Genomic DNA, 57,331 nt, shown 5'->3' on the forward strand with positions numbered 1-57,331 from the left:
GGGGGGGGGGGGCGGGCGGGTGGGGGGGGGGGTGGGTGTGGTTGTTGTTGGGGTCTGGGGGGGGGGGCCCGCCCCCCCCCCCCCCCCCCCCCCCCCCCCCCCCCCGCGCGGTGAGCCAGGACGGCGCGTCGGCCCGTCCGCTGCGTCGCTCGGCCGCTCGGGTGATGCCGCGCAGCATGCCGCCGAAGACGAAGCCGTGGAAGAGGGCGACCGCCCACCAGTACAGGTGCCCGGCCAGCCCACGCGGGGCGAAGGTCGCCCGCTGGCGCAGGGTCGTACCGCCCGCGGCCGGGTCTTGTTCCACGTGGAACTCCAGCCAGGCGAGCCCGGGCAGCCGCATCTCGGCGCGCAGCCGGAGCAGCCGGCCCTCCTCGCGCTCCTCGACCCGCCAGAAGTCCAGCGCATCGCCGACGTAGAGCTCGTCGGGGTCGCGCCGTCCCCGCCGCAGACCCACCCCACCGACCGCCCGGTCCAGCCAGCCGCGGACCCGCCAGGCCAGCGGCCAGGAGTACCAGCCGGCGTCCCCGCCGATGCCCTCCACCACCTGCCACACGGTCTCGGCCGGAGCGGTCGTGGGCCGCACCCGCTCGTCGACGTAGAGGCTGCCCCCCGCCCAGTCCGGGTCGGTCGGCAGCGGGTCGGAGGGCGCGCCGGGGACCGACGCCGACGCCCAGCGGGTCACGACGTCGGAGTCGTGCACCCGCTGGATGGCCAGCCGCACCGCCTCGTCGAAGCCGAGCAGCCCCTCCGGCGGATCGGGCACGTAGCGGGCGATGTCGTGCTCGGTCGCGACGACGGTGTTGCGCAGCGACTCGACCAGCGGGCGCGCGATGGACGCGGGCACCGGCGTGATGAGGCCGACCCAGTGGCTGGACAGCGACGGGGTGAAGATCGGCACCGGCAGGATGCGCCGCCGCGGCAGCCCCGCGACCCGGGCGTAGCGACGCATCATCGTGGCGTAGTCCATGACGTCGGGGCCGCCGATGTCGAAGCAGCGGTGCACGTCGGCCGGCAGCCGGCCGCAGGCGACGAGGTACCGCAGCACGTCGCGGATCGCGATCGGCTGGATCCGGCTGTGCACCCACCGGGGCGTGACCATCACCGGCAACCGCTCGGTCAGGTGCCGCAGCATCTCGAAGGACGCCGACCCCGAGCCCAGGACGACGGCGGCGCGCAGCACCACCGTCGGCACGCCGGAACCGAGCAGGATCGCCGCGACCTCGGCTCGGGAGCGCAGGTGCGGGGAGAGCTCCTCGTCAGCCGGCGCCATCCCGCCCAGGTAGACCAGCCGGCCGACGCCGGCCGCGCGCACCGCCGCGGCCATCACCGTCGCGGTGTGCCGGTCGGCCGCCTCGAACTCCGGCCCGGTCCCCAGCGCGTGGATCAGGTAGTAGACGACGTCGACCCCGGCGCACGCCGCTGCGACCGACGGCGCGTCCCCCGCGTCGGCGCGCACGATCTCCACGTCCCCGGCCCACGGGTGGTCCCGCAGCCGCTCCGGCGAGCGGCTCATGACCCGCACGCGGTGGCCGGCGGCGAGGAGCGCGGGCACGAGACGGCCCCCCACGTAGCCCGTGGCTCCGGTGACGAGGCAGGTGAGGGGCGGGCCGGACTGGTCGTTGCCGGGGGCGGCGGCGGGTGGTGCCATACGGCCGAGTCTGCGGCCCCTCCGATGGCCGCGCGCGGCACGGAACCGGCCAGCGTCGCCCTGACGGCGTGTCGGGGTGGGGGCCAAGCAGGATGGTGGCGGAGCTCCCGCGAGAGGCGCAGACACGGCGTGAGGGCGTGCACGACGCTGTTCCTGTCACACCTCGCGGTATCGTGGGAGACGAAAACCGCCAGCAACCGGCTGAGCGCCCGCCTGCGCCGTCGAGCCCCCCGCACCGGCTGGGGCCGCGATGCGCCGGTTGCTCGAGAGGAAGGCCCCACGTGGTCGCAGCACCCCAGACCGAGTCCGCATACTCGGGCAGCTCCATCACCGTCCTCGAGGGTCTCGAGGCGGTGCGCAAGCGCCCCGGCATGTACATCGGCTCGACCGGCGAGCGCGGCCTGCACCACATGGTGTGGGAGGTCGTGGACAACGCCGTCGACGAGGCCCTGGCCGGCTACTGCGACACCGTCCGGGTGACCCTGCTGGCCGACGGCGGCGTCCGGGTCGAGGACAACGGCCGCGGCATCCCGGTGGACATGCACCCGGTCGAGAAGCGGCCCACCGTCGAGGTGATCATGACCGTCCTGCACGCGGGCGGGAAGTTCGACGGGAAGAGCTACGGCGTCTCCGGTGGTCTGCACGGCGTCGGCGTCACCGTCGTCAACGCGCTGTCCACGAGGCTCGACGTGCGTGTCTGGACCCACGGCAAGGAGTGGTTCCAGGAGTACGCGGAGGCCAAGCCCGGTCCGCTGCAGGAGATCGGTCCCACGAAGAAGCGCGGCACCGCGATCACCTTCTGGGCCGACCCGACGATCTTCGAGACGACGACGTACTCGTTCGACACGATCAGCCGGCGCCTGCAGGAGATGGCCTTCCTGAACAAGGGCCTGACCATCGTGGTGCGCGACGAGCGCCCCGGTCACGGCAAGGCCGAGACCGGCATCGGCGAGGAGTCGCTGGCCGAGGCGGCCGCGCCGGTCGCGGGCGAGGAGGAGGCGTTCGAGCCGACCGAGGTCACCTACCGGTACGACGGCGGCCTGGTCGACTACGTGGCCTACATCAACCGGCGCAAGACGCCGATCCACAAGTCGGTCATCGGCTTCTCCGCCGACGGCGTGGGCAAGAACGACACCGCGATGTCGGTGGAGATCGCGATGCAGTGGTCCGACGCCTACTCCGAGTCGGTGCACACCTTCGCGAACATCATCAACACCCACGAGGGCGGCACCCACGAGGAGGGTTTCCGCGCGGCGCTCACCTCCATCGTGAACCGGTACGCGGTGGAGAAGAAGCTCCTCAAGGAGAAGGACGACAAGCTCACCGGGGACGACATCCGCGAGGGCCTGGCGGCGATCGTCTCGGTCAAGCTCGGCGACCCGCAGTTCGAGGGCCAGACGAAGACCAAGCTCGGGAACACCGAGGTCAAGGGCTTCGTGCAGCGGGTGTGCAACGAGCAGATCGGCCACTGGTTCGAGGCCAACCCGACCGAGGCCAAGACGATCATCACCAAGGCGGCCTCCGCGGCTCGCGCCCGCCGCGCGGCGCAGGACGCCCGCAAGCTGGCTCGCAAGAGCCTGCTGTCGGTGAGCGGGCTGCCCGGCAAGCTGGCCGACTGCCGCTCCACCGACCCGCGCAACTCCGAGGTCTACATCGTCGAGGGCGACTCGGCCGGCGGCTCGGCGAAGTCCGGCCGCGACTCGATGTACCAGGCGATCCTGCCCATCCGCGGCAAGATCATCAACGTCGAGAAGGCGCGCATCGACCGGGTGCTCAAGAACGCCGAGGTCCAGTCGATGATCACCGCCTTCGGCACCGGCATCCACGACGAGTTCGACATCTCGAAGCTCCGGTACCACAAGATCGTGCTGATGGCCGACGCCGACGTCGACGGCCAGCACATCAGCACCCTGCTGCTGACGCTGCTGTTCCGCTTCATGCGGCCGCTGGTCGAGGGCCAGTACGTCTACCTGGCCAAGCCCCCGCTCTACAAGATCAAGTGGGGCGGCAAGATCGGCGACGAGTACGCCTACAGCGACAAGGAGCGCGACGCGGTCGTGAAGGCCGGCGTCGAGAGCGGCCGCAAGATCAAGGACGAGATGATCCAGCGGTTCAAGGGGCTCGGTGAGATGAACGCCAGCGAGCTCTGGGAGACCACGATGAACCCCGAGACCCGGATCCTCCGCCAGGTCACCCTCGAGGACGCCGCAGCCGCGGACGAGATCTTCAGCGTGCTCATGGGCGAGGACGTCGAGGCGCGGCGCAGCTTCATCACCCGCAACGCCAAGGACGTCCGCTTCCTCGACGTCTGAGGCCCCGTCCCGGGTCCCGCCCTGAGCTCGCGAAGGGTGGGAGGGCGGGGTCCATTAACGGTCGACTTGGCCTTTTGTCCACCCCTGTGCACCGACCTGTGGAGATCTGAACCGTGACGGAGACCCCACCCCGCGACCGCGTCGAAGCGGTCGACCTCCAGCAGGAGATGCAGCGCAGCTACATCGACTACGCGATGAGCGTGATCGTGGGCCGCGCGCTGCCCGAGGTGCGCGACGGCCTCAAGCCGGTGCACCGGCGCGTGCTGTTCGCCATGTACGACCAGGGCTTCCGCCCCGACCGCGGGTACGTCAAGTGCGCCCGCCCCGTCGCCGAGGTGATGGGTAACTACCACCCGCACGGTGACTCGGCGATCTACGACGCCCTCGTGCGGCTGGCCCAGCCCTGGTCGATGCGCTACCCGCTGATCGACGGGCAGGGCAACTTCGGCTCCCCGGGTAACGACCCGGCGGCCGCGATGCGGTACACCGAGTGCCGGCTGACGCCGCTGGCGATGGAGATGCTGGCCGGCATCGACGAGGAGACCGTCGACTTCCAGGGCAACTACGACGGCCGCACCGAAGAGCCCGTCGTCCTGCCCTCGCGCATCCCGAACCTGCTGATCAACGGCTCGGCCGGGATCGCGGTCGGCATGGCCACCAACATGCCCCCGCACAACCTGCGCGAGGTGGCCCAGGCGGTCTTCTGGATGCTCGACCACCCCGAGGCGGAGGCCGAGGAGGCCCTGACCGCCTGCATGGAGCGGATCAAGGGCCCCGACTTCCCGACCCACGGCCTGATCGTCGGCCGCGAGGGCATCGAGGACGCGTACCGCACCGGCCGCGGCTCCGTGCGGATGCGCGCCGTCGTCACCGTCGAGGAGGACAGCCGCGGGCGGGTGCAGCTGGTCGTCACCGAGCTGCCCTACCAGGTCAACCCCGACAACCTCGCCGAGGCGATCGCCGAGGGCGTCCGCGAAGGCCGCCTGCAGGGCATCAGCGAGATCGCCGACGAGTCCAGCGACCGGGTCGGCCGCCGGCTCGTCATCACGCTGCGCCGCGACGCCGTCGCCAAGGTCGTGCTGAACAACCTCTACAAGCACACCCAGCTGCAGACGTCCTTCGGCTGCAACATGCTCTCCATCGTCGACGGCGTCCCGCGCACGCTGCGCCTCGACGAGCTGGTGCGCAACTGGGTGCTGCACCAGATCGAGGTCATCCAGCGGCGCACCCGCTACCGGCTGCGCAAGGCCGAGGAGCGCGCGCACATCCTGCGCGGTTACGCCAAGGCGCTGGACCAGCTGGACGCCGTCATCGCCCTCATCCGGAGCAGCGAGTCGGCCGACGCCGCGCGCACCGGCCTGATGGAGCTGCTCGACGTCGACGAGATCCAGGCCGTCTCGATCCTCGACCTGCAGCTGCGCCGGCTCGCCGCGCTGGAGCGGCAGCGGATCCTCGACGAGCTCGCCGAGATCGAGGCCCGGATCGCCGACCTGCAGGCCATCCTCGAGTCCCCCGAGCGGCAGCGGCAGATCGTCCGTGACGAGCTGGCCGAGATCGTCGAGAAGTACGGCGACGACCGGCGCACCCAGTTCGTCGCCAACGAGGGTGACGTCTCGATGGAGGACCTCATCGCCGAGGAGGAGGTCGTCGTCACCATCACCCGCACCGGGTACGCCAAGCGCACGAAGAGCGACCTCTACCGGTCGCAGCGCCGGGGCGGCAAGGGCGTCATGGGCGCGCAGCTGAAGCAGGACGACATCGTCGACCACTTCTTCGTCGGCTCCACCCACGACTGGATCCTGTTCTTCACGAACAAGGGCCGGGTCTACCGGGCGAAGGCCTACGAGCTGCCGGAGGCCAACCGGACCGCCCGAGGTGCGCACGTGGCGAACATCCTCGCGTTCCAGCCGGACGAGAAGATCGCCCAGGTCATGCAGATCAAGGACTACACGGTCGCGCCGTACCTGGTGCTCGCCACCGCGAAGGGCCAGGTCAAGAAGACCCGGCTGACCGACTTCGACTCCCCGCGCCAGGGTGGCGTGATCGCCATCAACCTGCGCGACGGCGACGAACTGGTCGGCGCCGCGCTGATCGGCCCCGACCAGGACCTGCTGCTGGTCACCCGCAAGGCGATGTCGATCCGCTTCAAGGCCGACGACGCCGCGCTGCGTCCGATGGGCCGGGCGACCGAGGGCGTGCGCGGCATCTCGCTCGCCGACGACGACCGGCTGCTGTCGATGATCGTCGCGCAGGAGGGGGTGGACGTCCTCGTCGCGACGGAGCGCGGCTTCGCCAAGCGCACCGGCATCGAGAACTACCCGAACCAGGGCCGGGGCGGCAAGGGCGTGCTCACCGCCGACCCGAAGGCCCGCAAGGGGGCCCTGGTGGGGGCGCTGGCCGTGACCCTCGGCGACGAGCTGTACGCGATCACCTCCGGGGGTGGCGTGATCCGGACGCCGGTCAACGGCGTGCGCCACAACAAGGATCGGGCCACGATGGGTGTCAAGCTGATGAACTTGCCGGAGGACGTCTCCATCGTGGCGATCGCGCGTACGACGGACAACGACGAGCCCTCGGCCTAGGGTGAGTAGCTAGGCACGCAGGAGACTGCGGCTCCGCGGTGGTCACGAGCCGTCGCGGAGCCCGGGACCGAAGGAGCGGCACAGCCGCTGCGGAACGGGAGACAGGCATGAGCGACCGGACGGACGGTTCGGTGCGCACCGACTCCCGGGCCGGGGACGGAAGCGCGGCGGAGGGCACGCCCACCCACGGCAACCCCGCCCCCACGCAGTCCATCCCCGCGACCGGCAGTCAGCGGGTCCAGTCCCCTGGCACCGGGGCGGCCCCGGTGGTCCCGCAGCCGCTGGCCCCGGACACCGGTTCCTCCCCGGCGCAGCCCGGGTCGACTCAGCAGGGCTCGGCGCCGAAGGGCTCGACTCAGCAGGGCTCGGCGCCGCAGGCCTCGGCGCAGCAGGCTGCGACACAGCAGGGTCCGGCGCCGCAGGGCTCGACGCCGCAGGCGCAGGCTTCCGGCGCGGAGCCGCCCGCGGGCGCCCCGGACGGCGCAGCCGGTCCGGTCGGCGTCAGCGTCGGGGGAGCCCGCTCCGGTCGGGGCAAGGCCGGCCGTGGCCCCCGCCGGGCCCGGCTCCAGATCCGCCACATCGACACCTGGTCGGCGCTGAAGATCTCGCTGATGCTGTCGATCGCCCTCTTCTTCATCTGGATGGTGGCGGTCGGCCTGCTCTACATGGTGCTCGGCGGGCTGGGCGTCTTCGACGCGGTGAACGACCTCTTCGGGCAGATCGGCAGCGCCTCGGGGAACGAGTCCTCCGGGGACGTCGTGACGATCGGAGTCGTGTTCTGGGGCGCGGCGCTCATCGGCGCCATCAACGTCGTCCTGCTCACCGCGCTGTGCACCGTCGGCACGTTCATCTACAACCTCTGCTCCGACCTGGTCGGGGGGCTGGAGGTCACGCTCTCCGAGCGCGACTGAGCACTCCGTCCTCCTCCGGAGGACGCCGCGGCCAGGTGCCGTTCCCCGGTCGGGCGGAGCGTGTCCGTCGTCCCTGCGCGGATCCTCCGGGCCTATTCGGGACGACCGGGCAGGCGCGCTGTAGGGGTTCATCTCGCGCTCTGGTGGGCCTGCAGGGTCCCGGGAGCACGGACAACACCCCCGGAGCGGGCCGGCGCGGGCGAAGCGGGGGTCCAGGGGCCGGCGCAGGGCCCGGGTTCGCCGAAGGCGGGCGCGTGAGCCGGCGCGGACGGGGGAGCACTGCGTGCGAGTGGGCCCCCTGCAGGGAGCGCTCCAGGGGTCAGGTACGCTTTTCGAGGTTCACGGGCCTGTAGCTCAGGCGGTTAGAGCGCATCCCTGATAAGGATGAGGCCGGAGGTTCAAGTCCTCCCAGGCCCACCCGTGCACCGGAGCCTCACGGTTCCGAGTGACCCGCACGTCGCCCCCGCGGCGAGCGAAGCGCCCGAGGAGGTTCTCCGCGTGCTGAAGAAGCTGGCGCTCGCCGCCGCTGCGGCCGGTGCACTCGCCGCCGTCCGGAAGCGGTCGGCCGGCCGCACCGAGGCCGACCTCTGGCGCGAGGCGACGAGCGGTCCGGGCGCGGTCAGCACGCCCACCCGCTGAACCACCGGCCGACCACGGCCGCCCGGGGACGTAGCTCAATTGGCAGAGCACCGCCTTTGCAAGGCGGGGGTTAGGGGTTCGATTCCCCTCGTCTCCACCCCTGGCGCCAGCCCGGCGTCCCGGCTCCACGTGAAACCGGCCCCGCGACACCCGGCCGGCACGGCGGTGGGAGAGTGGAGCCGTGACTGAATCGACTCCCGCCCGCCGCGCGGTCCTGCACACCAACCACGGCGACATCACCGTGGACCTCTTCCCCGACCACGCCCCCAAGACGGTCGCCAACTTCGCCGACCTCGCCGAGGGCGCCCGCGAGTGGACGCACCCCGCGACCCGCGAGAAGACGACGGACAAGCTCTACGACGGCACGATCTTCCACCGGATCATCCCCGGCTTCATGATCCAGGGCGGCGACCCGCTCGGTCAGGGCATCGGCGGTCCGGGCTACCAGTTCGGCGACGAGATCCACCCCGACCTGGCCTTCACCAAGCCCTACCTGCTGGCCATGGCCAACGCGGGCCCGGGCACGAACGGCTCGCAGTTCTTCATCACCGTCGCCCCCACCACGTGGCTGACCGGCAAGCACACGATCTTCGGTGAGGTCGCCGACCAGCCCAGCCGCGAGGTCGTCGACCGGATCGCCGCCGTGCCCACCGGCCGCAACGACCGCCCCGTCGAGGACGTGGTGATCGAGTCCGTCGAGGTGCAGCGCAGCTGAGCACGGAACCGCACGGCGGGGGCGCGGCCGACCAGCCGCCGCCCCCGCCGCCGGCCTGCTACCGGCATCCCGAGCGGCCCACGGGCATCTCGTGCGCGCGGTGCGGCCGGCCCATCTGCCCCGACTGCATGATCCCGGCGTCGGTGGGCTTCCAGTGCCCGGAGTGCGTGCGCGCGGGCGCTGCCTCGGTCCGCGCCCCCCGGCGCACCTCCGGCGTCTCCGCCGCGGCGTCGCGCTGGGGCAGCGTCACGCTGACGCTGATCGCGGTCAACGTCGTCATGTTCCTGGTGACGGCGGTCTCGGCCGGCCTGGTCGGCAACGCCCCGCTGGAGAACTACCGCTCCCCGGTGTTCACCGCCCTGTCCCAGTACCCGCTGCTGGTGGAGCTGGGGGAGCCGTGGCGGCTGCTGACGGCCACCTTCCTGCACATCGGCCTGGTGCACCTGGTGCTCAACATGCTGGCCCTGCTGATCTTCGGCTCCGAGCTGGAGCGCCAGCTCGGCCGCCTGCGGTTCCTGGCGCTCTATTTCGTGTCGGCGCTGGGCGGCTCCACGGCCATCCAGCTGTTCGGGGACTTCACCCGGCCGGTCGCAGGCGCCTCGACGGCCATCTACGGCCTCCTGGGGGCCCTGGGCGTCCTCATGGTGCTGCGTCGGCAGGACGTGCGCGGCATCCTCGTGCTGCTGGGGATCAACATCTTCATCAGCTTCCTGCCCGGGGTCTCGCTCCTGGGCCACCTGGGCGGCCTCGTCACCGGCGCGGCCGTTGCCGCCCTGTTCGTCGGCACTCGGCGGAGGACGGCGGTCCAGGCGATCGGCATCGGGCTGCTGGCGGTGCTCCTGGTCGCGCTGGCCCTCGGCGTCTCCCACGTCGGGGCGGCCTGACCACGACGGCGCCGGCGCAGCGGCGGCCGGGCGGCCCGGCGGCCCGGTGGTCCGCGAGATCACGTCGCCGGGCCGCTCCGCGGGTGCAGCTGCGCCAGCTCGCCGGCCACCGTCGCGGGGTCCGCGCCCAGGTCCCACCGGCCCAGGATGACGAGCACCCCGTCGTCGTCGCCCGCGGCAGGTGCCTCCAGCTCCAGGGTGCGCACCGTCGTCCCCCAGCGGCGGGCGCTGCGCACGTGCACGCGCAGCAGCCCCCACGGGAGCACGCGGGTGCCGGTCAGCGTGCGCACCGTCACGCCGTCGGGGCCGGTGGCCAGCCGAGGCCGCAGCAGCGCCTCGCGAGCGGCGAGCCCGAGCAGCAGCAGGGCCGCGCCGCCCACCAGCAGCCGGCCGGGCGCATCCAGCAGCAGGGTGGCCGCCCCGAGCAGCGCGGCGCATGCCGCGAGGACCGCCGGGACGTAGGCCGGAGGGGACCAGTGCACGCCGCCAGCCTGCCAGGGGTGACGTGGAACATACGATCGCGGCGGGGTGGCCGGTCCCGGCCGCGCCGGATCGTCGTCGACGAGGAGTGGGTCCATGCGTGATGCCGTCATCTGTGCCGCCGTCCGTACACCGGTGGGGAAGCGCGGGGGAGGGCTGTCCGGCGTGCACGCGGTCGACCTCTCCGCGCACGTGCTCAACGCACTCGCCGAGCGCTCGGGGATCGACCCGGCCGTCGTCGCGGACGTCTTCTGGGGCTGCGAGAGCCAGGTCGGGGAGCAGACGTTCAACATCGGCCGCAACGCACCCCTGGCCGCCGGCTGGCCCGAGTCGGTGCCCGGCACCACGATCGACCGGCAGTGCGGGTCCTCGCAGCAGGCCGTCGCCTTCGCCGCGGCCACGGTCATCAGCGGCCAGGCCGACGTCGTCGTCGCCGGCGGCGTGGAGTCGATGAGCCGGGTGCCCATGGGGTCGGCCCGGGCGGACGGCATCGCTGGCAAGCCACTGGGCCCGCGCTTCCTCGAGCGGTACGACGGCGTCTACCCCAACCAGGGCATCGGTGCCGAGATGATCGCCGAGCGCTGGGGCTTCTCCCGCACCCAGCTCGACGAGTTCGCCCTGGCCTCCCACGAGAAGGCGGCGAAGGCGCAGGCCGACGGCGCCTTCGACGAGGAGATCGCCCCGGTCACCCTCGACGACGGCACGGTGGTCAGCGCCGACGAGGGCATCCGGCCCGGCGGCACCCTGGAGAAGCTGGCCTCGCTGAAGACCCCGTTCAAGGAGGACGGGGTGATCAGCGCCGGCAACGCCAGCCAGATCTCCGACGGCTCGGCGGCACTGCTGGTGACCACCAGCGAGAAGGCGCGCGAGCTGGGGCTGCGGCCCCTCGTGCGCATCCACACGACGGTGATGGCCGGTGACGACCCGGTGATCATGCTGACCGCGCCGATCCCGGCGACGCAGAAGGTGCTGGCGCGCTCCGGCCTGTCGGTCGACGACATCGGCGTGTTCGAGGTCAACGAGGCGTTCGCCCCGGTCCCCCTGGCCTGGATGGCCGACACCGGGGCCGACGCCGGCCGGCTGAACCCCCTCGGTGGTGCGATCGCGCTGGGCCACCCGCTGGGTGGCTCGGGCGCCCGCATCATGACCACGCTCGTCCACCACATGCAGGCCACGGGCACCCGCTACGGCCTGCAGACGATGTGCGAGGGCGGCGGCACGGCCAACGCGACGATCCTGGAGCTGCTCGACGCCTGACCGGTGCCACCTCTGCACCGATCCCGGTGCCTCCGCGCCAGCCCCCGGCCCTCCGGCTGGGGGCTGGCGTCGTCCCGGGCTGGTGGTCGTCCACCGCCGGGACCGCTGTCCGTGCTCGGCCGGTGACGTCCGGTGACCCGGACGGGTCCGTCCAGAGAGCCCCCCGACCGGGTGTATGCGCAGGTCAGGGCGGGTACGACCGCCGCACGGTCGGCGTCGGTGACGCACGGACATGTCGACTCGTCCACAGCTGAGTACACAGCTGGGGACAGACTCACACGTCTGTAGTTACGCCGTTGGACGTCCTGTCACACGAGCACCATCGGTAGAGAAACCGCAGGTCAGGCGCGTTCCCGCCCGCGCGCTCCCTCCACACTCGGTGGACAAGCCTGGGGGCGGGGCGCCATGTCGACCTGTGGACGGAGCCGATGGCTGTGCACAGCGTCCACATGGCGGCCGGAAGTGCTCCACGACGACCGAGGCCCCCGTCCCTGGTGGGGGACGGGGGCCTCGAACGGGGCCTCGCGGGCGCGGGACCGGTCGGTCCGCTATCGCCAGCGCATCGACATGATCAGACCGGCCACCATGACGCCGAAGCCGATGGCGAAGTTCCACGCCGACAGCGAGACCATCAGGGGAATCCGGTCGCCGGCCACGTAGTAGACGACGATCCAGAGCAGCCCCAGCAGCATGAGGGTCACCATCACCGGCGCGTACCAGCGCGGGCTGGGCTGCAACGCCTTCGACTGCGTGCCCCGGGAACGGAGCACGTCCTCCGGCGGCGTGTACACCGACTTCTTGCGCACCTTCGACTTGGGCACGTGCCTACTCCCTCCCGGGGGCCGGGCTCGTCCTCCCCGACCGGAAACTGTCACCCAGACTAAACTTCGGAACGACGTCGGCACCGGTGCCTCACCCGTACGCGCCGACGTCGGTCCCGGCCGGAGGAGGTGCCCGTGGCCCGCTGGTCGTCGTCCGGACACCGCGTGTCGCCCTGGAGCGCGCTCGTGCCCGTGGTCGCTCTCGCGGCCGGGCTGCTCTTCGCCACGTCGGGCCGGACGGCTCAGGGCAACGACCTGCGCGCCGGTGAGGTCACCCAGCTCTCCCAGCTGGTGGAGGAGCGCGACGCCGCGGTGGCCCGGCAGGAACGCCAGCTGGCCGAGCTGCAGGAGCAGGTGCAGCGGCTCACCGAGCAGGTCGCGAGCCGGGACGGCGCCGTCGCCGAGGCTCAGGCCCGCGGCGAGGCCGGCGCCGAGGCCGCGGGCCTGACACCGGTCGCGGGCGCGGGGGTGGTCATCACCCTCGACGACGCGCCGCAGCGGTCCGACGGCACCCTGCCCAGCGGCGCCCGCCCCGACGACCTGGTCATCCACCAGAGCGACGTGCAGGCGGTCGTGAACGCCGTCTGGGCGGCCGGCGCCGACGGCGTGGCGATCATGGACCAGCGGCTCATCTCCACGAGCGCTGTGCGCTGCGTGGGGAACACCCTGCTGCTGCGCGGGCGCACCTACTCCCCGCCGTTCGTGGTCACCGCCGTCGTCGACGCCACTGCCGTGGAGGCGGCGCTGGACGCCTCGCCGCAGGTCGCGGTCTTCGAGCAGGCGGTCGCGGCCTTCGGCCTCACGTTCGAGGTACGCGAACGGCCCCAGGTGACGGTGCCCGCCTACGATGGCGGCCTCACGCTGCAGTACGCCACCGCCGACTGAACCGGCTGCCGTACTGCCGCTGTCCCGTGCCGCCGACCGCCCAGCGAGGAGCCCGACCGCGATGACCGCCGCCGACCGTCCGGTCCTCGTCGTCGACAACTTCGACAGTTTCGTCTACAACCTCGTGCAGTACCTCGGGCAGCTCGGTGTGCGCTGCGTGGTGCGGCGCAACGACGCGGTGACCGTCGACGAGCTGCCCGACCTGGACGTCGCCGGTGTGCTCCTCTCCCCAGGCCCCGGCGCCCCGGTCGATGCCGGCGTGACCGTGCCGATGGTCCGGGCCGCCGCCGAGCAGGGCACCCCCGTCCTCGGGGTCTGTCTCGGGCACCAGGCCATCGCCGAGGCGTTCGGTGCGGAGATCGTGCGGGCCCCGGAGCTGCTGCACGGCAAGACCAGCCAGGTGGTGCACGAGGGCCACGGCGTCCTCGCCGGTCTGCCGTCGCCGTTCACCGCGACCCGGTACCACTCCCTGGCCGTCGACCCCGCCACGGTGCCGGACGAGCTGGAGGTCACCGGGCACACGCCTTCGGGCCTGGTGATGGCGCTGCGGCACCGGGAGCTGCCCATCGAGGGCGTCCAGTTCCACCCCGAGTCGGTGCTCACCGAGGGGGGGCACCGGATGCTCGCGACGTGGCTCGCCGCCTGCGGTCTGGCGCCCGAGGAGGACGTGGTGGCCGCCGCCACGGCGAGCGCCGAGCGGCTGAGCTCCGCCACCGCCTGAGCCACGTACGCGAGCAGGGCCCCTCCCGGTGGGAGGGGCCCTGCTCGGCGTCCGGGTGGCTGGTCGCGCTAGCCGCCGGTCTCGTCGTCCTCCGGGTCCTGCGTGTCCGGCGTCTCCGGCTGTGTGGGCGGAACGGACGGGGTGGTCGTGGTGGTGGGCGTGGCCGGCTGCTCCGGCGGCGTGGGGACGGCCACGCGGAGCGTGATGGTGTCCCCCGAGCCGACGTCCTGCCCGGCCGACGGGTCGGTCTCGACGACGGTGCCCTGCGGGACGTCGTCGCGCTCGACGTTCTGGATCTCGATCTGCCCGGTGCTGAAGCCGGCCTCCTGCAGGAGGGCCCGCGCCTGCGTCTCGGTCCGGTTGACGACGTCGGGCAGCTCGATGGTGCCGGTGGAGACGCTCAGCGTGATGACGGCATCCGGGTTCGCCTGGCTGGACTCGGCGGGGCTCACCGCGGCCACCCGGCCCTCGTCGTACTCGATGGAGTCGACCTGCCGGCTGGAGATGTTGGTGAACCCGGCCTGCTCCAGGTTGGCGCGCGCCTGGTCCTCGGTGAGGCCGACGACGTTCGGCACCAGGATGGTGTCGGGCCCGGCGCTGACGACCAGGTCGACCGGGGTCTCCGCATCCACCCGCGCACCGCTGGGCGGGGTGCTCGACACGACCTGCCCTTCGGGAACGGTGGCGCTCGCCTCGGTCGTGACGTCGCCGACGGCGAGCCCGGCCTCGGTGATCCGCTGTTCGGCCGTGGCCTGGTCCAGCCCGGCGAACGCGGGCACGGTCACCTGCGCGACCGGCGGCGCCTCGTCGTCCTGGGTCAGGGCCACGGCCGCGGCGATCACGCCACCGAGAAGGAGCACGGCGAGCACCGAGACGATCGCGATGATCCGGCGCTTGCGGCGCCGATCGCCGTCGTCGTCCCAGTCGTCGTCGCCGTGGCCGCTGGCGTAGGCGCCCACGGGTGCGCCGATGATGGCGGTCTTCTCGGCGTCGCCCATGACCGGCGTCGCCTCGACCCGCTGCCCGGCGAGCGCCCGGAGCAGGTCGTTGCGCATCTCGGCGGCCGACTGGTACCGGTTGGCCGGGTTCTTGCTCATCGCCTTGAGCAGGATCGCGTCCAGCTCCGGGGGCACGTCGGGGTTGATCGACGACGGCAGGCGGGGGTCCTCGCGCACGTGCTGGTAGGCCACCGACACCGGCGAGTCACCGGTGAACGGCGGTGCCCCGGTGACGAGCTCGTAGAGGAGGCAGCCCAGCGAGTAGACGTCGGACCGGGCGTCCACGCCCTCGCCGCGCGCCTGCTCGGGGGAGAGGTACTGGGCGGTCCCTATCACCGCAGCCGTGGAGGTCATCGTGGCCGCGGAGTCCGACACCGCCCGGGCGATGCCGAAGTCCATGACCTTGACCGTGCCCTGCGGGGTGATCATGACGTTCCCGGGTTTCACGTCCCGGTGCACGATGCCGTTGCGGTGGCTGAAGTCCAGTGCGCCGCTGATGTCCGCGGCGAGGCTCATGGCCCGCTCGATCGGCAGCCGGCCCTCCCGCCGGAGGACGTCGCGCAGGGTCTCGCCCTCCACGTACTCCATGACGATGTACGGGGTGGCGCCGCTGGGCGTGCGGTCCTCGCCGGTGTCGTAGACGGCGACGATCGCCGGGTGGTTGAGGGAGGCCGAGGCCTGGGCCTCGCGGCGGAAACGCACCTGGAACGAGGGGTCGCGGGCCAGGTCGTGGCGCAGCACCTTGACCGCCACCTCGCGGCCGAGGCGCAGGTCGCGGCCGTGGTGCACCTCGGCCATGCCACCGCGGCCCAGGACTCCGCCGATCTCGTAGCGCTCACCGAGCACCTGCGGCGTGGTCATCGACGGTCCTCTCGGGCGGTTCCGTGCGGCCTGCGCGGCCCGGTGGTGCGGAGCGTGCCCGCGGCGATCTGCGCCGCGGACTGCTGGCCGTCGGCGAGCCTAACCGCAGAACGCCCCGCGATCCGGGATCCGAGTGCCGAGCTGGTCACTGTCCGTCACCTTGGGTCGGCGCGGCGCTCGCTCCGGCATCGGTCTCCGGCGCGGGCGGTTCGGTGGTCGTCGGCGGCGGGGGTGCCGTGGTCGTCGGAGCAGGCGTGCCGCCGGCGGGGGGCGTCGTGGTCGTCGACGAGCTCGTCGCGCTCGTCGATGTCTCCTCCGCAGGATCGGTCGTCCCCGTCGGGGCCGTGGTGGTCGGCGGCGCCGTGGTCGTCGGGGTCGCCGTCTCCTCGCCCTCGTCGCCCTCGTCGCCCTCGTCGGCCTCGTCGCCCTCGTTGCCCTCCCCGGCGGCGGGGTCGTACTCGTCGGGGGAGTAGTAGAGCGTGACCGGGGTGTCCGGGGTCGCCTCGACGCCGGACGGATCGATGCCTGCGACGTCGCCCTCGTCCAGGGCCTGGCCGAGGGCGGTCAGCAGCCCCGCGCTGGCCTCCTGCTGCGAGACCGACGTGAATCCGGCCTCCCGCAGCTCCTCCTCCACCTCGTCGGCGTCCCGGCCGATGTACCGGGCCGGGTCCAGCAGGATCCCGGCGGGCTCGGCGCTGGTGGTCGGTGCGCCGGTGGTGGGGGCGGCGTCCTCGTTGCCGGGATCGGCTCCCGTACGGGACAGCAGCACGTACGTGGTGCCGGCCACCAGCAGCAGGACCACGACGGCCGCGGCCAGCCAGGCCCAGCGCCGGTTGCCGCCCCGGGCGGGAGGTCCGTCGCCGGCCGTCCAGTCGTCGTCGTCCGGAGCAGCGTGCAGGGGCGGCATCGGACGGCCAGCGGTGGCCGGCGACACCGCGGGCATGCCGGCGGCCGGCGTGGCGAAGACCTGGGTGTGTCCGTCGCCGACGTCCACGATCTGCGTCGGGGCGGTCGCCGGGGCGACCACGGAGGCGGCGAGGGAGTCGCCGGCGGCGACGCGGCGGACCGCCTCGGCGAACGCGCCGCCGTCGGTGAACCGGTCGGCCGGGTCCTTCGCCAGGGCGCGCTCGACGAGCAGGCGGACCGCCGGCGGGATGTCCCCCGGCAGCGGGGGCGGCGGCCGGTTGATGTGCGCCAGCGCGATCGCCACCTGGGAGGCGCCGTCGAACGGCCGGGCGCCGGAGAGGCACTCGAAGCCGACGACGCCGAGCGAGTAGACGTCGGAGGCGGCGGTCACCTCCATGCCCTGGGCCTGCTCGGGGGAGAGGTACTGCGCGGTGCCGACCACCATGCCGGTGCGGGTGAGCGGTGCGGCGTCCCGGGCCTGGGCGATGCCGAAGTCGGTCAGCTTCACCACGCCGTCGGGCCGGACGATCAGGTTGCCGGGCTTGATGTCGCGGTGCACCACGCCGGCCCGGTGGGCGGCGGAGAGGCCGTCCGCAGCCTGGCCGAGCACGTGCAGCGTCCAGTCGACGGGCAGCCGGCCCTCCTCGTGGAGGATCGTCACCAGGGGCTGGCCCTCGACGTACTCCATGACCAGGAACGCCAGGGTCTGCACGCCGCTGTCGTCGGTCGTCTCGCCGTAGTCGTAGACCGAGGCGATGTTGGGGTGGGACAGGGCCGCGGTGTGCCGAGCCTCGTTGCGGAAGCGGGCCAGGAAGCTCGGGTCGTTGGTGTACTCGCTCTTGAGCACCTTGGCGGCCACGATGCGGTCGAGCACCTGGTCGCGGGCCTTCCACACCTCCCCCATGCCGCCGGTGGCGATGGGCGCGGTGATCTCGTAGCGCCCGGCCAGCAGGCTCCCGATGCCGAGTGCCATCAGCCCCGCCCCTCGAACCAGGCCGCCATGACGTCGCGGGCGATGGGGGCGGAGACGTCGCCGCCGGTACCGCCGCCGTTGGCCACGAACACGGCGACGGCGATCTGCGGGTCGTCGGCGGGCGCGAAGCCCATGAACCAGTTGTGGTCGGGCACGCCCTCGCGCACCTGCGCGGTGCCGGTCTTGCCGGCGACCTCGATGCCGGAGAGGCGGGCGGCCCGCCCCGAGCCGCGGGCGACGACGCTGACCATCATCTCGGTGAGCTGGTCGGCGACGGTCGCCGAGATGGGCTCGCGGAGCTCCTCCGGGTCGGTCGAGTCGATGACGGTGAGGTCGGGCGCGCGCAGCTCGTCGATCAGGTAGGGCTTCATCTGCACGCCGTCGTTGGCCACGGTCGCTGCCAGCATGGCCGCCTGGAGCACGGTCATGCGCACGTTGCGCTGGCCGATGGACGCCTGGGCCAGGGCGGCGTCGTCGGGGATCTCACCGACGGTGCTCGCCGCGACCTCCAGGGGGATCTGCAGGCCCTGGTCGTCCAGCCCGAACGCCTCCGCCATCTCGCGCACCTGCTCCTCGCCGAGATCGAGGCCGAGCTGGGCGAAGGCGGTGTTGCAGGAGATCGTCAGCGCATCGGTGAGCGACTGCTCGCCACTGGGGCTGCACGCCGAGCCGCCGAAGTTGGGGATCACCCGCGTGCTGTTCGGGAGGGGCAGCTCGCGGGGGGCCGGCACGACGGACTCGGGGGCCAGCCCCTCCTGCAGGGCGGCCGCCGCGACGATCACCTTGAACAGCGACCCGGGCGGGTAGTTGTCCGCGATCGAGCGGTTCACCCGGGGGTCCGGATCCTGCGAGGTGATGGCCTCCATGTTCTCGCGGATGGCCTGGGGATCGTGGCCGGACACCAGGCCCGGGTCGTAGGTGGGCGTGCTCGCCATCCCGAGGATCGCGCCGGTCCGCGGGTCGAGGGCGACGACACCACCGGTGACACCCTCCAGGCCTGCCATGGCAGCCGCCTGGACGGCGGGGTCGAGGGTGAGGACGACGTCGCCGCCGGCCGGGTCGCGCCCGGTGAACAGGTCGGCGATGCGCCGGACGAACAGCCGGTCGTCCTCCCCGGAGAGCACGTCGTTCATGACCTTCTCCAGGTACCGGTTGCCGTACACCAGCGAGTGGTACCCGGTGACCGGCGCGTACATCGGCCCCTGCGGATAGGTGCGCAGGTACTCCAGCCGGCCGTCGGTGGGCACGGACATCGCGACCTCGGTGCCCGCCACGATGATCGAACCGCGTTCCCGGTCGTAGGACTCGGCGATCACCCGGGTGTTGCGGGTGTCGCTCCGGAGATCGTCCGAGCGGACCACCTGGATGACGTTGACGTTGACGATCAGCAGCGTGAACAGCACCAGCACGCTGATCGCCACCCGCCGCAGCGGCGCGTTCACGGGGTCACCACCTCGGTCGGGGCGTCCCCGAGCCGCACCGGGGCGGCGTGCTGCGTCGCCGGGCGGCGCGCGGCGTCGCTGATCCGGACCAGCAGCGCGACGAGCACGAAGTTCGCCACGAGCGACGATCCGCCGTAGGCCAGGAACGGCGTGGTGAGCCCGGTCAGCGGGAGCAGCCCGGTGACCCCGCCCAGCACGACGAACACCTGCCAGGCGATGGCGAACGCCAGCCCGGTGGCCAGCAGCTTGCCGAAGGCGTCGCGGACGACGAGCGAGGTGCGCAGGCCGCGCTCGACCAGGATCAGGTACACCACGATGACGGCGACCAGCCCGAAGAGGCCGAGTTCCTCGCCGACGGCGGCAGCGATGAAGTCGCTCTTGGCCACCGGCACCTGGTCGGGGCGCCCGCCGCCGAGGCCGGCGCCGAACAGCCCCCCCGTGCCGAGGCCGAACAACGACTGCATCAGCTGGTACCCGGCGCCGTCGTAGTGGGCGGACGGGTCCAGCCAGGTGTTCACGCGGGCCTGCACGTGGCTGAAGATCTGGTAGGCGATGAACGCGCCGCCGGCGAACAGGCCCAGGCCGATGAACAGCCAGCTGGCGCGCTCGGTGGCGACGTAGAGCATCACCACGAAGATGCCGAACAGCAGCAGCGAGCTGCCCAGGTCGCGCTCGAAGACGAGCACCAGGATGGAGACGATCCAGGCGAGCAGCACCGGGCCCAGGTCGCGGCCGCGGGGCAGTTCGATACCGGCGACCTTGCGGCTGGCCAGCGCCAGCACGTCGCGCTTGTCCACCAGGTAGGCGGCGAAGAAGACGACGAGGCAGATCTTGGCGAACTCGCCCGGCTGGATGGAGAAGCCGGCCACCCGGATCCAGATCTTGGCGCCGTTGACCTCCGAGATCGACGCCGGCAGCACGGCCGGGATGGCCAGCAGCACCAGCCCGATCAGCGCCAGCGTGTAGGCGAACCGGGAGAGGATCCGGTGGTCGCGGACGACGACGAGGACGGCCACGAAGAGCGCGACGCCCAGGGTCGCCCACACCAGCTGCACGGGTGCGTCCTCGCGGGTGACCGTGCTGCCGACCTGCCCGGCCGCCAGGTCGAGGCGGTGGATCACGGCCAGGCCGAGGCCCACGAGCAGGGCGACGGCCGGGAGCAGCAGCGGATCGGCGTAGGCCGCCCACCGGCGGACGACGAGGTGCGCGACCACCCACAGCGCGGTGATCCACACGCTGAAGCCGGCCATCTCCGGGCGCAGTTCGCCGGTGACCGTGAGGTCGACGATCGCCTGCGCCGCGACGGTGATGAGGACGGCGAAGGCGAGCAGCAACGCCTCGGTGCCCCGCCGGGTGGGCGTCTCGGCCGCGGCGGTACGCGGGTCGGTGACGGGTCCGGGCATCAGTCGGCCTCCCGGCAGTCCACCCCCGGCACGGGCGACGTCGTCGTCCGCGCCGGCGACGGCACGCTCGTCGGCTCCTCCGCGGGTGCCTCGGGGAGGGCGGGCTCCCCGGGCGCCGGTTCCTGGGCGGTCGTCGGTGCGGCGGCCGGCGGCACCGTCGGCTCCTCCGTGGGCGAGGCGGTGCCGCTGTCGGCGGTGCGGCACAGCGGCAGCCGCTGGTCGGTCAGCGCGGAGACGATCCGCTCGGCGTCCTCGGAGTCGTCGGCGGTGATGGTGTCGAGGACGCGGTTGCGCGCGGCCGGGGTCAGGTCGCTGAGCGCGAGGTCGGTGCCCCGGTCCAGGCGGGAGAGGTCCATCCCGAGCAGCGAGGCGTCCAGCCCGCGGAAGACGGCCACCTGCCGGTCGTCACCGGAGCCGTTCACGCCCACGAACCAGTGGTTGAGCGCCCACACGTACGTACCGATCGCCCCGGCCACCAGCACGGTGAGAAGGGCCCCCGCCACCAGGAGGATGCGCATCGGGCGGCGGCGGGCGGAGGGGCCGCCGCCCGTCGGCAGTGTGGGCGGCGGCGGGGGAGCAGCGGCCTGGTCGGCGAGCGCGGCTCGGCCGGCGGCCGAGCGCGGGTCCACCTCGCGCTGGCCGATGTTGTCGCCGGCCGCGCCGTCCACGACCGGGTCGAACCGGCCGTTGCCACCGGTGTCCTCGAGGACGTCGGCGACGATCACGGTGATGTTGTCCGGGCCGCCGCTGCGCAGCGCCAGCTCGATCAGCCGGTCGGCGGTGGCCTCCGGGTCGGGGTCCTTGAGCGCCTCGGCCAGGGTCTCCTCGCTGACGACGCCGGACAGGCCGTCGGAGCACAGCAGGTAGCGGTCGCCCGCGCGCGCCTCGCGCATCGAGAGGTCGGGCTCGACCTCCTGGCCGTTGAGGGCGCGCAGCAGGAGGGACCGCTGCGGGTGCGTGCTCGCCTCCTCCTCGGTGATCCGGCCGTCGTCGATCAGGCTCTGCACGAAGGTGTCGTCGTGGGTGATCTGGGTGAACTCACCGTCGCGCAGCAGGTAGGCCCGGGTGTCACCGACGTGGCACAGGGCGAGCCGGCCGCCGGCGAACAGGATGGCGGTGAGCGTGGTGCCCATGCCCTCGAGCTGCGGCGACTCGCGGATGACCTCGCGCAGGTGCTCGCTGCCCTCGTGCACGGCGGACCGCATCGACTGCAGCATGTCGCCGCTCGGCGTGTCCTCGTCGAGGTGCTCGAGGGCGGCGATCACCACCTTGCTGGCGACGTCGCCGGCGGCGTGGCCGCCCATGCCGTCGGCCACGGCCAGCAGCCGGGGCCCGGCGTAGACCGAGTCCTGGTTGTTGCCGCGGATGAGGCCGCGGTCGGAGCGCGCGGCGTAGCGGAGGACCAACGTCACGAACGCAGCTCCAGTGCGGTCTGGCCGATGCGGATCGGCTGGCCGGGGGCGACCTGCAGCGGGCCCTGCACGCGCTGCTGGTCCAGGTAGGTGCCGTTGGTCGAACCCAGGTCCTCGACGTACCACTGGCCGCCCCGGTTGGTCAGGCGGGCGTGCCGGGAGCTGGCGAAGTCGTCGGTTAGGACCAGGGTCGAGTCGTCGGCCCGGCCGATGAGGATGGGTTGGTCACCGAGGGTGATCTTGGTGCCGGTGAGCGGCCCGGCGGTGACCACCAGGGACTTGGGACCGCGGTGGCCGCGCTTCTTCGGCGTGGCCGAGCGGGGCGGCACGGTGGCGACGCGACCCGGACGCCCGCCGAACAGGTCGGCGCGCACCACGCGGAACGCGGCGAAGATGAACAGCCACAGCAGCAGGAGGAAGCCGAAGCGGAAGATCTGCACGACGAGTTCGGTCACGGCCGCACCCCGGCAGACACCTGCCCGGCATCGCGGCGGGAGGTCTGCTCCCGGATGCCGGATTCTCCTGACCGCACGGAGCCGGTCACGCCCCGTCCTGCCGGTAGACGAGGACGGAGTGACCGATGCGGATGACGTCGCCGTCGCTGAGCGGCTGGCGGCTGACGCGCCGGCCGTTGACCAGCGTGCCGTTGGTCGACCCGAGGTCCTCCACCGTGGCGACGTCGCCGTCGAGGACGACGTCGACGTGCTTGCGGCTGACGCCGGTGTCGGGGATGCGGATGTCTGCCTCGGTGCCCCGGCCGATGACGTTGCGGCCGGTGGAGAGCTCGTGCCGCGTGCCCGGGCCGTCGACGACCAGCACGTGGGTCATCGTCGTGCGGGAGCCGGCGCGGCCGAGTACCGAGGGGTTCTGCTTCCCGGTGTCGGTGGCCATCCGCCCGCGCAGCGGCGGGAGCGGAGGCAGCGGGGGGTGGCCGGCGACCGGGGCGGAGGCCAGCGGCGGCGCGTCGGCCCGGACCGGTGGGCGCGCGGGGTCGGCGACCTGCGAGCTGACCTCGAAGACGCCGGTGGTCAGCTCGTCGTCCCGCTCAAGCGCGACGGTGACCTTGTCGAAGACCTGGTAGCCCTCGTCCTCGATGTGCTCGGTGACCATGTCGGCGAGCTCGCCGGCCAGCTGGTCGGACCACTGGCCCAGGTGCTCGAAGTCGGTCTCCCCGAGGCGGACGACGTAGACGTTGGGCGCCAGCACCCGGCCCTCACCGAGGATGGAGCGCTGCTCGTCGGCCTCGCGCTGGAGCGCCTTGGCGATCTCGGCGGGGTGGACCTTGCCCTTGAAGAGGCGCGCGAAGGCGAGGCCGACCATCCCCTCGAGCCGGCGCTCGAAGCGCTGCAGCACACCCACAGTCGCTCCCTTGCGCTCGCCGGACGTCCCACTCTGCCACCCGTGATCGTAGCCGGGCCGGGCGCGCATGACCGCCCAGGAAGACGCGACGCCCCGCACGTCGTCCGCGGGGCGAGCGGTCTCGGAACCCCCCGGCGGCGGTGGGCGTGCCAGCTGATACTGTTCTCCCTCGCCAGGGCAAGTGGCGGAATGGCAGACGCGCACGGTTCAGGTCCGTGTGTCCGAAAGGACGTGGGGGTTCAACTCCCCCCTTGCCCACTCCAGACCGGGAATTCCCCGGTCCCTCCAGATGGCCGGGACCCCGTCCCGCGCCGTCGACGGCAGGCCACACCGGCCACCGCACCGCCGCCATCCGCGCGCCCACCCGGGCACCTGGGCGCTCCACCCGAAGGCCGCGCCGCACAGCGCCGGTGGCGGTGCCGCCGCCGAGGTGCCGGCCCCGGTCGTGCACATCTCCGACCGCACGCCGCGGCTGTCACGTGACGGCGCTGTCCGGCACGCGCACGCGCCGCGCATCGACGCGCAGAACCGGGTCAACCTCGGCGAGGCGCTGGGCGCACTGGGCTGGACGCCGCAGACCCTGCTCGTCGCCTCCCGGGAGAACGGGCACGTTGTCATCCGCGCCGCCGCCGACAGCCCGCTGCTGACCCGGGTGCCCGTCGACGTCCACCGCCGGCTGACCCTGCCGCCGGCCGTGCTCGTCGCCCTGGGATACGGAGCGGTGCCGACGCGACGGCGGCGCGATCGGCCCACCGGCCGGCGTCACCGGCTGAATCGTGAGCTGAGCAGGGTCGGGGAAATACCCCGGAGGGGTATAGGGTTGACGGCGGTGCAGGGCCGCCGCGCTGCCACTCACCCGTCTTCCGCGGGATTCGGCTGCCGGTCGGTGGAGCAGCGCGAGGCAGAGGAGACGGTCATGTCAGATCCGACGACCCGCCCGGGCCGCCACACGGGGCAGACGGACGCGGCAGCGCCCGGCCACCACCACCACCACCACCACGACCCCGGCCACGGGCCGACGCACGGACAGGGACTGCCGGTCGCTCCCGGCGACAGCCACCTGGGCGTGGAGGACCCGCTGCGCGCCGTCGCCGGCTCCGCCCCCGACGGCCACGGCGACCGCGCGGTGCACGGCGGGCATGAAGACCACGGCGGCCGGGGGGACCACGGTGGTCACGCGGCGCACGGCGGGCACGCCGGCCACGGCGGTCACGGCGGTCACGGCGGTCACCACGTGGCGATGTTCCGCCGGCTGTTCTGGATCATGCTGGCGCTGGCGGTGCCGACGGTGCTGTTCAGTGGCATGTTCGCCGACATCGTCGGCTACCCGCTGCCCGACGTCCCCGGTCTGACCTGGGTGTCCCCGGTGCTGGGCACGGTCATCTTCGTCTGGGGCGGGCTGCCTTTCCTCACCGGCGCGGTCGGGGAGATCCGGACCCGCAGGCCCGGGATGATGCTGCTCATCGGCATGGCCATCACCGTGGCGTTCATCGCCTCCTGGGGTGCCACGGTCGGCTCGCTCTCCCACGAGCTGGACTTCTGGTGGGAGCTGGCGCTGCTGATCGTGATCATGCTGCTCGGGCACTGGCTGGAGATGCGCTCCCTGGCCCAGACCTCCTCGGCGCTGGACTCGCTGGCCGCGCTGCTGCCCGACGAGGCGGAGAAGGTCGTCGGCGACCAGGTGGTCACCGTGCCGCCGGCCGAGCTGGCCGTCGGTGACGTGGTCGTCATCCGTCCGGGTGGGCGGGTGCCGGCCGACGGCGAGGTGATCGAGGGCACCGCCGACGTGGACGAGTCGATGATCACCGGAGAGTCCAAGCCGGTCCGCCGCGGGGTCGGCGACACCGTGGTGGCCGGCACGGTGGCCACGGACACCGCCATCCGGGTGCGGGTGACCGCGGTCGGGGATGACACCGCGCTGGCCGGCATCCAGCGGCTGGTCGCCGAGGCGCAGTCCTCCACCACGCGCGCGCAGCTGCTGGCCGACCGGGCGGCCGGCTGGTTGTTCTGGTTCGCCGTGGCCGCCGCGGGGATCACCGCCGTCGTGTGGAGCCTCTACGGCGCGCCGGACAGCGCGCTGGTTCGGGTGATCACGGTGCTGGTCATCGCGTGCCCGCACGCCCTGGGCCTGGCGATCCCGCTGGTGGTGTCCATCTCGACCGAGCGGGCCGCGCGCGGCGGCGTGCTGGTCAAGGACCGCGGGGCGATGGAGCGGATGCGCACCGTCGACACCGTGCTCTTCGACAAGACCGGCACCCTCACCAAGGGCGAGCCGGCGGTCAACCACATCGCCGGGGTCGGCCGGACCGAGGACGAGGTCCTGGCGCTGGCCGCCGCCGCGGAGACCGACAGCGAGCACCCGCTGGCGCGTGCGATCGTCGCCGCCGCCCGGCAGCGGAATCTTCCCGTGTCCCCGGCGACGGAGTTCCGCGCGTCGGCCGCGGTCGGGGTCACCGCCACCGTCGAAGGGCACACCGTCGCCGTCGGCGGCCCGCACATGCTCACCGAGCACGGCCTGACCCCGCTGCCCGACACCCGGGCGTGGGCAGAGGAGGGCGCGACGGTGCTGCACGTGCTCGTCGACGGGCACGTCGTCGGGGCGCTGGCCCTGGCCGACGAGATCCGGCCGGCGTCCCGGGAGGCGGTCGCCGCGCTGCACGCGCTCGGCATCGACGTGGTCATGATCACCGGTGACGCCGAGCCGGTCGCCCGCGCGGTGGCTGCGGAGCTCGGCATCGACCAGGTGTTCGCCGGGGTGCGCCCCGAGGACAAGGCCGAGAAGGTCGCCGCCCTGCAGCAACAGGGCCGGGCGGTGGCCATGGTCGGCGACGGGGTGAACGATGCCCCGAGCCTGGCCCGCGCCGATGTGGGCCTGGCGATCGGTGCAGGCACCGACGTCGCGATCGGGTCCGCCGGGATCATCCTGGCCTCCTCCGACCCGCGTGCGGTGGTGTCGGTGATCCGGCTGTCGCGGGCCAGCTACCGCAAGATGCAGGAGAACCTCTGGGCCGGCGCCGGCTACAACCTGATCGCGGTCCCGCTGGCCGCCGGGGTGCTCGCCCCGATCGGCTTCGTCCTGCCGATGGAGGTCGGTGCGCTGCTGATGAGCCTGTCCACCGTCGTCGTGGCGTCCAACGCCCAGCTGCTGCGGCGGCTGGACCTGCGCCCGGAGGCCAGCGTCGCCGAGATCACCACCGGCCCGGCGGCCCCGGCCCGGCGCTCTGGGGCGGCCGCGGAGCCGACCGCCGCCGGCCGGCACTGACCGACCCGGTCGCCGTAGCCTCGCTCAGGAGGGGGTGGGCATGGCGGCACGAGTTTGGACAGCGCTGCTGCTGCTGGCCGCCGTCTTTGCGATGCACGGCCTGCAGTGCACCGCCGTCGGGACCGGGCACACAGCCGGTCCCGACGGCGCCGCGGTCGCCGCAGCCCCCACCGGGGTGCTCGAGGGCGGCCTGCGCACCGGCGCGGTGAGCCACGGCCTCGATGCGCACAGCACCGTCCACGACACCGCCGCGATGGTCGCCGCCGCCCCGCTGGCCGGCCTGCTCGCCGCCGACCACGGCAGCGCGCCGGCCGGAGCGGTCGGGCACCTGTGGGCGCTGTGCCTGGCGGTGCTCGCCGCCGGGCTGGCGGTGCTGGTCGCCCTGCTGCTGCCCCGCCTGCTGACGCTCCTACCGGCGGCGTGGGCGCGGCTGCGCACGCACGCCTCCGCGGGCCTGGCACCGCTGCGCCCGCCGGACCTGCACGCCCTCTGCCTGCTGCGGATCTAGGCCGACCGCCTGCACCGCCCCGCCCTCAGCGACCGGACTGGCCCGGCGGCGGTGTACGCGCACGTCCACCGGCCCAGTTCCGCAGTTCCAGGAGAGACCCACCATGACCCGCACCACCGCACGCCTGACCGGCCTCACGGCCGCCCTGCTCGCCGGCGCATTCGTCCTCGCCGGCTGCGCCGACGACGACACCGACGCCGTCGGGCACGGCTCGATGATGAACGGCAGCAGCTCCTCGGCCGACTCCTCGGCCGACTCCTCGGCCGTGCAGGCCGAGTTCAACGACGCCGACGTCGCCTTCGCCCGAGGCATGATTCCGCACCACCGGCAGGCGATCGCCATGGCCGAGCTGGCCGAAGGGCGGGCAGCCGATCCCCGCGTGCTCGACCTGGCCACCCGCATCCAGGCCGCGCAGGACCCCGAGATCGAGACGATGTCCGGCTGGCTGGAGGACTGGGACGCCGACGGCGGCCACATGGACCACGGCATGGGGGGCGGCATGGGCGGCATGGATCACGGCGAGGGCGGGATGATGTCCGAGGGCGACATGCACGCGCTGATGTCCGCCACCGGCCCGGAGTTCGACCGCCTGTTCCTCGAGCAGATGATCGTGCACCACCAGGGCGCGGTGGAGATGGCGGCCGAGCACTCCGCGAACGGCCGCAACAAGGAGGCCCTCGAGCTGGCCCAGTCCATCCGCGACAGCCAGAACGCCGAGATCGCCGAGATGCAGCAGCTGCTCACCGAGCTCGGCGGCTGACCCGGCCGCGGTGGGGCGGGCCCCACCGGCCCGCCCCGCCGCACCTCACCCGCCCGATCCGCCTCTGCACCACCCATGGAGTTCCACCATGCCCACGCGCCGCACCGCCCGTACCGCCCTCGCCGGCGCCGCTCTGCTGACCCTGCTCACCGGCTGCGCCCCCACCGGCACACCCGCCGCACCCGCGCCCGGCGACATCACCGGCACGCTGCCGGCCGCGCACGTGCACGCCGTCGCCGTCGACCCGGGCGACGGCGCACTGCTGCTGGCCACCCACGAAGGGCTGGTCACCGTCGGTGACGACGGCCGGCCGGCAGCCGTCGGCCCGGTCATCGACCTGATGGGGTTCACCGTCGCCGGCCCCGACCACTACCTGGCCTCGGGCCACCCTGGGCTGCGCACCGACCTGCCCAACCCGGTCGGGCTCATCGAGAGCACCGACGGGGGTGAGACCTGGACGCCGCTGTCGCGCACCGGCGAGTCGGACTTCCACGCCCTCACCGCCCTGCCCGGAGGCGGTGCGCTGGGCTTCGACGGAACGCTGCTGCGCACCACCGACGGCACCACCTGGGAGCAGCTGGCCATCCCGGCCGAGCCGCACACGCTCACCGCCGCCCCCGACGGCCAGGTGCTGGCCACCACCGGTGCCGGGCTGCTGCGCTCCACCGACGCCGGAGCGACGTGGGCGCCGGTAGACGGGGCTCCGCTGCTACAGGTGGTCACCTGGCTCGGTGACGGCACGGCCGCGGTCGGCATCACACCAGACGGCGCGGTGTGGACCAGCACCGACGCCGCGGCCAGCTGGACCCACCGCGGGCATCTGGACGCGACGCCGGAAGCGGTGGCCGCGACCACCGTCGACGGCGACGTGCGCGTCCTCGTCGTGGCCGACCACGGCCTGCTGGAATCCACCGACGGCGGCGCCACGTTCACCACGCTGTTGCCGGCTTGAGCCCCGGCGCGGGTCAGCCGGTCGGTCAGTCGCGCAACGCCGATCCCTCGAACTCCGGAACGGGCCGGGTCCGCCGTGCCGGGCGCGGTCCTCGCCTCCACCGACGGCGGGACGACCTTCACGGAGCTGTACCGCGGGGTGTGACGAGCCCCCGTCAGCCGGGGAGCCGGCGGCGTCCCCGCTCCCCCAGGTGGCCCATCAGCAGGAAGGCACCCCAGGGGACGATCACCCAGAACGGCCAGAAGTACAGGAACTCGCCTGCGGCGATCGAGGTCACCGCCCAGATCGCCAGCACGAGCAGCGCCGTGCTCGACCACGATCCCCAGGCCTGCCGGCCGTGTGAGAACCCGTGGCGCGTGGCGCCGGGCGTGCAGGGGCTCGTGCCCGCGGGAACCGGCGCCGGTGCGGGCCGGGCGGGTGCGGCCGGCAGGTCGGCGGTGAGCTCGGCCAGCTCACCGAAGGTGCGGGCGGCGTAGGCGCGGGCGAGGCGCTCGTCGTACTCGGCGACGGTGAGCCGGCCCTCCGACATGGCGTGCCCGAGCGCGGTGGCGACGGCGGCGCGGTCGGAGTCGGCGGCGCGCAGGTAGGGCTCGGGCACGGTGCTCTCCTCGCTCGGGGACACCAGTCTGGTCCGGCGGGGCGGGCGTGGACCACTGACAGCTGTCACCGGTTCCACGTGGAACCCGTCAGCTGCGTGGAGGCGCGGGTCAGCCCGCCGGCGGGGCCGCCTGGGCGGTGAGGTGGCGGCCGATGACCATGCGCTGGATCTGGTTGGTGCCCTCGAAGATCTGCATGACCTTCGCCTCGCGCATGTACCGCTCGGCCGGGTGGTCACGGGTGTAGCCGGCTCCGCCCAGCACCTGGACGGCGTCGGTGGTCACCTTCATCGCCGCGTCGGTGGCGACCAGCTTGGCGATGCTGGCCTGCCGGGAGAACGGCTTGCCGGCGTCCTTGCGGCGGGCGGCGACCAGGTAGGTGGCGCGGGCCGACTCCACGGCCGCCGCCATGTCGGCCAGCAGGAAGGCCACGCCCTGGTGCTCGGCGATCGGGCGGCCGAACGCCTCTCGCTCGACCGCGTAGGCGACGGCGACGTCGAGGGCCGACTGCGCCAGCCCCACGGCGACGGCGCTGATGCCCAGCCGCCCGGAGTCCAGCGCCCCGAGGGCGATCGCCATGCCCCGCCCGGGCTCGCCGACCAGCCGGTCGGCGGGGATCGGCACGTCGTCCAGGCGGATCGCCGCGGTGGTGGAGCCGGTCAGGCCCATCTTCTCCTCGGGCTTCGCGGCGCTGAACCCGGGCAGGTCGGGCGTCAGGTGGAAGCAGGAGACGCCCCGGGGTCCGTCCGCGGGCGTGCGCAGGAACGTCGAGTAGAAGTCGGCGTGCCCGCCGTGGGTGACCCACGCCTTCTCGCCGCGGGCGACCCAGCCGTCGTCGGTGGCGGTGGCCGTGGCGCGCATCGCGGCGACGTCGGAGCCGGCATGCGCCTCCGACAGCGAGTAGGCGCCCAGCAGCCCGCCGCCGACCATCTCGGGCAGCAGGTCCCGGCGCTGCGCCTCGGTGCCGAAGTTCGCGATGGGGGAGCAGGCGAGCGTGTGCACGCTGATGCCGAGGGCGACGCTCGCCCAGCGGGCCGCCAGCTCCTCGAGCACCTGCAGGTAGACGGCGTAGGGCTGTCCGCCGCCCCCGACCTCCTCGGGGAACGGCAGGCCCATCAGGCCGGCGTCACCCAGCAGCCGGAAGACCTCGCGGGGGAAGCGCTCCTCCCGCTCGTAGGCCGCCGCCTTCGGCGCGAGCTCCGCGTCGGCGATCTCCCGGGTGAGGGCCAGCAGGTCCTCGGCCTCGGGCGTGGGCAGCTCGCGCTCGACGGCCACGGATCTCCTCCGGAAGGTCGGGGAACAGTACTGCTGACCGTACCGCAGTACTGTTCTGCGACCAGGTCCATGCTGGCCCGCCGGGAGGAGGTGGCATGGAGACCGCTGAGGGGCGGCTGACCCGTCGCCAGGCCGAGCTGCTCGACCAGCTCGAGGAGGTGTTCCTCGCCGAGGGCTTCGCCGGGTTCACGCTCGAGGACCTCGCCGTCCGGCTGCGCTGCTCGAAGAGCACGCTCTACGCGCTGGCCGGGAGCAAGGAGCAGCTGGCGCTCCGGGTGATCCGGCACTTCTTCCGCAAGGCGACGGCGGCGGTCGAGGCGCGCACCGTCACCGAGGCCGACCCCGCCCGGCGGGTGACCGCCTACCTGACCGCGGTCGCCGCCGCCCTCGCCCCCGCGGGGCCGGCCTTCCACCGGGACCTGGACGCCTTTCCCCCGGGGCGGGAGATCTACGAGCGCAACACCGCCCTGGCGGCCGGGCGGGTGCGCGAGCTGATCGCCGAGGGCGTCGCCCAGGGCCGGTTCCGCGAGGTGCACCCGGCGCTGGTTGCCGACACGGTGACCACGCTGATGCTGCGCATCGGCCGCGGCGACACCGGGCGCGCGACCGGCCTGGACGACGCGACGGCCTACCGGGAGCTGGCCGCCCTGCTGCTGCACGGCATCACCCTGTGATGATCTCCGCCGTGCGGGTGGAGGAAGCGGCGTGGGACGACGCCGACGTGCGACGGCTGACCACCGACCAGCAGACGGAGGTCCGCGCCCGCTACGGCGGCAAGGAGGAGCCGGGCACCCACCCCTCCGCGGCCGACGTCGCCGTGGTGTTGCTCGCCCGCGACGACGACGCGACGCCGCTGGGTTGCGGGGCGCTCCGGGCGCTCGGCGACGGCGTGGCCGAGGTGAAGCGCATGTACGTGGTGCCGGCGGCACGGGGCCGCGGGGTGTCGAAGGCGGTGCTCGCCGGGCTGGAGGACGCCGCACGCGCCCGGGGGTGGACCAGCCTGCGGCTGGAGACCGGCCCACTACAGCCGGAGGCGATCGGCCTCTACTCGGGCGCCGGGTACCGGCCGATCGGCGCGTTCGGGGACTACGTGGGCGACCCGGACGCGGTGGACTCGCTGTTCTTCGCGAAGGAGCTCGACGCGACCTGAGGCCGTTCGGATACCGGCCGGTCCCCTTCCTCGCGGCCGCGCTGTGTGAGGGTGGAGCCATGCGCATCCGGGAGCTCGTCCTGCTCGCCGCCGTGGCGACCGCTCCGCTCGGCCTCACCGCCTGCGGTGGCTCCAGCGTCGAGGACTTCTGCGACCAGTACCTGGCGACCGCCGAGATCGAGCCGGAGGACGGGGAGGAGGCCCGGGAGGTGCTCGAGGACCTGGCCGACAGCGTTCCCGACGAGGTGGACGAGGTGCAGGAGGCCGCCCGGTACATGGCCGAGAACTTCCCTGCCGCTGGCGACCTGGACAGCGCGGTCGCGGAGGGGCAGCTGGGCGAGGAGGAGCTGACGGAGTTCCTCGCCGCGGCGGACACCGTCAGCGCCTATGGCGACGAGAACTGCCAGGGCTGAGCGTCGGCGACGTTCCCGCGGGATCGCCGGCGTTCCCGGCGGCGGGGAGGCGACCGCGGTCTCCCGGGAGGAAGCCGTGAACCGGATCCGCCGCTCCGGACATCAAGGGATGTGACCACTTCACCGATCGCGGCCGGATCACCACCGGCCGTGACCCCGACGGCGCTGCACCGGTCCGCCGGTCCACCCGCCGAACCCCCGCGGCTGCGCGCCCTGCCCGACTCGCTCCCCAGCGACGCGGAGCTGATCGCCCGGTCGGTCGACGACCCGGCGGAGTTCGCCCCGCTGTTCGACCGGCACGCTGCCACGGTGCACCGCTACCTGGGCCGCCGGGTGGGGGAGCTGGCCGACGACCTGCTCAGCGAGACGTTCCTCATCGCCTTCCGGCGCCGGGCGGCCTACCGGGCCGACCACGTCGAGGTCCGGCCGTGGCTGCTGGGCATCGCGACGAACGTCGTCCACGGGCACGTGCGCACCGAGCAGCGCCGCTACAAGGCGCTGGCCCGCGCGGCCGCCGAGCCCGAGCGGCCCGGCGACGACCCAGGGGACGCCGCCGGCCGGCTCGACGCCGAGGCGCTGCGCGGCCCGCTCGCCGCGGCGCTCGCCGGCCTGAAGCCCCGCGACCGCGACGCCCTGCTGCTGCTCGCCTGGGGCCAGCTCGGCTACGAGGAGATCGCCGCCGTCCTCGACGTCCCCGTCGGCACGGTGCGCTCCCGGCTGCACCGCGCTCGCCGCCAGACCCGCGCCGCGCTCGGCGGCGTCCTCCCGCTCGACCCGACCTCCGAGGAGGGGGACCGATGAACGACCTCACGCTGCTCCGCGAGGCGGGCCCCGAGGCGCCGCCGCTCTCCCCCGCCGCCCGCTCGGCCGCCCGCGCCGCGCTGCTCGCCGAGATCGAGGGGCCGGCCCCCCGACGGGCGCGCCGGCCGAGCCGTAAGGCCACCCTGCGCATCGGGCTGGCCGCCGTCACGGTGGCGGCGGCCTGGGCCGCCGCCGTCGTCATCGCCGCGCCCGACGGGCCGGGGACCCCGGCAGAGAGCGTGACCCTGGTGGACTTCCGGATGCCGACCTTCCCGCTGTCGCTGGAGCCCGAGCCCGTGGGGATGCGGCCCGGCTTCACCGGGGACGGGGAGTCCGCCGGCTTCGCCGAGTACGACTCCGCGGACGGGGCCGACCGGTTCACCGTGGGGGTGCACGGGGACGAGCCCGACGGGTGGGAGGACTCCTTCGAGCACGTCGACGTCACGGAGCGCTCGCAAATCAGCGTCGACGGTGTGTCCGCCGACCTGGTCCACGGGACCCGGGACGTGTACTGCGACGACGGCCTGACGGTCTGTGGGCGGGAGCGCTTCGCCGAGCTCCTCTGGGAACGCAGGGACGACCAGTGGGTGACGATGACCGGTGAGGGCCGGTACAGCGCGACCGCCGACCTGGTCGCGGTCGCCGAGTCGCTGGTCGATCGGCCGCAGCGGGCCACGCTCGCCGCCGAGCTCGCACCGCTGGGCTGGTCGGTGCAGTTCTACAAGATGGGGCGGGTCCTCACCCTGGTGAACGACGCCTACGAGCAGCAGACGATCACGGTGCACGTGCCGCTGCCGGAGGACGTGTCGCCGCTCGCCGAGGTGCGCGCGAACCTCATGGGTCCGGTGGGGCCGCAGCTGGAGGTGGTGGTGCAGGGCCGGCCGGCAGCTCTGGTCCGGGTCGACAACGGGCCCAGGGACCGGGGCTGGTTCCTGCAGGCGCAGTTCGAGGACGGGACGACCTTCACCCTCCAGGTGCCCGACGCGTTCACCCAGGAGCAGGTCCTGCAGTTCGCCGAGCAGGTGACCTACCACCCCTGAGCCCACGAGATCTGCACACCGGCCCCCGTCGACGGCCCGATGGGGGCGAGTGTGCAGATCTCGCGGGGGCAGCGGGGCGGCGATGTGGTGAGCTGAGCGCATGCCCGACACCTGGCCCACCAGCGACCGCACCGAGGTGGAGCTCACCGCCGGCGACGCCCGCCTCGCCCTGGACCTCCGCGGCGGGACCCTCCGCCGGCTCGCGGTCGGGGATTGGGAGGTCCTCGACGGCTACCCGGCCGGTCGGGTGCTGCCCGGCTGGCGCGGCGCGACCCTCGTGCCCTGGCCGAACCGGCTCCGGCACGGCCGGTGGAGCTGGCGCGGCGAGGAGCTCCAGCTCGACGTCCGTTCGCCCGACGAGCCGCACGCCATCCACGGCCTGGTCGCCTGGCAGCCGTGGACGGTGCTGGCGGAAGCGGACCGGTCCGTCACGGTCGGGACGACGGTGGAGCCGCACCCCGGCTATCCGTTCCGCCTCGCCGTCGCGGTGGACCACACGCTCGACGCCGACCGGCTCACCTGCACGCTCCGCGTCCGCAACACCGGCGACCGGCCGGCGCCGTTCGGCGCCGGTTTCCACCCCTACCTCTCCGTCGGGGCCACCCAGGACGGCGGCATCGGCGACGCGGAGGTGGAGCTCCCGGCCCGCACCGAGCTGGCGCTGGACGGCGGCCTGCCGACGGGGGAGCGGCGGCCGTTCGACGGCGCCGTCGGCCGGATCGGCGACCGGGCGCTCGACGTCCCGCTCACCGACCTCGACCGGGACGACCAGGGGTGGTGGCGCGTGCGGCTGCGCGGCGCCGCGGGGGAGCTGCTGCTCTCGGCCGACGCCGCCTGGCCGTGGCTGCAGGTCTACAGCGGCGACACCCTGCCCGAGGGCCAGTGGCGGCGCAGCCTCGCCGTCGAGCCGATGACCTGCCCGCCCAACGCGCTCGCCGATGACGTCGACCTGCACGTGCTCGAGCCGGGCGCGGAGTGGGCCGGCACCTGGTCCCTCGCCTGGACGCCGGCGGGCTGAGATGCGCGTCGCGGAGCTCTGGCGCTACCCGGTGAAGTCGCTGCAGGGCGAGCGGCTGGCCGAGGCGGAGCTCGGCCCGCTCGGCATCAGCGGCGACCGGCGGTGGGCGCTGTTCGACCGCGACACCGGCTTCGGCCTCACCGCCCGCCGGGTCCCCGAGCTGCTGTTCGGCGCGGCCCGCGTGCGCCCGGACGGCGGGGTCCAGGTGGTGCTCCCCGACGGAACGGTCACCGCCGACGAGGCCGTGCTCTCCGACTGGCTCGGCCGCCGGGTGGAGCTGCGGGCGGCCGGGGACGACGACACCGTCCCCACCTACGAGTCGGCCGTGGGCGACGACGAGCCCGATCCGAACGAGTGGCGGCAGTGGGAGGGCGCCCCCGGCCCGTTCCACGACAGCCCCCGCATCCGGCTCTCCCTGGTCTCCACCGGCACGCTGGGCACCTGGGACCGCCGCCGCTTCCGGGCCAACGTCGTGCTGGACGGCGCCGGCGAGGACGCGCTGCGCGGCACGGAGGCGGACCTGGGCAGCGCGCGGCTGCGGTTCGGCACCGGCATCCCGCGGTGCGTGATGACCACCCGCCCGCAGCCCGGCGGCATCCCGCGCGACACCTCGGTGCTCAAGACGGTGCACCGCGAGCGGGAGGGGCTGCTCGCCGTGCGGGCCGCCGTCCTCGCACCCGGGCAGGTCCGGGTCGGCGACGAGCTGCGCCGGACGGCAGACTGACGACTGTGCGCACCGTCGATCTGCGTCCCGGCGAGGACAGCATCCGGCTCGGCCAGCTGCTCAAGCTGGTGGACGCCGTCCCCACCGGCGCCCAGGTCAAGGACGTGCTGCTCTCCGGCGCGGTGACGGTGAACGGTGAGCCGGAGGACCGGCGCGGCCGGCAGCTCCGCTCCGGCGACGTGGTGGCGATCGAAGGCCACGAGGACGTCCGCATCGCCTGAAGAAGGACCCCCTGCCCCCCGCGACTCGCAGGCTCGCCGCGGGACCCTGCAGGGGGCCGCGTGGAACCGCCCCGGGAAAGGAGCCGCATGACCGCACCGCTGGCGTCCCGGCTGCGCGGTTTCGGGACGACGATCTTCGCCGAGATGAGCGCGCTCGCCGTCGCCACCGGGTCGATCAACCTGGGTCAGGGCTTTCCCGACTACCCCGGCCCGGCGGAGGTGCTCGACGCCGCCCGCGCCGCCATCGGCACCGGCGCCGACCAGTACCCGCCCGGCCCGGGCATCCCCGAGCTGCGCTCCGCCGTCGCCGAGCACCGGCAGCGGTTCTCGGGTGGCACCTACGATCCCGACACCGAGGTGCTGGTCACCGCCGGCGCGACCGAGGCGCTGGCGGCGGCGATGCTCGCCCTGCTGGAGCCCGGCGACGAGGTGGTCCTCTTCGAGCCCATCTACGACAGCTACAGCGCCTCGGTCGCCATGGCCGGCGGCGTGGTGCGCCCCGTCCCGCTGCACGCGCCCGCGGACGGCTCGGGCCCCTGGGTGTTCGACGAGGCGGAGCTGCGCGCCGCGATCACGCCGCGCACCCGGCTGCTGCTGGTCAACTCCCCGCACAACCCGACCGGCACGGTGCTCACCCGCGACGAGCTGGCCGTGCTGGCCGAGCTCGCCACCACGCACGACCTCACGGTCGTCACCGACGAGGTCTACGAGCACCTGGTGTTCGACGGCGCGGAGCACGTCTCCCTCGCCACGCTGCCCGGCATGCGCGAGCGGACGCTCGTCGTCTCCAGCGGCGGCAAGACGTTCAACGTGACCGGCTGGAAGGTCGGGTGGGTCTGCGGCCCGGCTCCGCTGGTGGCCGCCGTCCGCACCGCCAAGCAGTTCCTCACCTACGTCAACGGCGGGCCGTTCCAGCCCGCGGTCGCCGCGGGGCTGCGGCTGCCGGAGGCGTACTTCACCGGTATTGCCCGCGACCTGCAGTACCGCCGCGACGTCCTGGTGGCGGGGCTGCGCGAGGCCGGGCTGCCGGTGATCAGCCCGCAGGCGACCTACTTCGCCACCGTCGACGTCCGCGGGGTGCAGCCCGACGGCGACGGGCTCGCCTTCTGCCGGGCGCTGCCGGAGCGGGCGGGCGTGGTCGCCGTCCCGACCGTGGTCTTCTACACGCCCGAGCACGCCGCCCTCGGGCGGCACCTGGTGCGGTTCGCGTTCTGCAAGAGGGATGACGTGCTCGGCGAGGCGGTCGAGCGGTTGAGGAGGCTGGCATGAGGGTCGCAGCGGTGCAGCACGACATCGTCTGGGAGGACCGGGAGGCGAACTTCGCCCGGCTCGCCCCGGAGGTGGCCCGGGCGGCCGCCGCCGGCGCCGAGCTCGTGCTGCTCACCGAGACCTTCTCCACCGGGTTCTCGATGACGCCGGGCATCGGGGAGCCCGAGGACGGGCCGTCGGCGGCGTTCCTCGCCGCGCAGGCCGCTGAGCACGGCGTGTGGGTGGGCGGCAGCTGCCCGGAGATCGCGCCGGGGGAGCAGCTGCCCTACAACTCCTTCGTCCTGGCCGGGCCGGACGGCGGGACGCACCGCTACCGCAAGCTGCACCCCTTCACCCACGGCGGCGAGCACGAGCGGTTCCGCGCCGGCGACGGGCCACTCACGGTGACCATCGGGGGGCTCAGGATCACCCCGTTCATCTGCTACGACCTGCGCTTCGCCGACGTCTTCTGGCGCGCCGCCCTGGAGACCGACCTCTACGTGGTGGTGGCCAACTGGCCGGCCGCCCGGCGCCTGCACTGGCAGACGCTGCTGCAGGCCCGGGCGATCGAGAACCAGGCCTACGTCGTGGGGTGCAACCGGGTGGGCACCGCCGGGGACGGCACCGAGCACACGGGCGACAGCCGGATCGTGAACCCCATGGGCGAGCTGCTGGCCACCGCCGCCGGGACCGAGACCCTCGTGCTCGCCGACGTCGACGCCGCCGAGGTGGCGGCCACCCGCGACCGGCTGCGCTTCCTCCCCGACCGGCGCGGCTGAGAGGCCGGCGGCCGTCAGCTCCGGGGCGTGCCGTCCTGGTCGACGGTGATCTGCTCGCGCAGCACCTGCTCGGTGACCGTCTCCCGGCCCTCCACCACCTCCGTGCGCAGCCGCACCCGCTCCACGGGCACCACCTCGACACCGAACACAGGACGCTCGGCGTGCAGCACGATCTCGTCCGGCAGGCCCGTCGCGGCGGTGTCCTCGGGCACCAGCGACTCACCGGAGTGGGCGGCGTCCCCGGCCGCCGCGGTGCCGTCCAGCGGGATCTCCTCCAGGCGGATCTCCTCGCGCCGGATGGGCACCGTCACCTGCACCTCCTCGGTGACGACGTACTTGACCAGACGGACCCGCCGGTCGGCGACCCGCTCGGTGTCGACCCGCAGCCGTTCCTCGCTCCGCGTCATGGCGCCGTCGGTCGGGGTCGCGGCGTCGTCGGGTTCCCGGTGGCGCCCACCGCCGGTTCCCGCGCCCCGCGCCTCGTCGATGCCGTAGTGGCGCCGCAGCTCGGCCTCCTCGCCCGGGTCGAGGTGGTTCCCGCCGACGGCCGGGGCGCTCGTCACCGCCTCCGCGGTGACCGGCAGCCGCAGTCGGCCGTCCTCCCAGGAGGCCTCGCGGGCGGGCACGATCGAGTGCCGGGTGCCGAACAGGCCGGTGGTCACCGCCACCCAGGTCGGCTCACCGGTCCGGTCGTCGACGAAGAAGTGTTCGACGGTGCCCAGTTTGTCGCCACCGTCGCCGTAGGCGGTGCTGCCAATCGCTTCCGCGACCTGGTGCTCGCTCAACATGGGTCGGCTCCCTCCATGCGGCGCGCCCGGTCGCGCGTCCCGCCGTACAAGGCTGCCCACCGGGCGGGGTCGGTGAACATCGGCTGCCGCGCCTCAGCCGCCCGGCACCACCAGGTCGACCACCACGGACCGGTGATCGCTGCCCCGCACCGGGACGAAGCCGCAGCCGGCGACGGCGAGTCGCGGATCGACGAGCACGTGGTCGAGGGCCAGCCGGGGGACCGGGACCCGCAGCGGCCGCCAGGTCCAGGTGTGCCCCACGCCGACGGCGCGGGCGGCGTCCAGGTACCCCAGCCGCAGGACCGCGCGCAGCGCCGCGTGGTCGAGCGTGGCGTTGAAGTCGCCGGCGAGCACCCGCAGCACCGCCGGATCGGGAGCCGGCAGGGCGGCGAGGTCGGCGGTCCAGGCGCGGACGGCGGCCGGTGACGTCGCCGGGGGCACGGCGTGCACCGCGGTGATCTCGAGCGCGGGCCCCGCGCCGATCGGCAGCCGGACCGTCGGCTGCTCGAAGCCGCCCGGCACGGCTCCGCGGCCGTCGACCGGCAACCGGCTCCAGACGCCACCGGAGGCCGCCGCGACGCTGCCCGGCCGGGCGGGGATGACGTGGGCGTGCGGCAGCAGCTCCGCCAGCCCGGCGGCGGTCAAGCGCCCCTCGGCCTCCGGGGTGAGCTCCTGCACCGCCAGGACGTCGACCCCGTGCCGGCGGACCAGCTCGACGACCGGCTCGGCGGGGACCAGCCCCCGGCGCAGGCTCACCGTGGCGATGCGCACCCGTCGCCCCGTCGGCGGGTCGCCGGCGGGCGGCCTGCCCCGGTGCGAGCGCACGGCGGCGCCGAGCGTGGCGCCCGCCGCCGCGGCGAGCAGGGTGCCCGCCCGTGACCGGGCCCGCACGGCCGCGACCAGGGGGACGACGGCGGCGGCGGCGGCGTACGGGGTGAACGCCAGCGCGGGCACCAGCGGGAAGCCCCGCTCGGCGCCGGCGCGGCGCAGCACCGCCCACACCGCCCACGGCGTGGCGGCCGCGACGGCCCACCGGGGATCGGTATCGGTCCGGGCCATGGCGGTCACGCTAGCCAGGGCGCCGGTGGGCCGCCGCCCCGGTCGGTGCCCTACGGTCGGGCCGTGGTCGCCGAGCAGCTCGAGATCGAGCGGAAGTTCGACGTGGACGAGGCGTTCGTGCCGCCGTCCCTGGACGCGGTCCCCGGCGTCGCGGTCGTGGACGCCCCGGTGGTCCACCAGCTGGCGGCGGTCTACCACGACACCCCGGACCTCCGGCTCGTGCGCGCCCGGGTCACCCTGCGCCGCCGCACCGGGGGGCCGGACGAGGGCTGGCACCTCAAGCTCCCGGCGGACGGGGCCCGCCGGGAGCTGCACGCGCCGCTGGCGCACGGCACCGACGTGGCACCGGCCGAGCTCCTGGAGGTGGTCGCCGGGCTCCTGGCCGGGGAGGTGCCCGGGCCGGTGGTGACGATGCGCACCCGGCGGGTGGTCACCGCGCTGCGGGACGCGGCCGGCCGGGTGCTGGCCGAGCTCGCCGACGACACGGTGACCGCGACGGTGGCCGCGACCGCTCCCGGCGACGTCCCCGAGGTGCGCAGCTGGCGCGAGCTGGAGGTCGAGCTCGTCGACGGCTCCGAGCCGATCCTGGCCGCCGTGGGCGACGTGCTCGTCGCCGCCGGCGCCCGCCCTTCCCCGCGGGCGTCGAAGCTGGCCTCCGCGCTCTCCTCCCGGCTCGACGGCACCGGCTGATCCCGCTCCGGGAACACCCCGGCGTCCTCCGTCGTCCATCCTCTGCACCGGCGTGCATCGACCCGGTCCCGCCGTGCTCCCCGATCCCGCCGGAGGTCCGCCCTGTCCCTCATCGGTCTGCTGGGCTTCGGGACGGTCGTCCTGCTGGCCGTGGGGTTGCTGCACGCCTACCTGTGGCTCCGGCTGGTCCGGAGCACCACCGAGCCCGGCCGCCTGCGCCGCTGGCTCACCCTGCTCACCGTCCTCCTGGCGGTGTCGCCGGTGGCGGCGCTGCTGTCGCGCGGCGTGCTGCCGCTGGACGCCGGCACCCCGCTGAGCTGGATCGGCTACAGCTGGCTCGGCATCGCCCTCTACGCCGTGCTCGCGCTGCTCGTCCTCGAACCGGTGCGGCTGGTCGGGAACGCGCTGATCAGCAGGCGTAGCGGGGGAGTTGTGCGCCAGGTCGTCCCGAGTGGGGCGTGGAGCGCTCCGCGGAGGGACGACGCAGCGGCTCCGTCCGACAGGGGGACGCCACCTGGCCGCGGCGCCGTCCGGGCGGACGGCGACCTCCTCGCCGACGCCCCCGCCGACGCCCCCGCCGATGCTCCGGCCGACGCCCCTGCCGACGTCCCGGCCGACGCCCCTGCCGACGGCATGGGGCGGCGGCTCTTCCTGGCCCGCGGCCTCGCGGTGACCGCCGGAGCGGTCGCCCTGGGCACCGCCGGCACGGGCGCCTGGTTCGCCAACTCCGCGCCGGTGGTGCGGCGGGTGCCGGTCACCCTGCGGGGGCTGGACCCGGCGCTGGACGGGCTGCGGATCGTCACCTTCTCCGACGGCCACCTGTCGGCCACCTACGGCGGACGGCGGTTCGAACGGGTCGTGGAGCTGGTCAACGAGCAGCGGCCGGACGTGGTGGCCATCGTCGGCGACCTGGTCGACGGCGACGTCGACGAGCTGCGGGAGGACGTGGCCCCGCTGGCGGACCTGGTCAGCGAGCAGGGCGTCTACTTCGTCACCGGGAACCACGAGTACTTCGTCGACACCCGGGCCTGGATGCGGCACCTGCCGACCCTGGGCGTGGACGTGCTGCGCAACGAGCGGGTGGCGATCCGCCGCGGCGCCGCGTCCTTCGACCTCGCCGGGATCGACGACCGGACCGCGGCGGCCTCGGGCCTGCCCGGCCACGGCGCCGACCTGGACGCCGCGCTGGACGGGCGCGACGACGCCACCCCGGTGGTCCTGCTCGCGCACCAACCGGTGATGGTGGAGCAGGCGGCCGCGGCCGGCGTCGACCTGCAGCTGTCCGGGCACACCCACGGCGGGCAGCTCTGGCCGTTCGACTACGCCGTGCGGCTCGACCAGCCCTCCGTGGAGGGCTGGTCCCGGCACGGCGACACCCAGCTGTACGTCTCCTCGGGGGCGGGCTACTGGGGCCCGCCGATGCGCATCGGCGCCCGGCCGGAGGTCACGGTCGTGGAGCTGCGGGCGCCGGGTCGCTGAGCCGGCGCCGAGCCCCCGGTTCGGTGGGTGCGGCGGGCATGTCGAGCCGCGCCGTCGGGTGTCCAGCCGCGCCGTGACGCGGCGGAACGTCCGGTGCAGCGGCTCGACCCATGCCGAACGGGGTCAGGCCCTGGAGAGGGCGTCGAAGGCCTCGGTCAGGCACCCCCCGAGTTCCCGCTCCCCGTCGCTGTCGGCCCACACGAGCATCCCGGTGGTGAACGCGGCGAGGTGGGCACTGGCGATCACCAGGTCCGACGACCGGACGGGCTGATCGCCGGCGCTGGCCTCGGCGACCATCGTGGCCGTCATCCGGTCGAACTCCCCGGCCCGGTACCGCAGCGCGGGGCTGCCGGCGATGATCCGCCAGCGCGCGAGCAGCTGGGCCCGCTCCCCGTCGTCGAAGCTGGTCAGCGAGTTCACCGCCGCCTGTCGGATCCGCGCGCCCAGCGGCTGGTCGGCCGGCTGGGCGGCGATGAGCTCGGCCACCTGGTGCGGCGCGAGGAGGGCCATGATCAGGTGCTCCTTGCTCGGGTAGTGCGCGTAGAAGGTGGGCACCGACACGCCGGCGGCGGACGCGATGCGGGCGATCGGCACCTGGTCGTAGCCCTCGTCCTCGAACAGCCGCAGCGCCACCTCGTAGATGCGCAGGTGGGTGGCCCCCCACCTGCGCCTGCGCCAGTCGGGTGAGTCCGTCACGCGGTGATCATCGACCGGTCACCCGGTTGGCTGCCAGCCGCCGTACCGGGCGTCATCCGGCCGGCCACGTGACGCACGCCACGACACGATCGATGTGACGTCTCATACGACATGACGACCAGACGTCTCCTCGGGCAGTACCTTTGTCCCGTGGTCAGCCCCGTAGCAGGTCCCAAGTACCTGTCGGTCCGCGAGCACCTGCGCCGCCGGGTCGCCGCGCTGCCCGAGCTCACGGTGCTGCCCCCCGAGCCGGTCCTCTGCGCCGAGTACGGCGTCAGCCGCATCACGCTGCGGCGCGCGGTCGACGGGCTCGTGGCCGACGGCCACCTCGTGCGGGAGCAGGGCCGGGGCACCTACGTGACCCGCCCGGCCATCCGGCACGAGTACCGCGAGAGCTTCGTGCACCGCATCGCGGGCTTCAACTCGGTCATGACCGAGCAGGGCGCGCAGGTCGGCACGACGGTGCTCGTCCAGCGGGTCGTGCCGGTGCCCGCCCCCGTGGCGACCGAGCTGAAGCTGGAGCCGGGGTCGGAGGTGGTGGAGCTGGTGCGGCTGCGCAGCGTCGACGGCACGCCCAACCACGTCGCGCACAGCTTCCTGCCGGCCGCCGCGTACCCCGGCGCGGTGGACGCCGACTTCAGCGAGGGCTCCCTCTACGACTACCTGCGCCGGGAGTACGCGGCCGACCTCGCCCACGCCCGCATCGTCGTGGACGTCGGCACCGCCGCCCCCGACGAGGCCGAGGCGCTCGGCGTGGTCGCCGGCTCCCCGCTGCTGGTCGTCCGGACCACCGTGCGGGACGGCGAGGGGCGCCCGCAGGTGCACAGCTTCTCCCGACTGCGACCCGACGTCAGCCAGGTCGAGTTCGAGGTCTCCGTGGGCGGCCGCTGACGTGCCGACGACCGCGACGGGCACCCGGGAGGTGCCGCAGCCTCGCGCGGAGGTCTGGCGCGCGCTGGCGGTGCTGGAGCCCTACTGCGCCGTCTGCGACGTCTCCTACGTGCTCGCCGGCACCGCGTCCCCCGGGGTCGGCACGACGTTCGTCTGCTCGCCCGGGCAGCTCGACGGCGGCGCTCCGCGATCGGGCGCGCCACGCGGGGAGATCGTCGCGTGGGAGCCGCTCCGGCGGGTGACCACGCGCCTGGAGCTCACCCCGGAGACGTGGACGACGGAGATCGAGCTCTCCGACACCGCCGCCGGCGGCACGCACGTCTCGATCACGATCGGTCACGAGCCCACCGGGGGCAGCCGGCTGGTCCGCCGGCTGACCCGCACCGCCGTGCGCCGGCTGGTGCAGCGGACGGTCGACGCCGAGCTGGCCAAGGTGCCCGCGCACGTGGCTCAGGCGGCCGCGGGCTCCTGACCGGGGAAGCCGTGCCGCTCGTTCGGGGGAATCACGCATCGTCGTGATCAACCGGGGTACAGGGCCTTGTCGTGCACCGGCGGCACGCTCGGCACCGTGCCGGGAGAACCGTGCTCGCCGGTCGAGCGAACTGAGGAGCTTGCTGTGGAAATCATCGGTCTGATCATCGCCGGGCTCATCATCGGCCTGCTGGGGAAGTTCGTCGCCCCCAGCACCCGGGACAACACGCCCATCTGGCTCACGCTGCTGTGCGGCGTCGGCGGTGTGCTCCTCGGCTACTGGGTGAGCGGTCTGCTGGGCGTCGAGGACACCGCCGGCATCGACTGGCTGCGGTGGATCATCTCCATCGTCCTGGCGGCGGTGCTGGTGGTGGCGGCGTCCACGCTCACCGGGCGCAACGACCGCGCCGTCCGCTGACCTGACCGCCGTCCCCGGCGGAGGCGGTCGGGTTCAGACCTCGACCGTCTCCCCGGGGGTCAGCCGGGCGACCGGCGTGGGGGTCCCCGGACCCCGCTCCCCGAGCAGCCCGCTCACCACACCGATCCCGGTGTCGTTGAGCAGCCCGTCGTGCACGGCGTAGGCCTGGTCCGCCCGCACCTCCCGCAGGTAGTCGATCACCTCGGCCGTGCGCGACCAGGGCGCGTGCAGCGGCAGGAGCAGCGTGGGGACGGGCGTGCCCGGCACGGTGAAGGCATCGCCGGGGTGGAAGACCTGCCCGTCGACGAGGAATCCGACATTGGCCACCCGGGGCAGGTCCGGGTGGATCTCGGCGTGCAGCTCGCCGTGCACCTGCACCTCGAACCCGGCGACCGTGACCGCGTCGCCGGCCCCGACCACGTGCACGCGGTCGCCGGCGCCCTCGAGCGCGGCCGCCACCGCCCGGTTGGTCCACACCTCGAGCGACGGGGTGGCGTCCAAGGCCGCCCGCAGCCTGTCGGCGACGAAGTGGTCGGGGTGCTCGTGGGTGACCAGCACCGCCGTCGCACCGTCGAGGGCGACCGGGTCGGTGAAGGCACCCGGGTCGATGACCAGCCGCCGGTCGCCGTCGGAGAGGACCACGCAGGCATGCCCGTGCTTGGTGAGCTCCATGACCTGATCCTGCACCCGGCTCCTGCGGCTCACCCTTCGGGGTGAGGAACCGCGCCGCACCCGTCGCCCGCGCCCGCGCACCTGCCGACCTCCTCAGCATGATGCTGACGACCACCGCGTTCGCCGCCGCCCGCAGCCGCGCGCACGGTCCCACCGCCGCGCTGTGGCACGCCGTGGAGCTGCACCGGCCGCCGGCCGAGGTCGACAGCGCCTGCGAGCTCACCGTCTGCGGCTCGCTGGCCCGGGTCACCCCCGAGCAGCAGTGGCCGCTGCGGGCCTCCGACGTCTGCCCCGCCTGCGCCACGCTCGCCCGGTGACCCCGTCGCCGGGAACGGCGGCCCCCTGACGCCCTGCCGCCGGCCCGGCCCGCCCGCCCGGCGGCAGGTGCACTCCTCCCGCGGGCCGGCCGCCTCAGCGGCCGGTGAACCGCGGCGCCCGCTTGGCCAGGAACGCCTCGACGGCCTCGCGGTGGTCGGCGGACTGCCCCACCTCGTTCTGCAGCCGCCCCTCCAGGGCCAGCGTCTCCTCCAGCGAGTCGATGGCGGCGGTGGCCAGCACCGTCTTCACCGCGCGGTAGGCCGCGGTCGGGCCGGCGGCCAGCCGGGCCGCCAGCTGCTGGGCCTCCGCCAGCACCTGCTCCGGTGCGACGACGCGGTGCACCAGCCCCCACTCCGCGGCGCTCTCGGCCAGGAACGGCTCCGGCAGCAGCAGCAGCTCCGCGGCGCGCGAGCCGCCCACGCTGTGCACCAGCCGCGCCGCCAGCGCCGAGTCGCTGGACAGCCCGATCCCCGTGAACGCGGTGGTGAACTTGGCGCCGGCAGCGGCCACCCGGAGGTCGCCGGCGAGGGCCAGGCCCAGGCCCGCCCCGGCGCAGGCGCCGTTGATCCCGACGACGACGGGCACGCGCAGGCCGGCCAGCGCCAGCACCAGCGGGTTGTACTCCCGCTCCACCACCGACAGCGGCGCCTCGGCGCCCCCCTGCATCTCCGCGAGGTGCTCCCCGAGGTCCTGCCCGACGCAGAACGCCCGTCCCGTGCCGGTGAGCAGCACGGCGCGCACCGAGTCGTCCGCCGCGACGTCCTGCACAGCGGCCAGGAGGTCGCGGCGGGAGGCGTGGGTCAGCCCCGGGCGGAGCAGGGTGAGGGTGGCGACGCCGTCGGCGTCCTCCCGGGTCACGGTGTCGGACATCGTCGCCCGCCTTCCGGTTCGCGGTCGGCCGCGGCGCGGCCCTGTCGCCGGTCACCTTGCCAGGCCGCGGGCAGCGGGAGGCAGTCCCCCGGCCCGGACCCGGCGCCGGGGGATGCGTGGTGCCTCGTGCACGCCACGCAACCGCGCGCCGACGAGACGGGTGGTGCGGGAGGGGCGGATGCGGCGCCGCGGGTCGGGTGGTGGACGATGATGCGCGTTCCGCGACGCGCCAGGCGGGTCGTGGAGCGGACAGGCGGGCGCGGGCGGCGCGCCGGCCCCGTGCGGCGACGCCACGGCCCGTGCGCACGGGCCGGACGGACGAGGAGTGACCCCCGTGGTGGAACCAGGACGCCGGTGCCTGGGTGACCGCTACGAACTGCAGCAGCTGATCGCCACCGGTGGGATGGGCCAGGTCTGGCGGGGGCTCGACGTCGCCCTGCACCGCCCGGTCGCCGTGAAGGTCCTGCGCAGCGAGTACACCGGCGACCCCACCTTCGTCGCCCGGTTCCGCGCGGAGGCCCAGCACGCCGCCGCGCTGAACCACCCCAACATCGCCGCCGTCTTCGACTACGGCGAGGAGACCGCCCGGGACGGATCCGGGGAGACCCTCGCCTACCTGGTGATGGAGCTGGTGGAGGGGGAGCCGCTCTCGGCGTTGCTGCGCCGGGAGGGCGCGCTGGACGCCGAGACGACGCTGTCACTGCTCGGGCAGACCGCGGCGGCGCTGGCGGAGGCGCACCGTCGTGGCCTCGTGCACCGTGACGTCAAGCCCGGCAACATCCTCGTCCGCCCGGACGGGACGGTGAAGATCACCGACTTCGGCATCGCCTGGTCCGCGCGCAGCGTCGCGCTGACCCGCACCGGGCAGGTCATCGGCACGCCGCAGTACCTCTCCCCCGAGCAGGCCGAGGGCCGGCACGCGACCCCGGCCAGCGACGTCTACGCCCTCGGTCTGATCGGTTACGAGTGCCTGACCGGGCACCCGGCCTTCGACGGCGACAACGCCGTCACGATCGCCCTCAAGCAGGTGCAGCAGGAGCCGGAGCCCCTGTCCGGGGCGCTGCCCCCCGGCGTCCGGACGCTGATCGGCCGGGCGCTGGTCAAGGATCCCGAGGCGCGCTTCCCCGACGGCGCCAGCTTCGCCGCGGCCGTCGCCGAGGTCCGCGCCGGTCGGCAACCGGACCCGGGCACGGTCGAGGTCGGCGTGGTGCCGCGACGTCGCCGGGCGGCGCCGGCTCGCCGCGCCGGGGCGTCGACCACCGGCCCGCGGGCCACCCGCCCGCCGGTGGCGCGGCGGCGCGGCCGGCTGGCGGTCGTGCTGCTGCCGCTCATCGGGCTGCTGGCCGGCGCGGGGATCACCGCCACCCTGCTGCAGACGCTGACCCAGGGCAGCTCGCCGAGCACGGCCGCGGCGGCCGAGGAGCGCATCGCCGGCAGCATCGTGCTGGCCCTGGAGGACTACCTGGGCCGGCCGGTGGGCGAGGTCGCCGAGCGGCTGGCCGACCTCGGGCTGACGGTCACCGTCCGAGCCGAGACGCGCGACGACGTCCGCGCGGGCCGGGTGACCGGCGTGGAGCCCGCCGGCCGCCCGCTCCGTGCCGGCGACCAGGTGGTCGTGCGGTACGCCACCGCCCCGGAGCAGGGCGAGCGGCCGCGCGAGCCGGTGGTGACCGGCGCCGCCGTCGACCGCGTCGTCCCGCCGAGCACGTCGCGCACGGAGCCGACGACACCTCCGGCCAGCACCTCGGCGCCGACGGTGACGACGACGCCTCCGCTCCCGGCGTCGCCCACCACGACCACCGGGCAGCCGGAGGCGACGAGCACCACGCCGACGACGACGCAGACGCCGACGCCGACGACGACGACGCCCACGACGTCGTCGCCCAGCCAGACGAGCGGATCCCCCACTCCCCCCTCGACGAGCCCGTCCCCGGAACCGTGACCCCGCGGCAGCGGCCGCTGTCCCCGCGCCTCCTCGGTGGCCGCTACGAGCTGCTCTCGCTGCTCGCGACCGGCGGCATGGGTCAGGTCTGGCGCGGGCGGGACGTCGTCCTCGACCGGCCCGTGGCGGTGAAGGTGCTGCGCAGCGAGTACACCGGCGACCCCACGTTCCTGGCCCGGTTTCGCGCGGAGGCCCGGCACAGCGCCCTGCTGACCCACCGCAACGTCGCGGCCCTGTTCGACTACGGGGAGTCCACCGACACCGACGGCGAGGCCCTGGCCTTCCTCGTCATGGAACTGGTCGAGGGCGAGTCGCTGGCCGCGGTGCTCGCGCGGGAGGGACGGCTCGCGGTCGACCGCACGCTCGACGTGCTGCGCCAGGCGGCGGCCGGCCTGGCCGCGGCGCACGCGGCAGGCCTGGTGCACCGGGACGTCAAACCGGGCAACGTGCTGGTCGGTGCCGACGGGATCGTGCGGATCACCGACTTCGGCATCGCCTGGTCCGCGGCCAGCGCACCGCTCACCCAGACCGGGCAGGTGGTCGGCACCGCCCACTACCTCTCCCCGGAGCAGGCCGGTGGCAGCAAGGCCGGCCCGCCCAGCGACGTCTACGCGCTGGGCATGATCGGGTACGAGTGCCTGGCCGGGCACCGCGCCTTCGACGGCGACAACCCGGTGCAGATCGCGCTGCGCCAGCTCCGGGAGCCGCCGCCCCCGTTGCCCGCCGACGTGCCCGACGCGGTGCGCACGCTCATCGACCGTGCGCTGCTGAAGGACCCGGCCGAGCGGTTCCCCGACGGGGCCGCGTTCCGGGACGCCGTCGACGACGTGCGGGCCGGCCGGCCGCTGCCGCCGGTCGCTCCGCCGGTCGCGCCGCCGTCCGGCACGCGGCCCCTGGCCGCGCGGGCGGTCGCACCGCGGCCGCTGCGGCGCCTCCTCGCGCCTCTGACCGCGCTGGTGCTCGGCGCCGGCCTGGCCATCGCCGCCCTGCAGGTGTGGGGTGACGCCCCGGCGGATCCCGGTACGGGTACCAGCGACGCCGCGGAGCCGGTCCTGCTCGCCGCCGCCGACTTCGTCGGCCGGCCGGTCGTCGAGGTGGAGGGGGAACTGGCCGCCGCGGGCCTGGGCGTCCACCTCGTCGGCCGGGAGAGCGCCGCCGTCCCCCCTGACCACGTGCTGGCCCTCGCGCCGGTGGGTGCGGTCGCCCCGGGCACCGTCGTCACGGTCACCTACGCGGTCGCGCCACCGGAACCCGAGCCGGGCCCCGAGCCACAGCCCGCCCCGGCACCGGCCGACCCGGGCCCCGTGGTCCCCGCCCCGGTGCCGGTCGGGGCCGGGGCCGACGGCGCGCCCGCCGAGGCCGGCGGGAACGGCAGCGCGGGCGGGAACGGCAATGCGGGCGGGAACGGCAGCGCGGGCGGGAACGGCAACGCGGGCGGGAACGGCAACGCGGGCGGGAACGGCAACGCGGGCGGGAACGGCAACGCGGGCGGGAACGGCAACGCGGGCGGGAACGGCAACGCGAGCGGGAACGGCAATGCGGGCGACAACGGCCGGGGCCGCGGCTAGCGGATCAGCCGCGGGCCGGCGCCGCGTCCTCGGTCGGCCGGTGCTCCTGGCCCGCGGCCAGCCACAGCGCCCCGCCGAGAGCGCCGAGCGCGGCCGTGTGCAGGAAACCCCGGTCGGTGCCCGCGTCGGGCAGCACCACCAGCACCCAGAAGACCGCCAGGCCGCCGAGACCGCCGGCCGCCACCCGCCACCCGGTCCGGTGGTCCAGCCGCCGGCCGACGGGCAGCAGACCCGCGAACGCGGCCAGCCCCAGCACGACGCAGACCGTGGCGAAGGCCGACCACAGCGGGGTGGCGGACCAGGCCGGCTCCGTGCCGAAGCGCAGGAACAGGGCGAGCTGGAGCAGCACCAGGGACAGCGCCACCAGCCCGGCGCCGACGAGCGCCGTCCGGTCACGGGGGGCACGGGGGAGCTCGGTGGCGGCGCCGGCCGCCGGGGGAGGCGGGGCGCCGACGCCGGGCAGACCGGGGACGAAGTCGACCGGGCCGGTGGGCTGGGCCTCCCCGGCCGACGCGGCGGTCGGCGTGGTGGGCGGTCCGCTCGGCGCCGCGGGCGGGTGGACGGGAGCCGAGGGGGGCGGGAGCTGCTGCACCGTCGTCGGCGTGCCGGACGCCGGCGTGACCACCGGGATCTCCTGGGTCGACGACTGGGCGGGACCGGTGCCCGCGGTGGGGGACTGCGGTTCGGACGGCGTGCTCACGGGTGCCTCCAGGTCGGCTCCGGCGGGACCACCGGTCGGTGCGGTCGTCCCGCACGCTAGCGCCGCCCGGCCGGCCCGTCCGCGCGCCACCCGGGGGAACGGGCCGCACCTGCCGGAGCGGTCCGCCGCGCCTAGGGTCGATCCGTGGTCACGCGCGCTGGGATCGTCGTCACGGGGACCGAGGTGCTCACCGGACGGGTGGCCGATCGCAACGGTCCCTGGCTGGCCGAGCAGCTGCGCCGGCTCGGCGTCGACGTCGGGCACGTCGTCGTGGTCGGCGACCGCTCCGAGGACCTCGTGGCCGCGCTGTCCTTCCTGGCCGGCACCGGCGCCGACCTGCTCATCACCACCGGCGGGCTGGGGCCCACCGCCGACGACCTGACCGCCCAGGTGGTGGGTGGCTTCCAGGGCCGCGCCTCGGCGGTGGACGCCGCGCTGGAGCAGCGGATCGGCCGGATCGTCGAGCGGCTGATGGCCCGCCGGGGCTGGCGCGCCGACCCGGCGTCCACCGCGGCGGGGGTGCGCAAGCAGGCCCTGGTCCCCGAAGGGGCCACCGTGCTGGAGCCGGTGGGAACCGCGCCGGGCCTGGTCGTCCCGCCCGCGCCGGGCCGGACCGGGCCGCCGGTGGTCGTGCTGCCCGGACCCCCGGGCGAGCTTCGGGGCATGTGGCCCGCGGCCGTCGCCGCGGCTCCGACCCGGGCGGCGCTGGCGGGCGCCGCGGAGCTGCGGCAGGAGACCCTACGGCTGTGGGGCACGCTCGAGGCCCAGCTGGCCGCCACGCTGCGCGAGCTCGAACCCGAGCTCGGCGGCCTGGAGATCACCACGTGCCTCCGGGACGGGGAGCTGGAGATCGTCACCCGCTTCCCCGCCGCGGCGCAGCCGGCCTACGACCGGTTCGCGGCCCGGCTGGGCGAGCGCTACGCCGACACGCTGTTCTCCACCGGCCCCACCCTCGACGAGCTGGTGGCCACCGCGCTCACCGAGCGGGGCCTGACGATCGCCACCGCGGAGTCCTGCACCGGCGGGCTGCTCGTCGCCCGCCTCACCGAGCGGCCCGGCGCCTCCGCCGCCGTGCTGGGCGGGGTGACGGCCTACGCCGACGGGGCGAAGGAGGCGCTCCTCGGGGTTCCCGGCGCGCTGCTGGCCGAGCACGGCGCGGTCAGCCCGCAGGTGGCGCGTGCCCTCGCCGACGGAGCCCGCGGGCGCTTCGGCGCCGACATCGGGGTGGGCATCACCGGCATCGCCGGCCCCGGAGGTGGCACGGAGACCAAGCCCGTCGGGACGGTCCACCTGTGCGTCGTCGGCCCCGAGGGGGTGGAGGCGCGCTCCCTCGCGCTGCCGGGCGGCCGATCGACCGTGCGGGAACGCTCCGTCACCATGGCGCTGCACCTGCTCCGCCGGCTGCTGCTGGGCGGCCCGGCGGCCTGACGCCGTACGCGCCGCCGGCCCGCCGCCTGCACGCTCGAGCAGCTCGCCGGCGGAACGGGGAGCACGATCCCGTGCCGGACCGGATTACGGTGCCGTCGCCCAGCCCGACGGCAGCTACCGGCTCACCGGGCACAAGTGGTTCCCAGCGCGCCGATGAGCGACCTGTTCCTCGTCCTCGCCCGGCTCGAGGAGGGGTCTCCTGCTTCCTCGTCCCCCGCGTGCTCCCCGACGGCACCCCCAACGTCTTCCGGCTGCAGCGGCTCAAGGACAAGCTGGGCGACCGCGCCAACGCCTCCAGCGAGGTGGAGTTCGACGGGACGACCGGGTGGCTGGTCGGCGAGCCCGGGCGGGGTGTCCCGGCGATCATCGAGATGGTCAACATGACCCGGCTGGACTGCGTGCTCGGCTCGGCGGCCACGATCCGGGCGGCGCTGACGCAGGCGGGTCACCACGCCCGGCACCGGCACGCGTTCGGCGCGCTGCTGGCCGACCAGCCGCTGATGCAGAACGTGCTCGCCGACCTCGCGCTCGAGAGCGAGGCCGCCAAGGCGCTGGCCATCCGGCTGGCCGCCGCGGTGGACGCCGGCGAGGCGGCCTTCCTGCGGCTGGCGGGGGCGGTCGCCAAGTACTGGGTGTGCAAGCGCACCCCGGGGGTGGTCGCGGAGGCGATGGAGGTGCTGGGCGGCAACGGCTACGTGGAGGAGTCCGGGTTGCCCCGCCTCTACCGGCAGGCGCCGCTGAACTCCATCTGGGAGGGCTCGGGCAACGTCATCGCCCTCGACGTCCTGCGGGCGCTGGGGCGCTCCTCGGAGTCGCTGGCCGCCGTCACCGCGGAGCTGGAGCTGGCCCGGGAAGCGGACCGCCGGTACGACGACGCGGTCAAGCGGCTGTCGGCCGAGCTGGGTGACCGGGACGGGCTGCCCTTCCGTGCCCGGCGGATCGCCGGGTCGCTGGCGCTCTGCCTGCAGGGCTCGCTGCTGCTGCGCCACGCACCGGCCCCGGTCGCGGACGCCTTCTGCGCCTCTCGCCTGGGCGGAGAGTCCGGCGCGGTCCTCGGCACCCTGCCCGCCGGCACCGCCGTCGCCGAGATCGTCCGGCGATCCGAGGTCGCGGCTCCCTGAGGCGGGCTCCGGGCTATTACCCTCGGGGACGGCTCACGTGCTGCCCGTGTTCTTCACGAGCGGTCCGTGTCCCCGGCGTCTGCGGAAGCGGACCGGACGACCACTGGACGAGAGCGGGCAGCGTGCAACCAGGCGACGACCGGTCCCTCGGGATCCGGCCCGACCCGTTGAGCGGCGTGCCCGACGCGGTCTACCGCCTGGACACGCGGGGATGCTTCGCCTACCTCAACGAGGCGGCCGAGCGGCTCCTCGGGCGCCGGGCCGACGAACTGCTCGGCCAGGACGCCCGCGACGCCTTCCCGGCCCTGCGCGGCTCGCTCGCCGAGGAGCAGTACCGCCAGCTCCTCGCGGACGGCCGGCCACGGGAGTTCCACTTCTTCTACGAGCCGACGGGGCGCTGGTACGAGGTCCGGATGTTCCCCGATCCGGCCGGCGCCGCCGTCCTCTTCCGCGACATCGACGTCCGCCGCCGCACCGACCAGCAACGCGACGCCCAGATCCGCGGCCTCACCGCGGTGCTGGAGGCCCTGCCCTCGCCCACCGTCCTGATCGGGCCGGACGGGCGGATCCTGTCCACCAACGGGGCGTGGGTGCGCAGCAGCGAGGAGCTGCTCCCGGCGGTCTCGTGGCCGGGCCGGGAGGGCGAGGACTACCTGACGATCATGACCCGGGGACTGGCTCCCCGGGAGCACGCCGGGCTGGCCGAGGGGCTGCGGGCGCTGATGACCGACACCGCGCGGTCGGACGGGCGCACGTTCTCCTACGACTACTCCTGCCAGACCCGGCGCGGTGCCGCCTGGTTCCACCTGCAGGCGACGCGGGTCGACCGCGAGGGCCGGGTCGTCATCACCCACAACGACGTCACCGACCAGGTGCGCGCCCGGCAGGACCTGCTGTGGAAGGCGCAGCACGACGACCTCACCGGGCTGCCCAACCGCTCCAGGCTGCTCGAGCTCACCGGCGAGGCGCTGGCCGCCGACCACCAGGCCGGAGTCGCACTGCTCGTCATCGACCTCGACGCCTTCAAGACCGTCAACGACTCCCTGGGCCACCAGATCGGTGACGAGCTGCTGCGCCAGGTGGGCGGCCGGCTCTCCGAGCAGCTCCGCCCGGGCGACGCCGTGGCCCGCCTGGGCGCCGACCAGTTCGTGGTCCTGGCGCGCGGGTGCGACGCCTCGGAGGCCGCTGCCCTGGCCTTCCGGCTGCAGACCGCGTTCGGCCGGCCCTTCCTCGCCGGGGAGATCTCCGTGCCGCTCAGCGCCAGCGTCGGCGTGGCGGTGGCCCGGCAGGAGGTCCGCGACGCGCACCACCTGCTCAGCGATGCGGACGCCGCGATGTTCGCCGCCAAGAGCTCGGGGCGGGACCGGGTCCACCTGTTCTCCCCCGCGTTGCGGGAGGCGGCCCGGTGGCGGCTGGAGGTGGCCACCCGGCTGCGGGGTGACGCCATCGACCAGCTGGTGGTGCACTACCAGCCCGTCGTCCGGCTGGACACCGGGCAGATCGAGGGCGTCGAGGCGCTGGTCCGCTGGCAGCACCCCGAGCGCGGGCTGCTGTCGCCGGACACCTTCCTGTCCGTGGCCGAGGAGACCGGGCAGATCATCCCGATCACCCGCTGGCTGCTCCGCGAGACCACCCGCAAGGCGGCGGAGTGGGCCGCCGAGGGGCTCTCCCTGCGCATGTCGGTGAACGTCAGCGCCCGGCACTTCTCCGCCGAGACGCTGGTGCGCGACGTGCGACTGGCCCTGCAGAGCTCCGGCCTCCCGGCCGACCAGCTGGTGCTGGAGCTCACCGAGACCAGCGTGGCCGAGGACCCGACGCGGGCGGAGGACCAGCTGTCGGTGCTGCGCGGCTTCGGCGTCCGCGTGGCGATCGACGACTTCGGCACCGGGTGGTCCTCCCTGGCCCAGCTGTTCGCGCTCCCCATCGGCACGCTCAAGATCGACCGCTCGCTGCTCGCCGCCGCCGAGCGGGTGGCGGCCGGCGACACCGGTGCGGTGCTCGCGGCCATCGTCGGGCTCACCCGCACGCTGGGCATCAGCTCCGTGGCCGAGGGGATCGAGACCCCCGAGCACCTGCGGATGGTGCGCGAGGCCGGCTGCGACCTGGCGCAGGGCTGGCTGCTGGGCCACCCGATGCCCGCCGACCGGCTGCCCGGCTGGGTGCGCGAGGTGCAGCAGGCCGGAGGGGACCTGTGCGCCCTGGCGATCGCCGGCCACGCCGTCCCCGCGCCCGGGTGAACCTCCGCCGTCCCGGCCGCCGGGCGACGGCGCCGGCCGGTCCGCCACCCCCCGCCGGAACGCTCCAGGCTCCGCCCCCGGCGACGCCCGTCGCCGGGCCCGGGCAGACTGTCCCCGTGCTGGACACCTCCGAGGCCGTGCCCGCGCCCGCCGAGCAGCCGGCCGGCCCCGTCGACGACGGCCGGTCGCGTCCCGCCCTGGACCTGCTGATCTGGGACGCCCCGAACATCGACATGACCCTGTCGACGGTGATCGGTGCCCGCCCGACGGCGGCCTCGCGGCCGCGGTTCGACGCGATCGCGGCCTGGTTCGTCGAGGGCGCCGGCGATCCGGGTGCGCCGGACTCCTCCGATGTCGAGGCGTGCGTCTTCGCCAACATCCCCTCGCAGCCGGGATCGCTGCAGCGCTGGGTGGAGGCGCTGCGCGGATTCGGCTACTCGGTGTTCGCCCGGCCGAAGACCCAGCCGGACGACGACATCGACCAGGACATGCTCGACCACATCGCCGTCCGCCGGCACAGCCACCAGCTGCGGCGGCTGGTGGTCTTCTCCGGTGACGGCCGGAACTTCGCCGAGCCGCTGGAGGACCTCGCCCGCCAGGGGACGCAGGTCGTCGTCGTCGCCTTCAGCGAGGTGGCCGGTTATGCGATCGGCTCGGACCTGCTGGAGTTCATCGACATCGAGGACGTGCCGGGGGCGTTCGTCGAGCCCCTCGACCGGGTCCGCCTGGACGCGCTCCCGCCGGACGGTGCCTGGCTGCGGCCCACCCGCAGCCTCCGGGACTTCGTCGCCGGGTTCACCGCGCGCCGCGGCTGACCGCCGTCCGAACACGGTGCCCCCGCCCGGTTCACCCGCGGGGGTGAACCGGGTGCGAGCCGTTCAGGAAACGGCTCGCCGTGCCGATCGCAGAACAGTGCCGTTCTCCCTGACCGAGCGCCTGGTGGCCATGCTCCGCCGAGGCGACGTGCTGCCCTCGCCGGCGTCCGCCGCCGGTGCCGAGGGCGGGGCGGGACGGCGCCGGGTGGCGTCGGCGTCGCAGCTGGCGCGGGCGATCCCCGGACTGGCCGAGGAGCGTGCGGAACGGGCTCGCACCGCCGGGCTGCTCGTCGGCTGGGTGGCCGTGGTCGTCGTGCCCCTGTGGTCGCTGGTCGACCTGGTGACCGAGGGCAGCAGCGCCAGCACCTTCCTCACCGTCCGGCTGCTCTGCGAGATCCCGATGCTGCTCGCCCTGCTCGCGCTGTGGCGGCTCCCGCTGGGCCGCCGGCGTCCCGAGCTGCTGACGTTCCTCGTCCTGGCGGTCGTGCAGGCGGAGGTCGCCTGGATGGTCACGCGCTCGGACGACCCCCGGTACCACCTGCTCGGCTTCACCCTCGCGATCTACGGCAGCGGCTGCGTCCTGGTGGCCCGCCCGCGCTGGACCGTCGCGCTGGTCGCCGTCTCCTGGGCCGCCCTCGGGCTCGCCTCGGTCACCGTCGAGGACGGGCTGTCGCCCGGAGACCTGCTCGCGGTGACCGTCTACCTCGCCAGCGCCTCGCTGATCGCGGTGCTCGCCCACCTGCGGCGCTACGCGCTGGACAGCCGGGAGCTGCACACCCGGGTCCGGCTGGAGCGTGAGCAGCAGCGGACCGGGGTGCTGCTGGCCCAGCTGGAGCGGCTCAGCCACGAGGACCCCCTCACCGGCCTGGCCAACCGCCGTCGGTGGGACGCCGAGCTGGCGGAACTGTGCGCCCGCGCCCGCCAGCGGGGAGACGTGCTCAGCGTGGTGCTGGTCGACCTGGACCACTTCAAGGAGGTCAACGACCGGTACGGGCACGGCGGAGGGGACGACGCGCTGCGCGCGGTCGCCGGGCTGCTGTCGGCCCGCGTGCGCGGTGGGGACCTGGTCGCCCGGCTCGGTGGTGACGAGCTCGCCGTCCTCATGCCGGGGGCGGACCAGGCGCGCGCGACCGCGCTGGCCGAGCAGCTCCGGCGCGAGGCCCGGCTGCTGCAGCCCGCCGGCTTCGACGCCGCGGAGCTCAGCCTCTCCCT

General features: G+C 74.5%; 54 protein-coding genes and 3 tRNA genes (1 of these 57 cut by a window edge). 39 read left to right on the forward strand and 18 right to left on the reverse strand.

Annotated features, from left to right (window positions below):
• Positions 1-1,648, reverse strand: a 1,648-nt coding sequence (locus ACI799_RS16850; protein WP_456613515.1) for an SDR family oxidoreductase, incomplete at its 3' end; no start/stop codon positions are given.
• A gap of 281 nt (positions 1,649-1,929) precedes the next feature.
• Between ACI799_RS16850 and gyrB the strand changes: the two genes are divergently transcribed.
• From gyrB to ACI799_RS16890, 8 genes are all read left to right on the forward strand, one after another.
• A complete protein-coding gene (gyrB, locus tag ACI799_RS16855) occupies positions 1,930-3,960 on the forward strand; it encodes a DNA topoisomerase (ATP-hydrolyzing) subunit B (RefSeq protein ID WP_456613516.1) in 2,031 nt (676 codons plus the stop codon).
• Positions 3,961-4,073: 113 nt separating this feature from the next.
• A complete protein-coding gene (gene gyrA, locus ACI799_RS16860; protein WP_456589582.1) occupies positions 4,074-6,542 on the forward strand; it encodes a DNA gyrase subunit A in 2,469 nt (822 codons plus the stop codon).
• A 107-nt stretch (positions 6,543-6,649) separates the two neighbouring features.
• Positions 6,650-7,453, forward strand: coding sequence for a DUF3566 domain-containing protein (locus ACI799_RS16865; protein WP_456589581.1), 804 nt, complete (start codon positions 6,650-6,652; stop codon positions 7,451-7,453).
• 343 nt (positions 7,454-7,796) lie between these two features.
• Positions 7,797-7,870, forward strand: a tRNA-Ile gene (locus ACI799_RS16870).
• A gap of 81 nt (positions 7,871-7,951) precedes the next feature.
• Positions 7,952-8,092, forward strand: a complete 141-nt coding sequence (locus tag ACI799_RS16875; RefSeq protein ID WP_456589580.1) for a DLW-39 family protein — start codon at positions 7,952-7,954, stop codon at positions 8,090-8,092.
• Between the two features lie 24 nt (positions 8,093-8,116).
• Positions 8,117-8,189: transfer RNA gene (locus tag ACI799_RS16880), tRNA-Ala, on the forward strand.
• Between the two features lie 84 nt (positions 8,190-8,273).
• On the forward strand, positions 8,274-8,807 hold the full coding sequence (locus ACI799_RS16885; RefSeq protein ID WP_456589579.1) for a peptidylprolyl isomerase: 534 nt from the start codon (positions 8,274-8,276) through the stop codon (positions 8,805-8,807).
• A gap of 128 nt (positions 8,808-8,935) precedes the next feature.
• Positions 8,936-9,691: a rhomboid family intramembrane serine protease gene (locus tag ACI799_RS16890; protein ID WP_456589578.1), complete on the forward strand. Its 756-nt coding sequence runs from the start codon at positions 8,936-8,938 to the stop codon at positions 9,689-9,691.
• Between the two features lie 59 nt (positions 9,692-9,750).
• On the opposite strand, the gene ACI799_RS16895 is transcribed toward ACI799_RS16890, so the two are convergent.
• A complete protein-coding gene (locus ACI799_RS16895; RefSeq protein WP_456596023.1) occupies positions 9,751-10,173 on the reverse strand; it encodes a PH domain-containing protein in 423 nt (140 codons plus the stop codon).
• Between the two features lie 94 nt (positions 10,174-10,267).
• Between ACI799_RS16895 and ACI799_RS16900 the strand changes: the two genes are divergently transcribed.
• Positions 10,268-11,428 carry a thiolase family protein gene (locus ACI799_RS16900; protein ID WP_456613517.1) on the forward strand — a complete coding sequence of 387 codons (1,161 nt, stop codon included), beginning with the start codon at positions 10,268-10,270 and terminating at the stop codon, positions 11,426-11,428.
• Between the two features lie 548 nt (positions 11,429-11,976).
• Here the strand turns inward: ACI799_RS16900 and crgA are convergent.
• The gene (gene crgA / locus ACI799_RS16905; RefSeq protein ID WP_456589575.1) at positions 11,977-12,249 is read right to left on the reverse strand and encodes a cell division protein CrgA; all 273 of its coding nucleotides are present in this window, start codon (positions 12,247-12,249) and stop codon (positions 11,977-11,979) included.
• A gap of 186 nt (positions 12,250-12,435) precedes the next feature.
• Here crgA and ACI799_RS16910 point away from each other — a divergent pair, with 186 nt between their 5' ends.
• The gene (locus ACI799_RS16910) at positions 12,436-13,134 is read left to right on the forward strand and encodes a DUF881 domain-containing protein (protein WP_456589574.1); all 699 of its coding nucleotides are present in this window, start codon (positions 12,436-12,438) and stop codon (positions 13,132-13,134) included.
• Between the two features lie 61 nt (positions 13,135-13,195).
• Complete coding sequence (locus ACI799_RS16915; protein WP_456589573.1) at positions 13,196-13,855, forward strand: aminodeoxychorismate/anthranilate synthase component II; 660 nt, start codon at positions 13,196-13,198, stop codon at positions 13,853-13,855.
• A 68-nt stretch (positions 13,856-13,923) separates the two neighbouring features.
• Here the strand turns inward: ACI799_RS16915 and pknB are convergent, their stop codons facing one another.
• The 7 genes from pknB to ACI799_RS16950 all read right to left on the reverse strand — a co-directional run bounded on the left by pknB (position 13,924) and on the right by ACI799_RS16950 (position 23,209).
• Complete coding sequence (gene pknB, locus ACI799_RS16920) at positions 13,924-15,714, reverse strand: Stk1 family PASTA domain-containing Ser/Thr kinase (RefSeq protein WP_456613518.1); 1,791 nt, start codon at positions 15,712-15,714, stop codon at positions 13,924-13,926.
• A gap of 145 nt (positions 15,715-15,859) precedes the next feature.
• Complete coding sequence (locus ACI799_RS16925) at positions 15,860-17,593, reverse strand: protein kinase domain-containing protein (protein WP_456613519.1); 1,734 nt, start codon at positions 17,591-17,593, stop codon at positions 15,860-15,862.
• Complete coding sequence (locus tag ACI799_RS16930; protein ID WP_456589570.1) at positions 17,593-19,035, reverse strand: peptidoglycan D,D-transpeptidase FtsI family protein; 1,443 nt, start codon at positions 19,033-19,035, stop codon at positions 17,593-17,595. The genes ACI799_RS16925 and ACI799_RS16930 overlap by 1 nt, the downstream gene beginning before the upstream one ends.
• Complete coding sequence (locus tag ACI799_RS16935) at positions 19,032-20,438, reverse strand: FtsW/RodA/SpoVE family cell cycle protein (RefSeq protein WP_456589569.1); 1,407 nt, start codon at positions 20,436-20,438, stop codon at positions 19,032-19,034. The genes ACI799_RS16930 and ACI799_RS16935 overlap by 4 nt, the downstream gene beginning before the upstream one ends.
• The gene (locus ACI799_RS16940; protein ID WP_456613520.1) at positions 20,438-21,850 is read right to left on the reverse strand and encodes a protein phosphatase 2C domain-containing protein; all 1,413 of its coding nucleotides are present in this window, start codon (positions 21,848-21,850) and stop codon (positions 20,438-20,440) included. The genes ACI799_RS16935 and ACI799_RS16940 overlap by 1 nt, the downstream gene beginning before the upstream one ends.
• Positions 21,847-22,305, reverse strand: coding sequence for an FHA domain-containing protein FhaB/FipA (locus tag ACI799_RS16945; protein WP_456589567.1), 459 nt, complete (start codon positions 22,303-22,305; stop codon positions 21,847-21,849). Before ACI799_RS16945 ends, ACI799_RS16940 begins: the two co-directional genes overlap by 4 nt.
• A gap of 85 nt (positions 22,306-22,390) precedes the next feature.
• Positions 22,391-23,209, reverse strand: a complete 819-nt coding sequence (locus ACI799_RS16950) for an FhaA domain-containing protein (protein WP_456589566.1) — start codon at positions 23,207-23,209, stop codon at positions 22,391-22,393.
• 175 nt (positions 23,210-23,384) lie between these two features.
• Here ACI799_RS16950 and ACI799_RS16955 point away from each other — a divergent pair.
• The 5 genes from ACI799_RS16955 (at position 23,385) to ACI799_RS16975 (ending at position 28,691) form a co-directional block, all read left to right on the forward strand.
• Positions 23,385-23,467, forward strand: a tRNA-Leu gene (locus ACI799_RS16955).
• Between the two features lie 31 nt (positions 23,468-23,498).
• Entirely contained in the window at positions 23,499-26,471 is a 2,973-nt protein-coding gene (locus ACI799_RS16960) for a heavy metal translocating P-type ATPase (RefSeq protein WP_456613521.1), read from the forward strand.
• Positions 26,472-26,511: 40 nt separating this feature from the next.
• A complete protein-coding gene (locus tag ACI799_RS16965) occupies positions 26,512-26,979 on the forward strand; it encodes a hypothetical protein (RefSeq protein ID WP_456589564.1) in 468 nt (155 codons plus the stop codon).
• A 103-nt stretch (positions 26,980-27,082) separates the two neighbouring features.
• On the forward strand, positions 27,083-27,739 hold the full coding sequence (locus ACI799_RS16970; RefSeq protein ID WP_456589563.1) for a DUF305 domain-containing protein: 657 nt from the start codon (positions 27,083-27,085) through the stop codon (positions 27,737-27,739).
• 88 nt (positions 27,740-27,827) lie between these two features.
• Positions 27,828-28,691 (forward strand): F510_1955 family glycosylhydrolase, encoded by an 864-nt coding sequence (locus ACI799_RS16975; protein WP_456589871.1) that lies wholly within the window; start codon positions 27,828-27,830, stop codon positions 28,689-28,691.
• A gap of 154 nt (positions 28,692-28,845) precedes the next feature.
• Here ACI799_RS16975 and ACI799_RS16980 read toward each other — a convergent pair whose 3' ends face one another.
• Entirely contained in the window at positions 28,846-29,289 is a 444-nt protein-coding gene (locus ACI799_RS16980; RefSeq protein WP_456589870.1) for a DUF1707 SHOCT-like domain-containing protein, read from the reverse strand.
• A 109-nt stretch (positions 29,290-29,398) separates the two neighbouring features.
• Positions 29,399-30,562: an acyl-CoA dehydrogenase family protein gene (locus ACI799_RS16985; RefSeq protein WP_456600536.1), complete on the reverse strand. Its 1,164-nt coding sequence runs from the start codon at positions 30,560-30,562 to the stop codon at positions 29,399-29,401.
• Between the two features lie 95 nt (positions 30,563-30,657).
• On the opposite strand from ACI799_RS16985, the gene ACI799_RS16990 reads away from it, so the two are divergent.
• From ACI799_RS16990 to ACI799_RS17035, 10 genes are all read left to right on the forward strand, one after another.
• On the forward strand, positions 30,658-31,236 hold the full coding sequence (locus tag ACI799_RS16990) for a TetR/AcrR family transcriptional regulator (protein WP_456600535.1): 579 nt from the start codon (positions 30,658-30,660) through the stop codon (positions 31,234-31,236).
• A complete protein-coding gene (locus tag ACI799_RS16995) occupies positions 31,236-31,712 on the forward strand; it encodes a GNAT family N-acetyltransferase (protein WP_456600534.1) in 477 nt (158 codons plus the stop codon). The genes ACI799_RS16990 and ACI799_RS16995 overlap by 1 nt, the downstream gene beginning before the upstream one ends.
• A 59-nt stretch (positions 31,713-31,771) precedes the next feature.
• Entirely contained in the window at positions 31,772-32,125 is a 354-nt protein-coding gene (locus ACI799_RS17000; protein ID WP_456600533.1) for a hypothetical protein, read from the forward strand.
• 150 nt (positions 32,126-32,275) lie between these two features.
• Complete coding sequence (locus tag ACI799_RS17005) at positions 32,276-32,926, forward strand: RNA polymerase sigma factor (RefSeq protein WP_456613522.1); 651 nt, start codon at positions 32,276-32,278, stop codon at positions 32,924-32,926.
• Positions 32,923-33,966, forward strand: coding sequence for a hypothetical protein (locus ACI799_RS17010; protein ID WP_456613523.1), 1,044 nt, complete (start codon positions 32,923-32,925; stop codon positions 33,964-33,966). Before ACI799_RS17005 ends, ACI799_RS17010 begins: the two co-directional genes overlap by 4 nt.
• Positions 33,967-34,066: 100 nt before the next feature.
• Positions 34,067-34,984, forward strand: coding sequence for an aldose 1-epimerase family protein (locus ACI799_RS17015; RefSeq protein WP_456613524.1), 918 nt, complete (start codon positions 34,067-34,069; stop codon positions 34,982-34,984).
• A gap of 1 nt (position 34,985) precedes the next feature.
• Positions 34,986-35,708, forward strand: coding sequence for an MOSC domain-containing protein (locus ACI799_RS17020; RefSeq protein ID WP_456589862.1), 723 nt, complete (start codon positions 34,986-34,988; stop codon positions 35,706-35,708).
• A gap of 5 nt (positions 35,709-35,713) precedes the next feature.
• Positions 35,714-35,929: an RNA-binding S4 domain-containing protein gene (locus tag ACI799_RS17025; protein ID WP_456596040.1), complete on the forward strand. Its 216-nt coding sequence runs from the start codon at positions 35,714-35,716 to the stop codon at positions 35,927-35,929.
• Positions 35,930-36,016: 87 nt separating this feature from the next.
• Positions 36,017-37,198 (forward strand): pyridoxal phosphate-dependent aminotransferase, encoded by a 1,182-nt coding sequence (locus ACI799_RS17030; protein WP_456589860.1) that lies wholly within the window; start codon positions 36,017-36,019, stop codon positions 37,196-37,198.
• Entirely contained in the window at positions 37,195-37,956 is a 762-nt protein-coding gene (locus ACI799_RS17035) for a nitrilase-related carbon-nitrogen hydrolase (RefSeq protein WP_456613525.1), read from the forward strand. Before ACI799_RS17030 ends, ACI799_RS17035 begins: the two co-directional genes overlap by 4 nt.
• Before the next feature lie 14 nt (positions 37,957-37,970).
• Here the strand turns inward: ACI799_RS17035 and ACI799_RS17040 are convergent, their stop codons facing one another.
• Positions 37,971-38,744, reverse strand: coding sequence for a DUF2382 domain-containing protein (locus ACI799_RS17040; protein ID WP_456600527.1), 774 nt, complete (start codon positions 38,742-38,744; stop codon positions 37,971-37,973).
• A 93-nt stretch (positions 38,745-38,837) separates the two neighbouring features.
• Positions 38,838-39,803, reverse strand: coding sequence for an endonuclease/exonuclease/phosphatase family protein (locus ACI799_RS17045; protein ID WP_456589857.1), 966 nt, complete (start codon positions 39,801-39,803; stop codon positions 38,838-38,840).
• 63 nt (positions 39,804-39,866) lie between these two features.
• Between ACI799_RS17045 and ACI799_RS17050 the strand changes: the two genes are divergently transcribed.
• Together ACI799_RS17050 and ACI799_RS17055 are read left to right on the forward strand one after the other, a co-directional pair.
• A complete protein-coding gene (locus ACI799_RS17050; protein WP_456589856.1) occupies positions 39,867-40,493 on the forward strand; it encodes a CYTH domain-containing protein in 627 nt (208 codons plus the stop codon).
• 150 nt (positions 40,494-40,643) lie between these two features.
• Positions 40,644-41,972, forward strand: a complete 1,329-nt coding sequence (locus ACI799_RS17055; protein WP_456613526.1) for a metallophosphoesterase — start codon at positions 40,644-40,646, stop codon at positions 41,970-41,972.
• Between the two features lie 123 nt (positions 41,973-42,095).
• Here ACI799_RS17055 and ACI799_RS17060 read toward each other — a convergent pair whose 3' ends face one another.
• A complete protein-coding gene (locus ACI799_RS17060; RefSeq protein ID WP_456600524.1) occupies positions 42,096-42,668 on the reverse strand; it encodes a TetR/AcrR family transcriptional regulator in 573 nt (190 codons plus the stop codon).
• 150 nt (positions 42,669-42,818) lie between these two features.
• Between ACI799_RS17060 and ACI799_RS17065 the strand changes: the two genes are divergently transcribed.
• From ACI799_RS17065 to ACI799_RS17075, 3 genes are all read left to right on the forward strand, one after another.
• The gene (locus ACI799_RS17065) at positions 42,819-43,559 is read left to right on the forward strand and encodes a GntR family transcriptional regulator (RefSeq protein ID WP_456613527.1); all 741 of its coding nucleotides are present in this window, start codon (positions 42,819-42,821) and stop codon (positions 43,557-43,559) included.
• Positions 43,560-43,590: 31 nt separating this feature from the next.
• Positions 43,591-44,031: an SRPBCC family protein gene (locus tag ACI799_RS17070; protein ID WP_456613528.1), complete on the forward strand. Its 441-nt coding sequence runs from the start codon at positions 43,591-43,593 to the stop codon at positions 44,029-44,031.
• A 144-nt stretch (positions 44,032-44,175) separates the two neighbouring features.
• Positions 44,176-44,448 (forward strand): GlsB/YeaQ/YmgE family stress response membrane protein, encoded by a 273-nt coding sequence (locus ACI799_RS17075; protein ID WP_347058774.1) that lies wholly within the window; start codon positions 44,176-44,178, stop codon positions 44,446-44,448.
• A 33-nt stretch (positions 44,449-44,481) separates the two neighbouring features.
• On the opposite strand, the gene ACI799_RS17080 is transcribed toward ACI799_RS17075, so the two are convergent.
• Entirely contained in the window at positions 44,482-45,135 is a 654-nt protein-coding gene (locus tag ACI799_RS17080; protein ID WP_456589851.1) for an MBL fold metallo-hydrolase, read from the reverse strand.
• 83 nt (positions 45,136-45,218) lie between these two features.
• Between ACI799_RS17080 and ACI799_RS17085 the strand changes: the two genes are divergently transcribed.
• Positions 45,219-45,437 (forward strand): hypothetical protein, encoded by a 219-nt coding sequence (locus tag ACI799_RS17085; protein ID WP_456589850.1) that lies wholly within the window; start codon positions 45,219-45,221, stop codon positions 45,435-45,437.
• 94 nt (positions 45,438-45,531) lie between these two features.
• Here ACI799_RS17085 and ACI799_RS17090 read toward each other — a convergent pair whose 3' ends face one another.
• The gene (locus ACI799_RS17090; RefSeq protein WP_456613529.1) at positions 45,532-46,308 is read right to left on the reverse strand and encodes an enoyl-CoA hydratase-related protein; all 777 of its coding nucleotides are present in this window, start codon (positions 46,306-46,308) and stop codon (positions 45,532-45,534) included.
• A gap of 334 nt (positions 46,309-46,642) precedes the next feature.
• Between ACI799_RS17090 and ACI799_RS17095 the strand changes: the two genes are divergently transcribed.
• Both ACI799_RS17095 and ACI799_RS17100 read left to right on the forward strand, forming a co-directional pair.
• A complete protein-coding gene (locus ACI799_RS17095; protein ID WP_456613530.1) occupies positions 46,643-48,250 on the forward strand; it encodes a protein kinase domain-containing protein in 1,608 nt (535 codons plus the stop codon).
• On the forward strand, positions 48,247-49,818 hold the full coding sequence (locus tag ACI799_RS17100) for a protein kinase domain-containing protein (protein WP_456613531.1): 1,572 nt from the start codon (positions 48,247-48,249) through the stop codon (positions 49,816-49,818). The genes ACI799_RS17095 and ACI799_RS17100 overlap by 4 nt, the downstream gene beginning before the upstream one ends.
• A 4-nt stretch (positions 49,819-49,822) precedes the next feature.
• On the opposite strand, the gene ACI799_RS17105 is transcribed toward ACI799_RS17100, so the two are convergent.
• Entirely contained in the window at positions 49,823-50,518 is a 696-nt protein-coding gene (locus tag ACI799_RS17105; RefSeq protein WP_456600520.1) for a hypothetical protein, read from the reverse strand.
• 144 nt (positions 50,519-50,662) lie between these two features.
• Here ACI799_RS17105 and ACI799_RS17110 point away from each other — a divergent pair, with 144 nt between their 5' ends.
• The 5 genes from ACI799_RS17110 to ACI799_RS17130 all read left to right on the forward strand — a co-directional run.
• Positions 50,663-51,946 carry a competence/damage-inducible protein A gene (locus tag ACI799_RS17110; protein ID WP_456589845.1) on the forward strand — a complete coding sequence of 428 codons (1,284 nt, stop codon included), beginning with the start codon at positions 50,663-50,665 and terminating at the stop codon, positions 51,944-51,946.
• 218 nt (positions 51,947-52,164) lie between these two features.
• Positions 52,165-53,067: an acyl-CoA dehydrogenase family protein gene (locus ACI799_RS17115; protein ID WP_456613532.1), complete on the forward strand. Its 903-nt coding sequence runs from the start codon at positions 52,165-52,167 to the stop codon at positions 53,065-53,067.
• 122 nt (positions 53,068-53,189) lie between these two features.
• On the forward strand, positions 53,190-55,304 hold the full coding sequence (locus ACI799_RS17120) for a putative bifunctional diguanylate cyclase/phosphodiesterase (protein WP_456589843.1): 2,115 nt from the start codon (positions 53,190-53,192) through the stop codon (positions 55,302-55,304).
• Positions 55,305-55,420: 116 nt separating this feature from the next.
• On the forward strand, positions 55,421-56,119 hold the full coding sequence (locus ACI799_RS17125) for an NYN domain-containing protein (RefSeq protein WP_456613533.1): 699 nt from the start codon (positions 55,421-55,423) through the stop codon (positions 56,117-56,119).
• 97 nt (positions 56,120-56,216) lie between these two features.
• Positions 56,217-57,331: the 5' portion of a diguanylate cyclase gene (locus ACI799_RS17130; RefSeq protein WP_456613534.1), read on the forward strand. It continues 151 nt past the right edge of the window; the window shows 1,115 of its 1,266 coding nt (coding positions 1-1,115); it begins with the start codon at positions 56,217-56,219; its stop codon lies beyond the right edge, outside the window.

It is taken from the genome of Blastococcus sp. SYSU DS0753, assembly GCF_054051175.1.

Bases quoted from the DNA above. Each gene is read 5' to 3' on its own strand.
- ACI799_RS16865 (WP_456589581.1), top strand. From the start codon at position 6,650: ATGAGCGACCGGACGGACGGTTCGGTGCGCACCGACTCCCGGGCCGGG.
- ACI799_RS16890 (WP_456589578.1), top strand. From the start codon at position 8,936: ATGATCCCGGCGTCGGTGGGCTTCCAGTGCCCGGAGTGCGTGCGCGCG.
- ACI799_RS16900 (WP_456613517.1), top strand. From the start codon at position 10,268: ATGCGTGATGCCGTCATCTGTGCCGCCGTCCGTACACCGGTGGGGAAG.
- ACI799_RS16915 (WP_456589573.1), top strand. From the start codon at position 13,196: ATGACCGCCGCCGACCGTCCGGTCCTCGTCGTCGACAACTTCGACAGT.
- pknB (WP_456613518.1), bottom strand. From the start codon at position 15,714: ATGACCACGCCGCAGGTGCTCGGTGAGCGCTACGAGATCGGCGGAGTC.
- ACI799_RS16925 (WP_456613519.1), bottom strand. From the start codon at position 17,593: ATGGCACTCGGCATCGGGAGCCTGCTGGCCGGGCGCTACGAGATCACC.
- ACI799_RS16935 (WP_456589569.1), bottom strand. From the start codon at position 20,438: ATGCCCGGACCCGTCACCGACCCGCGTACCGCCGCGGCCGAGACGCCC.
- ACI799_RS16960 (WP_456613521.1), top strand. From the start codon at position 23,499: ATGGCCGGGACCCCGTCCCGCGCCGTCGACGGCAGGCCACACCGGCCA.
- ACI799_RS16965 (WP_456589564.1), top strand. From the start codon at position 26,512: ATGGCGGCACGAGTTTGGACAGCGCTGCTGCTGCTGGCCGCCGTCTTT.
- ACI799_RS16970 (WP_456589563.1), top strand. From the start codon at position 27,083: ATGACCCGCACCACCGCACGCCTGACCGGCCTCACGGCCGCCCTGCTC.
- ACI799_RS16975 (WP_456589871.1), top strand. From the start codon at position 27,828: ATGCCCACGCGCCGCACCGCCCGTACCGCCCTCGCCGGCGCCGCTCTG.
- ACI799_RS16990 (WP_456600535.1), top strand. From the start codon at position 30,658: ATGGAGACCGCTGAGGGGCGGCTGACCCGTCGCCAGGCCGAGCTGCTC.
- ACI799_RS16995 (WP_456600534.1), top strand. From the start codon at position 31,236: ATGATCTCCGCCGTGCGGGTGGAGGAAGCGGCGTGGGACGACGCCGAC.
- ACI799_RS17000 (WP_456600533.1), top strand. From the start codon at position 31,772: ATGCGCATCCGGGAGCTCGTCCTGCTCGCCGCCGTGGCGACCGCTCCG.
- ACI799_RS17010 (WP_456613523.1), top strand. From the start codon at position 32,923: ATGAACGACCTCACGCTGCTCCGCGAGGCGGGCCCCGAGGCGCCGCCG.
- ACI799_RS17015 (WP_456613524.1), top strand. From the start codon at position 34,067: ATGCCCGACACCTGGCCCACCAGCGACCGCACCGAGGTGGAGCTCACC.
- ACI799_RS17020 (WP_456589862.1), top strand. From the start codon at position 34,986: ATGCGCGTCGCGGAGCTCTGGCGCTACCCGGTGAAGTCGCTGCAGGGC.
- ACI799_RS17030 (WP_456589860.1), top strand. From the start codon at position 36,017: ATGACCGCACCGCTGGCGTCCCGGCTGCGCGGTTTCGGGACGACGATC.
- ACI799_RS17035 (WP_456613525.1), top strand. From the start codon at position 37,195: ATGAGGGTCGCAGCGGTGCAGCACGACATCGTCTGGGAGGACCGGGAG.
- ACI799_RS17040 (WP_456600527.1), bottom strand. From the start codon at position 38,744: ATGTTGAGCGAGCACCAGGTCGCGGAAGCGATTGGCAGCACCGCCTAC.
- ACI799_RS17045 (WP_456589857.1), bottom strand. From the start codon at position 39,803: ATGGCCCGGACCGATACCGATCCCCGGTGGGCCGTCGCGGCCGCCACG.
- ACI799_RS17085 (WP_456589850.1), top strand. From the start codon at position 45,219: ATGATGCTGACGACCACCGCGTTCGCCGCCGCCCGCAGCCGCGCGCAC.
- ACI799_RS17090 (WP_456613529.1), bottom strand. From the start codon at position 46,308: ATGTCCGACACCGTGACCCGGGAGGACGCCGACGGCGTCGCCACCCTC.